The organism is Duganella fentianensis (assembly GCF_964031615.1).
Lineage (GTDB): Bacteria > Pseudomonadota > Gammaproteobacteria > Burkholderiales > Burkholderiaceae_D > Rugamonas > Rugamonas fentianensis_A.
This window is the reverse complement of the sequence record NZ_CAXIQN010000013.1, coordinates 229,445-287,115: the sequence shown is the minus strand read 5'-3', so window position 1 is coordinate 287,115 and position 57,671 is coordinate 229,445. Positions and strand designations below refer to the sequence as shown.

Sequence of the window (57,671 nt, the reverse complement as noted above, 5' to 3'; positions counted from 1 at the left end):
CCTGCGGCGCCGGCTGGAAGGCTCGGATCTCGACATCCGCACTGTGCGCGGACTGGGCTATCTGCTCAAAGCCGATAGCAAAAGCGCTGCCATGCGCAGCGCCTCCTGAGCCACTACGCCGGCGCCGTCATGGTCTCCCTGCAGCGCAAGCTCCTGCTCTGGCTGTTGTTACCGCAGCTGATACTGTGGCTGGCCGGCGGCATGGTGACCTACCGGCTGGCTGCCGGTTATGCCAACCGCGCCATCGACGCCAGTCTGGTACAAAGCTCGCGTGCGCTGCTACGGCAAGTCAAGCCGATCGAACAGGGCCTGCTGATCGACTTCCCCCGCGCCGCACAGGAAATCCTCGAAGCCGATCCGCAAGACCGCGTGATGTACACCGTCAGCACGCCACCCGGCCGCTTCATCCTCGGCAATAACCAGTTGCCCGCACCGCCCGGTGCGGCCAGCCATAAACTCGACACGCCCTATTTCTACGACGGCGAAGTAGCCGGTGATGACGGCAAGCGCAAAGCCATGCGCATCGCCGCGCTGTATGTAGCGTATGGCGGCGTGGCCGAGCCGGATCAGACCATGCTGGTGCAGGTGGCACGCAGCAGCGCCAACCAGCAGGAACTGGCGCGCGCGATACTGGCCGATACCCTGCTGCCACTATCGTTACTGGTGATGGCCATGAGCCTGATCGTCTGGGCTGGCGTGAAAGCGGGGCTGGCGCCGCTGGCCCGGCTGCGGCGCGAAGTCGAGCAACGTGCGCCGAACGATCTGACCCCGCTCAAGCTCGATCTGGCGCCGGTGGAACTGCATTCGCTGGCGAATGCACTGAACCAGCTACTGGAATCGGTACGCAGTCAGGTGGGTGCGCAGCAGCGCTTCATCGGCGACGCTGCGCACCAGTTGCGCACGCCGCTGGCCGGTCTGAAAGGCCAGACCAAGCTGGCACTGGAAGCGGCCAGCGACGAAGCCCAGCGCAAGCGCCTCACACTGGTCCACCAGAGCGCCGTGCGCAGTGCCCATCTGGTCTCGCAACTACTCCTGCTGGCCCGTGCCGAACCGGGCGCCGGCCCTACCCTGCAACGCAGCGAAGTCGATCTGACCCGGCTGGTGCAGGAACTGGTGGCGCAGATGGTGCCGCGCGCCTTGCGCAGCGGCGCCGATCTGGGCGTGGCCGAAGCCACCACCACCGCACCCGTACTGGTGTATGCCAATGCGCCGCTGCTGCGCGAAGCGCTGAGCAATCTGATCGACAATGCACTGCACTATGCAGGCGAGCAGGCAGAAATCACGGTTAGCGCCGAGACGGAAGCCGATGGCCGCTACGCGCTGTTGAAAGTCATCGACAATGGCCCCGGCATCGCCGCCGCCGACCGCGCCCGCGTATTCGAGCGCTTCGTGCGCGCCACCAGTCAGGGCGATGGCTGCGGTCTGGGTCTGGCCATCGTCAAGGAAATCGTCGAAAGCCATCATGGCCGCGTCCTGCTGTCGGATAACCAGCCGCATGGCCTGATCATTACGCTGCGCCTGCCCGTCAGCGCCGCCGTGGCACAGGGCAGCGAAGCATGACGCGCCGGCCCGCATGGCGTAGCGCACTGCTGCTGTCGGCGCTGCTGGCGGCATTGCTGCCGGCAGCCAGCAGCATGGGCGCGGCCAGCGGTGGCGAAGTGGAGGTGCTGCATTTCTGGACCAGCGGCAGCGAAGCAGGCGCCGTGGCCGAACTCAAATCCAGTCTGCACCGCAAAGGCCACGTGTGGAAGAATTTCACAGTGGCCAACGGCGGCGGCGGACTGGCCATGGTGATGCTGGCATCGCGCGTCAATTCCGGCAACCCGCCTACCGCTGCCCAGATCAAGGGCGCGGCGATACAGGAGTGGGCGCATCGTGGCGGCCTGTCCAGCATCGACGATGTGGCCCGCGCCGACCACTGGAATGCCCTGCTGCCGCATAGCGTCAGCGAGACCATGCAGCACAACGGCCGCTACGTGGCCGCGCCGCTTAACGTACACCGCGTCAACTGGCTGTGGATCGATGCCGCTGCACTGAAGAAGGTCAATGCCCGCCCGCCCACTAGCTGGGATGAATTTTTCGCCGTGGCCGAGGCCATGAAAAAAGCTGGCATCATTCCCGTGGCCCACAGCAGCCAGTCGTGGCTGGATATGGGCACCTTCGAGAGCGTGGCGATCGGTGTGGGCGGCGCCGAGTTCTACCAGCGCGCCTTTGTGCAGCTCGATGCTGGCGCACTGGCCGGTCCGCAGATGGTTAAAACTCTCAACACCTACCGCCGCCTCAAGCAGTACAGCGGCAGCCAGTCCAGCGGGCAGGACTGGGTCGCCTCGACCGCCATGCTCACCCACGGCAAAGCCGGCATGCTGCTGATGGGCGACTGGGCCAAAGCGGAGATGCAGGCGGCCGGCAAACGGCCTGGCAGTGATATTCTGTGCGTGGCCATGCCGGGTACAGCCCAGACCTTTGTGTTTGACATCGACGCGCTGGCCATGTTTCAGGTGAACGATAAGAACAAACAGGCCCAGCGCGATCTGGCCCATGCCGTGATGGACAAGGATTTCCAGCTAGCCTTCAATCTGGCCAAGGGTTCGATTCCCGTGCGGCAGGATGTGAGTCTGGAGCGTTTCGACGATTGTGCACGGCGTGCCAGTGCCGATTTCAAAGCCAGCGCCAAACGCGGCACCCTGCTGCCTAGTCTGGCACATGGCATGGCCCAGCCAGCCCACACGGTGGCACGCATGTGGGACGTGATTAACCAGTTCTGGAGCAACGAGCGCATGAGCGCGGACGATGCGGCCGCCAGACTGGCCGCCGTCGCGCGCCAGCCCTGATGTGGCGCATCAAGCCAGCGTATGCCACAGTACCCGATAATTATTAACGTTTTGTAATAATCGTGTTAGTATTTCCCGCTGCAGTCTTCCCATAACGATATTGCTTGCCCCGCAAGCTGACGAGACAACCATGAAAAAATCCTCCCCTTCGGGTTTCCCTGCCAAACCGCGCAAGCGTTTTTCCACGCGCCTTTCTGAAAACGTTGTCAAACTCTGTATCCCGGCTGCCGTGGCGCTGCTGTGCGCGGTCGGTCCGGCTAGCGCACTGGACGCGCGGAACACCGAATTGCACGAACAGCGCGCACGCCAGCTGGTCGGCCAGATGACGCTGGACGAAAAACTGAAGCTGGTATTCGGCTATTTCTCCACCGATTTCAAGGGCGTGGCCAAGCCGCCCGAAGGGGTGCCCTACTCGGCCGGTTTTGTCTACGGCATAGCCCGGCTGGGCATCCCCCATCAGCAACTGACCGATGCGGGCATGGGCGTAGCGACCCAGCCCGGCCCCGCCCCGCGTGCCCGCACGGCGCTACCGGCAGGCATTTCGACTGCCGCCAGCTGGAATCCTGCCGTGGCCTATGCGGGCGGCGCCATGATAGGCCGCGAAGCCCGACTGTCCGGCCATAACGTGATGCTGGCTGGCGGCGTCAATCTGCAGCGGGAACCGCGCAATGGCCGCAACTTCGAATATGGCGGCGAAGATCCGCTGCTGGCCGGCATCATGGCAGGCGAACAGATCCGCGGCATCCAGTCCAACCATGTGATCGCGACCGTCAAGCACTACGCTTTGAACAATCAGGAAACGGGACGCATGAAGGTCAATGCCAAACTCGATGATGCGGCGGCCCGCATGTCCGATCTGCTGGCCTTCCAGATCGCCATCGAACGGGGCAATCCCGGTTCGGTGATGTGCGGTTACAACCGCGTCAACGGCGCCTACGCCTGCGAGAACGACTATCTGCTCAATCAGGTACTCAAACGCGACTGGGGCTATAGCGGCTATGTAATGTCGGACTGGGGCGCCACCCACTCCACCGTAGCGGCGGCAGTGAACGGCCTCGATCAGCAATCGGGCTGGCCGTTCGACCTGTCGCCGTATTTCAAGGAGCCGCTCAAGGAAGCGGTAGAGAACGGCCACGTGCCGCTCCAGCGGCTCGACGATATGGCGCTGCGCATCGTGCGCGCCATGGTGGTCAACGGTCTGCTCGAACATCCGGTGCAGGTCGCCGAGAACCAGATCGACTACAAGGCCAGTGCCGCCATCGCGCAGGCCGGTGCGGAAGAAGGCATGGTGCTGCTGAAGAACAGCCAGCAGCTGCTGCCGCTGGGCCAGCAGTATCGCAGCATCGCCATCATCGGCGGCCATGCCGATGTGGGTGTGCTATCGGGTGGCGGTTCGTCGCAAGTGTATCCGGCCGGTGCACCGGTGGTGCCCAATGAAGGACCAGAAGGCTTCCCCGGCCCGATCACCTATCTGCCTTCCTCGCCCATGCAGGAACTGGCCAAACGCCTGAACGCCCAGCTGGTGTACCACGATGGCAAAGATGCCGCTGCGGCCGCCCGTCTGGCCGCCAGCAGCGATCTGGCCGTCGTCTTCGCCACCCAGTGGACGGCCGAATCGCTCGACCAGCCTGACCTGCAATTGCCACAGCAGCAGGACGCCACCATCAGCGCCGTGGCCGCGGCCAATCCGCGCACGGTGGTAGTGCTGGAAACGGGCTCGCCGGTCACCATGCCGTGGCTGGATCAGGTCGGCGCCGTACTGCAAGCATGGTATCCGGGCAGTGCCGGTGGCGCCGCCATCGCCCGCGTGCTGACGGGGGAAGTCGATGCCTCCGGCCGTCTGCCGGCCACCTTCCCTGCCAGCACCGCCCAGTTGCCCCGTCCCGTGCTCGATGGCCGTGGTCTGGCCGAAGACGTGCGCTTCGATACCGACTACAACATCGAAGGCGCCGCGGTGGGCTATAAATGGTTCGACAAGCAGCAACTGAAGCCACTGTTCGCTTTCGGCCATGGCCTGTCCTACACCAGCTTCCGCTATGAAGGCCTGCAGGCACACGCGCAGCAGGGCAGCATCGGCGTCAGCTTCAAGGTCAGCAATACTGGCGCGCGTGCTGGCAAGGCCGTGCCGCAGATCTATGTCAGCAAGGTGGGCGGCGGCTGGGAAGCACCGAAACGCCTCGCTGGCTGGGACAAGCTGAGTCTGGCCGCCGGTGCTAGCGCCAGCAGCACGCTACAGCTCGACCCGCGCACGCTGGCTGTGTACGACAGCCGCCGTGGCAAATGGCTGATCGCCGCTGGCGAGTACCAGATCACGCTAGCCACTGCTGCCGATGCGCCCGTGACCAGCATCAAGCTGCGTCTGCCACGGCGCGAGTTCGCCGCCGGCGCACGCTGACCGTACCGCATCGCAGCAAAGGGGCGGCTCTGGCCGCCCCTTCTGCATTTCTGCCACAAAGCCGCATCAGCATCTGCATCAGTGGCCCCGCTCCGAACTATAATCAAAGCAACAATTTCCTCGGGGAAGGTATGACGGCACTCTTTTATTTCGCTGCGGCGGTAGAGTTGGTGGTCGGCATCAGCCTGCTGTTTGCATGGCGCCGTAACCGTGCCCAGGGCTTTGCGCGCAAGCTAGGCCTATCCTTCTTCGGCGTCGCTGGCTCCGTCATCACCTTTGCGCTGTTTCAGGATGCCGACGACCGCAGCCCCGTCAATCTGCTAGTGATACCTGCACTGGCCAGTTGCAGCCTGTACTTCCTCACTGCCGGTGTGTTCGACCTGATGGGCGCCGCACTGCGCGGCTGGCGTGCCCGCGTGCTGGCAATTTCACTATTCAGCCTGATGGTGTCCGTGGCCATGCAGCCGGAGGCGCTGGGCTCGCAGACGGCCGTAGCGCTGATCTATCTGTGCGTCGGCCTGCTAGCCACCCGCGTGTTGCGCCATCGCTCGCGCCCGCACCGGCTGATCGGGCCCTTGCTATTGCTACTGGCGGCTCATCCCCTAATTTCCATCAGTGGCGAAGCACACACCATCATGCTGCAGTTTGCCACTGGCGCGGTGCTGCGCACGGCGCTGGGCTTTGCGGTACTGTACGTCTCGCTCGACCTGTCCGCAACGGAATCGCTGCATGCCAGCGAACGCTTTGCGCGCCTGACCGAATATTCGCTGCAAGGCGTAGCCATCATGACTACCAGCGACCTGCTGTATGCCAATCCGGCCACGCTGCGCATCTATGGCGCCGAGCATGCCGCGCGCCTCACGCCCGCCTTTCTGGAAGAGAGCACGCCCGCCGAAGATCGCCGCAAAGTCATCGCCCTGTTCCAGCAACTGCTGGACGGCAGCCTCGAACGGGCGAGCTGGGAGGGCCAGCGCCTGCGCATCGATGGCAGCCAGTGCTATCTGCATTTCTTCGCCTACCGCGTGCGCTGGGATCAGCAGTTTGCCGTCTGTCTGATGATTACCGACGAGACCGAGCGCATGGAGCACAACCGCGCCCTGCTGCACCGTGCCACCCATGACGAGCTGACCGGTCTGCCTAACCGCGGCGCGCTGATGCAGCGTCTGCATGAATACCGGCAGGATAGCGCCGCCCATCCCCATGTGACACTGTATCTGCTGAATATCGACCGCTTCAAACTGTTCAACACGGCGCACGGCTACAGCAGCGGCGATGCCATCCTCAAAGCCTATGCGCAAGCGATTGCCGCACTCAGCGAAGGCCTTGGCCAGCTTTACCGTATCGGCATCGACGAATTCATCCTCGCCAGTCCCCTGCCGGCTGACGCGCCAGCGCTGCAGCAACTGGAACAGGCGCTGCTAACACGCCTGCAGGCGCCGCTGCAGACCCCGCTGGGCGAATTCTATGTCGACACGTCGATCGGTCAGGCCAGCTATCCGGCCGACGGGCCACTGGACGAGTCGCTGCTACGCGCCAGCAACGCGGCCATGCATGTGGCCAAGCGCCATCCGGGCAGCAATATCGTGCGGGCGCAGGCCAGCTTCCAGCAGGGCAGCAGCGACATGCTGACGCTCGAGCAGGCGCTGCGCGCCGGCATCCGCGAACGCCATGTCTACCTGTGCTACCAGCCCAAAGTCGATGCGGCCAGCCAGCAGGTTATCGGCTTCGAAGCGCTAGCGCGCTGGCACCGGCCCGGCATCGGCATGGTCAATCCGCAGGTGTTCATAGCCGCCGCCGAAACCACCGGCCTGATCGTCGAACTGGGTACGCTGCTGCTGCGCAGCGCCTGCCAGCAGCAGGCCACCTGGCTGAGCGCCGGCAAAGCCTGTGTGCCGATTGCCGTGAATGTCTCGCCGCTGCAGTTACTCAACCCGCACTTCCCTCAGTTAGTGCTGAGCATCCTGCAGGAATACCAGTTGCCCGCCCGCCTGCTGACGCTGGAGATTACCGAGAGTGCGGCAGTGGAAAATCTGGCGCATACCTGCACCCAGTTGCGCGAACTGCGCAGCGGCGGCATCCACATCGCCATCGACGACTTCGGCACCGGCTTCTCCTCGCTCAGCATGCTGCGCGACCTGCCACTCGATACCGTCAAGATCGACAAGGCACTGATCGATCCCCTGCCGGGACGCGCAGGGACGGCCGTCGTCGAAGCCATCTGCAAACTGGCCACGGTACTGGGACTGGCCGTGGTAGCAGAAGGGGTCGAAAGTCAGGAGCAGGCCGAAGCAGCGCGGCTGGCCGGCTGCGACGAACTGCAGGGCTATTGCTTTGGCAAACCGATGAGCGCCGAGGACGCCGAGGCACTGCTGGGCTAGACCGCAAGCGAGCAAACATAGCGTTCCGCTTAGGCGTTGCAGCGAGCTGACGCTATAATTCATGCATGAATTTTCATGCGCCACGCCGATTCCTGCAGATCTGGATAGTCATGCTGACTTTCCTGTTCGGCGTACTCGCCCCTACGCTCACGCGCGCGCTCGAATATCGTCAGGGCACCACTAGCACCATCGAAATCTGTAGCACCAGTGGCAGCAAGCTGATCAAGCTCGATAGTCAGGGCAAGCCCCTGTCCACGCCAGCCAAGGCAGGCATCGAACACTGCCTGTACTGCGCCACCCACAGCCCCCTGTACGCCCTGCCTGCCAGCGGCAAACTGCTACTGGCAAGCACGGCCGGACGTGCGCCATATCCACCCCGCTACTACTCGGCAGCCGTCACGCCCCATGCGTGGTCTGCCGCCTATCCCCGTGCGCCGCCCGCAGGCGCCTGAGTTAACGTCCTCGCCACTCTGTTTATCGCTGCAGCGCACCGGCTAGGCCGCTGCCTGCCTGCGCACGCCCTCGCTGCGTGCGCGTAGCGCCATCGTATTCGTTTCAAGGAAAGTTATGAAGTTCTCTGCCTACCCGTTTTATCTGCTCGCTGCCGCCGGTCTCAGCTTCACCAACAGTGCACGGGCCCAGAATGAAAATGATCTACATCAGGAACCGCGCCTGAAGGTACTGGTCAGCGCCATGGCCGAGCGCCCGCTGGTTAATCAGTCCGGCATCGGCGATACCAGTCAGTTGTTGAACGGCGTAGCCGGCTACAGCGTGGCGCAAGGCGGCGGCGTGTCCGGCCTGCCCATGGTCAATGGTCTGGGTGACGACCGTCTGAAAATCCGCATCGACGGCATGGAGCTCAGCGCAGCCTGCGCCAACCACATGAACGCACCACTGTCCTACATCGATCCGCTTCAGGTCAGCCACATCGATGTACTGGCCGGTGTGACACCCGTCAGCGCGGGTGGCGACAGCATAGGCGGCAGCATCACCGTGCGCTCTGCTGCCCCCGTGTATGCCGAAGCGGCCGGCAGCTTGCGCAGCAGCGGCAAGCTCAGCTTCACTGGGCGCAGCAATGGCAATGGTCTGAGCAGCGGAATCAGCGCCGGCATCGCCAGCGACACCGTCAGCCTCGGCTATACCGCGGCCTACGCGCGCAGTCACAGTTATACCGACGGCAATGGCCAGCGCGTGCTAGCCAGCCTGTACGAGAGCATCAATCAAGCCGTGCTGCTGGGCTGGCGCGGCAATGGCCAGCAGCTCAGCGTACGACTCGGCACCCAGCATATTCCGTATCAGGGCTTCCCCAACCAGTATATGGATATGACGGATAACACTGCACGCTTCGGCAACGTCAACTACCACGCCCGCTTCGGCTGGGGCGAGCTCGATGCCAGCGGCTACTGGGAACGCACCAGCCACGACATGGGCTTCTTCACGCCGGAACGCAATGGCATGATGCCGATGGTGACGCAGGGCCGGAATACCGGCTACAGCCTGAAAGCCAGCCTGCCGCAAGGCGATGCCGCAGTGCTGCGGCTGGGACAGGAATACCACGTGTTCCGCCTCAACGATTACTGGCCGGCCGTAGCGGGCTCGATGATGATGGGTCCGCAGACCTACCTGAACATCAACCACGGCCAGCGCGACCGGCTGGCCCTGTTCGGCGAAGCGGAAACCCGCCACGACTCCCAGTGGACCAGCCTGCTGGGGGCACGCTGGGAATCCGTGCGCATGAATACGGGAGCGGTGCAGCCTTACGCCAGCAATATGATGAATGCCGCCGATGCAGCGGCGGCGCAAATTTTCAATGCGAGCGAGCACCGCCAGCGCGACAATAACTACGACCTCACGGCCCTGTCACGCTATGAAGCCGATGCCGCCAGCAGTTTCGAACTCGCCGCCGCGCGCAAGACCCGCTCGCCCAATCTGTACGAACGCTATTCGTGGGGCCGTGGCCGCATGGCCATGACCATGACCAACTGGTTCGGCGATGGTAACGGTTATGTGGGCAATCTGGCCCTGCGTCCCGAAGTCGCCTACACGCTGGGCGCCACCGCGCACTGGCATGGCGGCAGCGGTAGCAGCAGCTGGTTCGTCAAGTTCAACCCGTATTACAACCGCGTGCAGGACTATATCGACGTCGACGTGCTGGGCCAGTTCAATCCGTATAGCCAGCCGGCAGCCAAAGGTGCCTTGCTGCAGTTTGCCAACCACAACGCCCGCCTGTACGGCGCCAATCTGAGCTGGCAGCTGCCGCTGGCGCAGAGTGCTGCGCTGGGTACGGTCAGCCTGAACGGCACGGCCGCCTATACGCGTGGCCAGCGCGCGGACGGAGGCGCGCTGTATCACATGATGCCACTCAACAGCGTACTGACACTGGAGCAGCGTCACGGTGCATGGAGCAATCAGCTGGAACTGAAACTGGTACGCCACAAGACCCAGCCTGACCTGCGCCGTCTGGAGCCCGTTACGGCCGGCTATGGTCTGCTCGCGCTACACAGCCGCTACCAGCTGGGCAAGCAGCTGCAGCTCAGTGCAGGCATCAGCAACCTGCTGGATAAAGCCTACGCCGATCCGCTGGCAGGGGTCTACCTGTCCGGCCTGCGTGCCGCCGGTGGCAGCCTGCGCACCTTGCCCGGCACCGGGCGCTCGGTCGATGCAGGGCTGACCTACAGCTTCTAGGCGCGCCTGTAGCTAGCTGGCAGCGAGGGCCAGACGTGACGTGCTGGCTGGCGCCACGCTTTGGCGCTCGCTCAGTTTAAAGGCTGCCACCAGTGCCGCCAGATGCTGGGCTTCCTGTGCCAGTGCATCGGCGGCCGCCGCATCTTCCTGCACTAGCGCGGCATTCTGCTGGGTGGTTTCATCAAACTCGACGATGGCATGGTTGATCCGTTCTATGCCTTCGTTCTGCTCCTGATTGGCACTACTCATTTCGCCCATGATGGCCGTCACGCGCTGCACGCTGCTGACCACTTCCAGCATGGTGCTGCCGGCACCATCGACCAGCCGGCTGCCGCTTTCCACCGTCTGCACGGTGTTGTTGATCAGCTCCTTGATTTCCTTGGCCGCTGCCGCGGAGCGGTGTGCCAGATTGCGCACCTCGGTCGCCACTACGGCAAAGCCGCGGCCCTGCTCGCCGGCACGGGCAGCTTCCACCGCCGCATTCAGCGCCAGTATATTGGTCTGGAAAGCGATGCCGTCGATGACGCTGATGATGTCGACGATCTGGCGCGACGACGCATTGATCACGCCCATGGTATCGACCACCTGCCGCACGGCCTCGCCGCCGCGCTCGGCGATCTGCGAAGCGCTCTGGGCCAGCTCATTGGCCTGCCGCGCGCTCTCGTTATTCTGCCGCACCATGGCCGCCAGCTTGGCCATCGAGGTAGCGGTCTGCTCCACACTGCCGGCCTGACGCTCGGTGCGGCGCGATAGCTCGGCATTGCCCTGCGCGATCTCGCCCGAGGCGGCGGCAATCGCATCGGCACCCGCGCGCACCCCGCCTATGGTGTCGCGCATGGTGCTCAGCATTTCCACCAGCTTGCTGGCCAGCCGGCTGCGCGGGCTGGCTTCCGCAGCCGACAGGTCAATCCGGCCTTCGATCGCGGCCAGCGCGGCAACGATACTTTCCAGCTCGGCCGCCTGACAGGCAGCCCGGCGCAGTATCAGCGCCAGATGGATCAGCACCGCCGATTCCACCACCACATAGGCCGCATGGATGAACACCGTGGAAAGCTGGGGACGGGTAAAGCACATCACGCCATAACCCCACTCCTGCAGATAGTGGAAGCTCAGATGGTGGACGGCGATCACGGCCGCCGCTACCACGATGGGGCGCCAGTCGCGGTAAGCCAGCAAGAACGCCAGATAGACGAAGATACCGAAATGCAGCTCGGTCAGGCCGGCGCCCTGATGGATATTCAGCGCCGCAAACACCATCAGCGCCACGGCAATCACGCAGCGCGTCTGCAAGGCGCCGGGGGCGTTGAAGTGCAGCACGACAGGGATGGCGGCGCTGGGCACGCCGATCAGCAAGGCCAGGCCCCAGGTCTGGTTCAGGCCGGCCAGCGCAAAGGAAAACAGCAGTAAGGCGCCCAGCACGCCCAGCATAATCTTGTCGGCCTGCTCGGCAATGACTTGCAACGGATCATAACGCTCTTGCATGAAATACTCCCGATGTGAACACTGAAGGAATAAGACAATACGCTCGGCTGCTTGCACGATGATATGCCAGAGTCCTCTGATCGGAAAGTATTTATTTACTCCGTGCCGGCTGGGCTGTGGCCAAAGTCATACTGAGTCTGAGCTCGATACGGGTCCCCTGTCCCGCTGCCGAATCGAGGCGGAACTGCGCCCCCATTGCTTCGGCCCTTTCCTTCATGCCGACCAGCCCCCAGTGGCCTTCGCGCTGGCCAGCCTGAGCAATGTGGCTGGGCAGACCCTGACCGTTATCACTGACGCGCACGATGAAATAGTCGCGCTGGTAATCGATCTCCAGCAGCACCATGCTGGCCTTGGCATGGCGCGCGGCATTGAGCAGCGCTTCGCGGGCGATGGCGTGTACTTCATTGCGTACGGCATCGCACAGCAGGCGCGGCTTGCCCAGTACGCGTATGCTGAAATGCTCGTGCAGCAGCACGCGGCCATACTGCTGCAGCGCCTGTTCCAGCTGCTCGGGTATGGCTTCGCTGCGCAGATCCATGATGTGCTCGCGCCCTTCCACCATCAGCTGGTCGGCCAGATCCAGCGTCTGCTCCAGCTTGGCCCGCTCTTCCGAATCGCTGGGCAGGCGCCGCGCCTGACTGTCAAAGTACATGATCAGCCCCTGTACGCTCTGCAGCAGCGTGTCATGCAGGCCGCGGGCGATGCGCGCCCGTTCCGCCAGCCGTTCGTGCATCAGGTCCTGCATGTGCGCCGTCAGATAGCGTACCCGCAGCAGGTAGAAAATGTACAGCAGCGCCAGCGCAGCCAGCACTAGCAGCAGGTAGAACAGCGCCGTCTCCGTGAAGGCCGGCGCGATATTCAGCCACAGTGCGGCGCCCTGCTGATTCCACACGCCGTCTTCATTGGCGGCGCGCACGACAAAGCGGTAGCTGCCGGGCGGCAAGTTGGTATAGAAGGCTTCGCGCCGGCCCTGCGGGTCCTGCCACTCCTTGTCATACCCTTGTAGCTGATAGCGGAACGCCACCCGCTCGGGCATGCCCAGACTGAGTGCCGTAAAACTGAAGCGCACGTCGCGCTGGTCCTGCGGCAGTTGCACCGTCATGCTGGACGGATAATCGACCGCACCGGCGCGCACCCCGGTAATCTGCACCGAAGGTGCCTGCGGATTGCGGGCGATCCGGCGCGGGTCCAGCGTGGCCACCTCGCTGGCCGTCGAAAACCACAGTCGTCCCGTGCTATCGGCCAGCACGCTGTTGAGGGGACGGAACTGCCCGGGCAAGCCCAGCAGACCATCCAGCGCATTGAAAATTTCGGCCTGCACGGGCTGCTCCGGCCGCGCCAGCAGGCGCGCCACTTCCGTCGCCGCAATCCGCGTAATGCCGCTGGCACCATGCAGCCACAACTCGCCGTCTGCGGTACGGACGATGCCGGAGATGCCACGCAGACTACCGGCGGCAGGCGTTGCCGCCAGCTGCACCGGCAAGAACCGCAGCGGCTGCCGCTTCAGGTCGAGCAGCGCCAGCCCGCCTTCACCACCCAGCCACAGGTGATCGCCGTCGACCAGCAGCGCCAGCACATTGCCCAGCGCCAGACCCTGCACAGGACCGAACAGTTGCGCCGTGCCGCCATCGATCAGCGCCACCTGATTGCGCAGATAGCCGGCCCAGACCCGTCCTGCCCCGTCTCTGGCCAGACACATGGCCATATCGTCCGGCAGGCCGGCCAGACCGCCATGTTTGCGCCACTGCCCTTGCTCGATGCGATACAGCCCTTTGCGCCCCACCGACACCCACATCCGCCGGTCAGCATCGTGCACCATCGCCTGTACGGGAAAACTCGCCAGTTCGGCGGGCATGGGGGTGCGGCTGTACTGGGCCGGCCCGTTACGGCGCCACAAGCCATCACCGTTGCCCAGCCAGAGCACGCCCTCGCCATCACGGTAGGCGGCATCGAAATTACCCGCATGTTCGAATTCGGACGCGCCATCGGGACGGTAACGGCGCAGCGGCGTGGCCGAATCGGAGATCAGCACTTCACCATTGCCTACGCTGACCAGCATGGGCTGATCGAACGGCACCGCCACCGGCATCACCTGCAGGCGGTTACGCCGCAGCCGGTCAATGCCGTTCGATGTGCCGATCCAGATACTGCCTTCGCGGTCCTGAAAAAAAGTCTGCGGCAGCGGACCACTCAGGCCATTTTCCTTGTTCAGCTGCTGATCGGGACTGACCGTTGCACCACTGCCGCGCAGGTAACGGTTGAGCGCATGAAAGCGCAAAGTCCACATGCCGCCATCGCGGTCGAAATGGATGCCGTTGCCTTCCACTTCCGCCTGTGCTGGCAGATTGCCGGCGGGTGCCGTCATGCTCATGCGGTAGCATTTGCTCAGGCCATCGCAAGCCCACATGGTGCCATCGGGCCCTTCCGCCATGGCCATCAGATCGAGCCGTGGCCAGGCCTGCGTATAGCGGCTGGCACCGGGGGCGCGGAAATACACCCCGCCCTGTGCCGACACCCACTGCACGCCCGCGCGATCGAACAGGATCTGGCGCACCAGCGTATTGGCCAGCCCCGAAGCGGGATCGGGCGTGGTGAAGCGTTGCGCACCCGGCGCCAGACTGGCCATACTGGCGCTGGTAGCCACCCATACGCTGCCATCCGGCCCCTGCGCGAGGCTCCACACGGCGCTATCCGGCAAGCCTTGCGCTGGCCCGAAATGGCGCACGCCCTGCGGGCCGAACATGCTGACGCCACCCAGCCGGTAACCCACCCACAGGCTGCCATCGGCCGGTGCCAGCAGGCCCATCACATTATTCGAGCGCAGCGCCTGCCCGTGGATCTGCTCCATCCGTTCGAAATGTACGCCATCAAAACGGAACAGCCCAGCCGGCGTCGCCGCCCACAGCCAGCCATCGCTAGTCTGGGCGATCTTGTGGACGTCGACCGGCGCACCGTTCAGGCCATTCCATGCGGTGTGGGTATAGTCCGATAACAGCGGGCTAGGCGGCGCGGGCGTTGCTGCGGCAGACAGCGCTAGCAGCAACAGCGACAGCGCCGCCCACATTTTTGCAAAATACACAAACATTCTCTCTGACATTATAGAAATGACAGTGTAACCATAAAAACAAGCTGGTACAGGGTAGCCGTCTATGACTTTTTTCACGCGATCTATCACCGGACATCATCGGCCGTTATTTGCCTGCAGCAGCACGCCCGCTAGCATGGCCATGGGCAGCAGCAGCGCCCAGAAGCCGCCATACAGGTAGGCCAGTGCACCATGCAGCGCGCCCAGACCGAATGCCAGCACGGGCCAGAGGAATTTCCATAAGCGCGACAGCGTGTCCGCTGCGCCGTTCCCGCGCGCCAGATCGACCAGATCCAGCACCAGCTGGGTGACATTGCCGGTCATCACGGTGGTCGGTGCCAGTTCGCTCCAGACCAGCCGGCTAGCCGCATTCTGCACGCCCATGGCGGCCGCACCGGCCATACCGGCCAGCACAGGAAGCAAGGCATTGGTCTGCTGTACGGGCCACGCTGCCCGGCCCAGCAGCATGAAGGCCAGCAGCAAGAGCAACTGCAGCAGCGTCAGCGCGCGTGCCGCCGGACGCTGGCGCGCTTCCAGCGCTAGCGCCAGCAGGCGCGCGGCCACCACACCCAGAATAAAGGCGGGAAAGGCCAGCAGCTTGATTAGCACGCCATGGCCGGGCTGCGCCAGTTCGCTACCGATCAGCACAAAGTTGCCCGTGACATGGGCGGTGAACAGACCGGATAGTGCGACAAAGCCCACCGTGTCGACATAGCCCGCCGTGTAGCCCAGTGCTATGCCCAGCGCATGCCGGTTAGCCATGCCGTCCACCAGAACCTTCATCCTGCGGGCGGGTGGTGCCAGCTAGCGTCGGCGCCTCCGGCACGGACGCCAGCATAGTCGCCTGCCGCGCCAGCAGGCCCGCTAGCGCATAGCGGCCGCCACCGGCCACGCCGATGCTGGCAAAGATTACCAGCAGCAGCCAGCCGAACTGTCCCTCGGCCAGACTCCAGTCCGGATGCACTGCCAGCAGCGACACCAGCAGCAGTACCAGCACTGGCACACAGGCCAGCCGCGTGTACAGGCCGGCCGCAATCGCCAGCGGGCACAGCACCTCGGCCAGCAAGGCCAGCCACAGCGTCAACTGGCGCCCCAGGTGCAGCGGATCGTCGATCTGCGCCAGTTCGCCCGCGTAGTGCTGCAGCTTGGGCAGGCCATGCACCATCATCAGCAGATAGGCACCGCCCAGCCGCAACAGCAGCAAGCCCAGATCTGGCTGCGGCGCCAGCCATGTCGCGCGTTTCAGCATGGCGTCCTCACATCAACTGGGCGGCAGCCAGATAGCCGGCCGTCATCGCCACCACCAGCAAAGCGCCTATCGGTGTGGGCGGTGCCGGTGACGGAATATCCAGCCAGCGGCACAGGCCACCGATGGCCAGTCCCAGTAATACCCCTAGCAGCAGTCCCATCTCAGCCCTCCTTGCGCGTGCTGATAGCATGGCCACCGCACAGGCTTTTATGGCGCGCTTCGCAATGGCGCATGGAGCGATCCACCAGCCAGTAGCCCACGCTCATGGCGAACACCAGCAGCGCGCCGCTCAGCACAGGTGGCGATGGCACGGGAATGCGCAGCAACTGGCAACCCGCGCCCGTGATGAAGGAGATCACCAGCCCCAGTAACACTTTGGCGTATGACATAGATCGCTCCCTCAGAATGCAAAGCAGCTGCAGCCGAACGCGCCCCAGAAACCGGCGTAGTCGGAGACCGGTACGCTGGAACGGCGCGCTACATCATGCTGGTGCGCGTGCACGCCGCAGGCGCCACGGCACTGGTGCGCCAGCGCTGGCTTAGGCTGGGACGAATACACCGCGCGGTAATGGCCGCTGACTTTGCTCACGGGCGACCATTCGGGCAGCACGGGCAGGGCCGGTGGTCCGAGCGGGCCGAATTCTGCCGCGCCATACACGATCTTGCCGTCGACCATGGTCAGCACCGATTCGATATCCTTGATGCAGCCTTCCGGCACGCTGAAGTAGTCGGCCGACAGCACCGCCAGATCGGCCAGCTGGCCTGCTTTGATCTGCCCTTTCTTGCCCTGCTCGTTGGAGAACCAGCTACTGCCACGGGTCCACAATTCCAGCGCCGCATCGCGCGACAGGCGCGCATTCACACCGGCAATGCGCAAGCCGCCCACGGTGCAGCCGGACACCAGCCAGTACAGCGCCGTCCACGGGTTGTAGCTGGCCACACGGGTGGCATCGGTACCGGCGCCCACCGGTACGCCCAGCTCCAGCATCTTGGCCACGGGCGGCGTGGCGCTGGCTGCCTCGGCGCCATAGCGTTCGACAAAATACTCGCCCTGAAACGCCATGCGGTGCTGGATGGCGATGCCGCCGCCCAGTTCGCGCACCCGTTCGATATTCCGTTCGGAGATAGTCTCGGCATGGTCGAACATCCAGTGCAGACCATCGAACGGAATCTCGCGATTGACCTTCTCGAACACGTCCAGCATGCGGCTGATCGATTCGTCGTAGGTGGCATGCAAGCGAAACGGCCAGCGCTGGCTGACCAGATGGCGCACCACTTTTTCCAGCTCGTCCTCCATGCCGGCCGCCAGATCGGGGCGCGGTTCAAGAAAGTCTTCGAAGTCGGCGGCAGAAAACACCAGCATTTCGCCGGCGCCGTTATGGCGATAGAAATCGCTGCCATCGCCGGGCTTGACCATCTCGCTCCAGCGCTGGAAGTCCTGCAGTTCCTGCCCCTTGTTCTGGGTGAACAGATTGTAGGCAATGCGCACAGTCAGTTGCTGCTCGCGCGCCAGCTGGTCGATGATGGCATAGTCTTCCGGATAGTTCTGGAAGCCGCCCCCCGCATCGATTGCGCTGGTCAGACCTAGCCGGTTCAGTTCGCGCATGAACTGGCGGGTGGAATTGACCTGCATTTCCAGCGGCAGCTTGGGGCCTTTGGCCAGCGTGGCATACAGAATCATGGCATTCGGCCGCGCAATCAGCATGCCGGTGGGGTTGCCGGAAGCGTCGCGCTGGATTTCGCCGCCGGGCGGATTCGGCGTGTCTCTAGTGTAGCCCACTGCGCGCAAGGCAGCACGGTTGAGCAGCGCGCGGTCATACAGGTGCAGGATGAACACCGGCGTATCGGGTGCCGCGGCATTGATTTCATCGAGCGTGGGCATGCGCTGTTCGGCAAACTGGAATTCGCTCCAGCCGCCCACCACCCGCACCCACTGGGGCGACGGCGTGCGCAAGGCCTGCTGCTTGAGCATGCGCAGCGCATCGGCCAGCGACGGCACGCCTTCCCAGCGCAGTTCGAGGTTGTAATTGAGCCCGCCGCGGATCAGGTGGATGTGCGAGTCGTTCAGGCCGGGGATCACGCAGCGTTTCTGCAGATCGATCACGCGGGTCTGCTCGGTCAGCAAGCGCATCACGCTGGCGTCGTCGCCGACGGCGAGGAATTTGCCATCCTTGATGGCGACGGCCGTAGCCAGTGGCTGGCTGCGGTCCACCGTGTGGAACTGGCCGTTATGGAGTATCAGGTCTGCGGACATGGGAACCTTCCGGAATTCGGGATGGAACGCGGCCAGCCTGCACGCTGGCCGCGTCCTGACTAACAAGCTGACAAACTAGCAGCGCAGATTAATGGCCTTCGCTGGCGTTGAACATGCTCTTGGCATAGATCAGGCCCAGACCATAGCCGCCGCCATGGGTGACAGCGGTGGCCACAGTCTGGTTATAGGTCTCGCCACGGGCCCAGTCACGCTGCAGTTCCAGCAGATACTGCAGCGACGTCATCGGACGGGCGCCCATCTGTATCATGCGCTCCATGGCGCGCTCGTGGGCTTCGTCCGATACATCGCCGCAGGCATCGGCGATCACATACACTTCGAAGCCCTGCTCCAGCGCCGAGATGGCCGGACCGACGATGCACACCGACGTCCACAGACCGGCCAGTACGATGCGGCCCTTGCCTTTGGCGTTGACCACTTCGGCGATGCGGCTGTCTTCCCATGTATTCATGGTGGTACGGTCGATGATGTGCTCGTCGGGGAACACGCTCTTGATTTCTTCGAAGATGGGGCCGGAGAAGGATTTCTCTGCCACCGTCGTCAGAATAGTCGCCACCTTGAATTCCTTGGCGGCCTTGGCCACCATGGCGGCGTTGTTACGCAGCGCGACCGGATCGATGGACTTGGTAGCGAAGGCCATCTGTGGCTGATGGTCGATCATGATCAGGGTGTGGTTGGTCGGGTTCAGCAGGGCTTTGCCGGCTTCGGCTTTTGCGATAGGCATGATGTTTTCCTTGGTTGGGTTGGGTTGGGTGAAGCGATGGATCAAAACGACAGAGAGTGCGGACGGGGGCTAACCCGCCAGTGCTGCCAGCGCGGCCGCCACACCGGCACCGTAGGCCGGATCGGCCAGCGCACAGTGGCGGATATGGCGTTGCTGGATTTCGCTGGCCACGCCGTGTAGCGAACGGGCCGTGTTGTCGAACAGGGCCTGACGCTGCTCCCCATTAAACAGACGGAATAGCGCACCGGGCTGGCTGTAATAGTCTTCGTCGACGTGGTGGTCCCAGTGTCCGGCCGCGCCCTGCAGCGCCAGCAGCGGTTCGATAAACTCCGGCTGCTGCTGCCATGCGCCGTGCGAATTGGGCTCATAACCCACCGTGCTGCCGTAGTTGCCATCGACCCGGCCAGCACCATCGCGGTGATAGCTGTGGAACGGGCATTTAGGCGCATTGACGGGAATCTGATGGTGGTTCACGCCGAGCCGGTAGCGCTGCGCATCGCCGTAGGCAAACAGGCGCGATTGCAGCATGCGGTCGGGCGAGAAGCCGATGCCGGGCACCACATTGGCGGGCGAGAACGCGGACTGCTCCACATCGGCGAAATAGTTAGCGGGATTGCGGTTCAGTTCCAGCACACCCACTTCGATCAGCGGATAGTCTTTATGCGGCCAGACTTTGCTCAGATCGAAAGGATTGATGTGGTAGCTGGCCGCATCGTGTTCCGGCATCACCTGTATCTTCAGCACCCAGCGGGGGAAATCGCCATGCTCGATGCTGTGGTACAGATCACGCTGGGCGCTTTCGCGGTCCTGCCCGATCAGCTGCTGGGCTTCGGCATCGGTCAGATTGACGATGCCCTGCTGGCAGATGAAATGGAACTTGACCCAGAAGCGCTGGTTGCTGGCATTGAGCATGCTGTACGTGTGGCTGCCAAAGCCGTGCATGTGGCGATAGCTGGCGGGGATGCCCCGTTCGCTCATCACGATGGTGATCTGGTGCAGCGCTTCCGGCATCAGCGTCCAGTAGTCCCAGTTGTTATGGGCACTGCGCAGATTAGTACGGGGATCGCGTTTCACCGCATGGTTCAAGTCCGGAAACTTGAGCGGATCGCGCATGAAGAACACGGGGGTGTTATTGCCCACCACATCCCAGTTGCCCTGCTCCGTGTAGAACTTGACAGCAAAGCCGCGAATATCGCGCTCGGCGTCGGCCGCACCGCGTTCGCCAGCTACGGTGGAAAAGCGCATGAAGATCTCGCTCTGCTTGCCCACGGCGGAAAACACGGCAGCTTTGCTGTAGGCCGAGATATCGTGCGTCACCGTAAAGGTTCCGAAGGCGCCGGAACCCTTGGCATGCATGCGCCGCTCGGGAATCACTTCACGGTTGAAGTGCGCCATCTTCTCCAGATGCCATACATCCTGCAGCAGCAAGGGGCCGCGCGCACCGGCACTCTGGGTATTCTGGTTATCGGCCACTGGTGCTCCGGCGGCCGTGGTCAGTTTCGTCATTGTCATTCTCGCTAGTCAGATGTCATCATCAGAAGGTTGGTCGTCGGCAGCCGCTGCGCCCGAACGCACGACGATCAGGCGGCGGCCAAACAGTTGCGCATCGAGTGAATACGCACCGGGCCCCAGCAAGGCCAGCGCCACGCTGTTGGCGATAATCAGTCCGTACATCGCCAGCAGCATGGGCGCAGCTGACCAGTGCTGCAGCAGGCAGTACAGCGCCATGCCTGCATATAGCAGTGCCAGCACAGGCGTAGCGATGCCGATACACAGCAGCACAGCCATCGCCTGCCCCAGCCAGATCAGCACGCTGCCCATGGCTGGACGGACGCAACTTCCGCCCGCCGCCAGCAGCTGCAGAGCCACAACCACACGCAGAATCAGCAAGCCTGCGCCGGCTCTGCCTGCCGGAAACATGGCATACAGTCTTTGCATGGATGGGCGGCTTATCCTTTGATGAAGGCCAGCATGTCCTTGTTGAACTGTTCCTTGTGGGTGTCGGTCAGACCGTGCGGCGCACCGGCGTATTCGATCAGCTTGGCGTTCTTCACCAGCTTGGCAGCGGCACGGCCGGAGGCTTCGATCGGCACGATCTGGTCATCGTCACCATGCACGATCAGCGTCGGGATATTGAATTTCTTCAGGTCTTCGCGGAAGTCGGTTTCCGAGAACGCCTTGATGCAGTCATAGGTATTCTTGTGGCCGGCCTGCATGCCCTGCGCCCACCACGAATAGATCAGACCTTGCGACACTTTCGCACCGGGGCGATTGAAGCCGTAGAACGGGCCACCGGCGATATCCAGATACAGCTGGGCGCGGTTGGCCAGCGAACCGGCACGGATGCCATCGAACACCGCCATCGGCAGACCATTCGGATTGCTGTCGGTTTTCAGCATCAGCGGCGGCACGGCGGAAATCAGTCCGGCCTTGGCCAGACGCTTAGTACCATGGCGGCCGATGTAGCGCGCCACTTCACCACCGCCAGTAGAAAAACCGAACAGGATCACATTCTTCAGATCCAGCAGCTCGATCAGCTGATGCAGATCGTCGGCGTAGTGATCCATGTCGTTACCCTGCCAAGGCTGGCTGGAGCGGCCATGCCCGCGGCGGTCGTGAGCGATGCAGCGGTAGCCTTGCGACGCCAGGAAGATCATCTGCGATTCCCAGCTATCCGAGTTCAGCGGCCAGCCGTGGCAGAACACCACAGGCTGACCCGAGCCCCAGTCCTTGTAGTAGATATCGGTACCGTCTTTGGTTTTGAAGTAAGCCATTTTTTTCTCTCCGTGAAATTGATGTGCCTGATTGCCCGCTGCTGCCGTTGCGACGAAGGGGAAGTTGAGCGCGCCGATGGCGGCCACGCTGCCGAGCATGACCGTACGGCGCTGGTGGTCGACCTGCTCTTCGCTATCCATGATTGCTCCTATCGGATCTGGTTGACGGTTACGCTGCGCACAGACATTGCACGGAGCGCCGCGCGGCCAGACCACAACAGACTGGACCACGTGAATCAGCAGTTTAGAAAAATGAGCAACATTGCACATCGCCATTAAGCGGGGGTGGCGACCTACTCTTTCGGGTAATACGCGGCGCACCGGCCACGTGCTAGAACGGATATAGCTGACGCCGGAGTCGCTGCCAGCACAGGCGCACCGTGCTGACCGGCGCCAGCGCGGGCTGGCCGGGGAGGCTGAGCTGCAGCGATAGTTCCACTCCCGCACGTGCGCCACGCCACAGCTGCAGCTGCAGCGCGGCAGGTTCAACCGGCCGCAGCAATGCCGCCAGCTGCGCCACGTCCAGTGCATGAGCGGCGATGGCGGCACCAGTCGCGCTGCCATCGTGACACACACGCAAGCCCAGCTGACCCCGGCCAAAACACAGTTCTACTTCGAGCCGGTGGGCGTCCGGCAGCGCGGTGGCCAGCATGGCCTGCACCAGTTGCAGACAGACCTGCTGCACGTCGGGCGACAAGGCCTGCGTGCAGCCCAGCACGCTGACGCAGTAAGCCAGCGGCGCTGGCCAGCCGGCACGCTCGGGCAATTCCAGCAGACGCTGTTCCAGCCGGCCATCACCCTGCTGCTGCCGCTGCAATACCTGCCGGCTATGCGCGAGCCAGCGGTCGCCCTCATCCAGTAAGCGCTCCAGTTCACGCCGGCCGCGGCTACCAGCCGGCAACTGTAAGGCCGTGGCATACAGACTCAGCATCAGCCCCTGCCCGCCCTGTATCAGCACATCGTGCGCGACGCGGTTGGGCGGTAGCGGGGCAATGTGCTGACGCGCCTGCTGGTGCGCGCGCCACATTGCCACGCTGCACAACGCATACACCAGCACACTGCTGGCCAGCACCTGCAGCAATGCGCACGGATCCTGCCCCTGTGTGGCATACAGCAAGGCCAGAACGACGTCGGGGGAGAACCACATGGCAACCGGACTCCGGCGAGAAAAATGCACTGTCGCCCCTCTGGCGCCGCGCCACAATGACTCTTTCGGGTAATTGACTTTGCGCCGCTGGCTGCACTGCAATAGCAAGGCACGGCGCAGTCCTGTGAGTGACTACCGGTTTGTTAAATCGGTGCTATAGTTGTGATTTATATCAATACTGTGGATGCTAGTGACGCCTGTGTGGCGTACTACCACCCAGGTCTTTTTTGCAACGGGAATCATGGAAACTTGCGAATCGACCGCAGTGATCAACATACTCTCCGTGGATGACCATCCACTGATGCGGCAGGGCATTGCCAGCGTGATCGAAAGCCAGAGCGATATGCGACTAGTCGGCACGGCTGCCAGCGGCAGCGAAGCGCTGGAAGTGTTCCGCCGCCTGCAACCGGATATCACGCTGATGGACATCCAGATGCCGGATCTGAACGGCATCGATGCCACCATCGCTATCCGCAAGGAATTCCCGCACGCCAAGATCATCATCCTCACTACCTACGAGGGCGATGTGCGTGCTTTGCGCGCCGTGAAGGCGGGTGCCTCGGGCTATCTGCTGAAAAGCATGCTGCGCAAGGATATGCTCGATACGGTACGGCAGGTGTACGGCGGACGGCGCTGCATCCCGCCTGAAATTGCCATGGAAATGATTGCGCCGGCCGGCGGCGATACGCTCAGCAAGCGCGAAGTGGAAGTGCTCAAGCTGGTGGCCGATGGCAAGTCCAACAAGCGCATCGCGCTCAATCTGGATATTTCCGAAGACACTGTCAAAGCCCACGTGAAGAACATCCTGACCAAGCTCACGGCCAACGACCGCACCCATGCGGCCGTGCTGGCTCTGCAGCGCGGCATCATCGAACTGAACTGCTCCGCGCTGGGCGCCCGTAGCTAGGCGACGGACTATTCACGCCCTTCTTCGCTGCGCAGTTGGCCACTCAGGCCATCGCAGCTATCGGACCAGCGCTGCAGCCATTCCGGCAAGGCCGGTGACTGTTCCGGCACGCCCAGATCGCGCACGATCTCGATCGGTGGCAGCGGACCGCGGCCAGCGCGGAACACGCCGCGCATGATCACCACGCCCACTACCCGCCCCTTGCTCATGAAGCGGTGTTCGACGAACAGCCATTTTTCGTCCCAGCCCAGCATGCGGGTATGGATTTCGAAACGCTCGAACAGACGCAGTTCGCGACGGAACTTGCCCCACACATCGCCGACGATGGGCACGGCCTTGTGGCGCAGTGCTGTGCGATAGGCGCCCGTCTTGAGCACATAGTCCATACGGCCCACATCGGCCATGGTGAAATAGCGGCCGTTGGTAACGTGGAAATTCAGATCGAGATCAAGCGGCCACACCCGCATCGCCATCACGGTAGTGGCAAACGGATCGACCGACTGACGCCACGGGCGGCGCAGCAGCATGTTGAGCAGACGGAACCAGAGATTCATGGGCACTAGAGCAAAGTAGACGATGACCATCACTATAGGGCAGGCAATTCTGCTAGAGTAGGTGCAGAAATGACTTATTTCATGCGAAATCCGCCATGCACCTGACCTTGCTGCTGTCCGAACAATGTTCCGCTGCCAGTGCCACCACGGCACTGGAACTGCTCAAGGCCGCCAATCTGTTTGCCGGCCAGCCGATTTTCGAGATCCAGACTGCCTCGCTCGATGGCGGCCCTGTGGCCACCCTGAGCGGCCAGACCCTGCATGCCGATCTGGCGCTGGACGCCATCCGCCATACCGATCTGGTGCTGGTACCGGGTTTCCTGTTCACGCTGCGCGATGCCCTGCCCGGCTTTGGCCGCTATACGGACTGGCTGCGCCAGCAGCACAGCAAGGGCAGCGTACTCGCTTCGCTATGCACGGGCGCCTTCATGCTGGCCGAAACGGGCTTGCTGGACGGCGCCCGTGCCACCACCCACTGGGCGCTGGCCGACCTGTTCCGGCGCCGCTATCCGCAGATCTGCATGGCCGAACGCGACGTACTGTGCGAAGACAACCGCGTCATTACCAGTGGTGGCGCCGGTGCTTCGGCCCATTTGCTGCTGCACCTGATCCGCCGTTACGGCTCGCTGGAACTGGCGCAGAAATGCAGCCGCTACCTGCTGATCGATAGTGCCCCCACCGAGCAATCTGTGTATGTCATGTGGAATATGCCCAAAGCCCACGGCGATGGCGACATCCTGCGCGTGCAGAACTGGCTGGAACAGCATTTCGACCAGCCGCAGGCGATCGACCAGCTGGCCCAGCGCTTCGGCTTCAGCCCCCGCAACTTCGTGCGCCGCTTCAAGGAAGCCACCCAGTACACGCCGCTAGCCTACCTGCAGACGCTGCGCCTGGAACGCGCCAAGCACCTGCTGGAATCGACCCGCATGAATCTGGACAGCATTACCTTCAAGGTCGGCTATGCAGACAGCAATTCCTTCCGCCGCCTGTTCCAGCAGCGCGTCGGCATGCAGCCGGCTTCCTACCGCAAGAAGTTCCAGTCACCGGCAGCGTAAGTGGCGAGGGAATTCAGCTATAATGTGGGCCGGATGCGGACTACTCCGGCACACTCCAGCTACCTGATGCGATCACTCAATTTTCTCGCCTTACTGACGTTTTCCATAACGTGCACCAGCTCCGTTTTCAGCGCCGCAGCGCTGGCGGCTCCGGCCCATGCTGCAGCACATGGCCACGCTCCCGCACACAAGAACAACGCCCCGGCCGCTAACAATTCAGCCAGTGCCCGTACGCCCTGCGCGCGCCTGACGGCACGCCTGCAAAGCGTGACGCCGGCCATGTGCCAGAACAGCCAGCTGGTGCAGTCGGGTGCCCGTTCGCGTCAGGGTTTCCCCATCCTGACGCGCCAGCAGGCTTCCACCAGCAAAAAGGATGCCGTGCGCGTGCTGCTGATCGGCGGCATCCATGGCGATGAACTGAGCGCTTCATCGGCGGTGTTCCAGTGGATGCAGTGGCTGCCGCCCTCTGACAGCAGCCCGCTGCACTGGAATATCGTACCGGTGCTGAATCCGGACGGCATGCTGGCGCCCAAGCCGCGCCGCGTCAACGCCAACGGGGTGGACCTGAACCGCAACTTCCCTACCCCGCGCTGGAATGTGGAAGCGCAGCGCTACTGGGTCAGCAAAACGGGACGCGACCCGCGCCGCTTCCCCGGCTCCAGCCCCCTGTCGGAACCGGAAAGCCGCTGGCTCAGCGAGGAAATCAAACGCTTCAAGCCGCAACTGATCATCTCCGTGCATGCGCCGTTCGGCGTACTGGATTTCGATGGCCCGGTCGACCCGCCGGTGCGCTTCGGTGCACTGCGGCTGGCGCCCATCGGCGTCTATCCCGGTTCGCTTGGTGCCTACAGCAGTAGTCAGGTGCCAGTGCTGACCATCGAACTACCAAGCGCGGGCCGCCTGCCCGATCAGGCTGAAATGCGCCGCATCTGGCAGGATATGCTGAAGTGGATAGAACAGAATATCCCGTCCAGCAATCAGGTCGCCATGGCCAACGCTAGACCCGGCACGCGCTGAGTCGGCACCCGCTAAGCCGGCACCCGCTGAGTCGGCGCGCGCTGAGTCGCCCCGGCCAGCTGGCGGTATTGGCTGGGCGTGACGCCCGTGGTGGCCTTGAACTGGCGCGTGAAAGCCGAATGGTCGCCATAGCCGCAGGCCTGGGCGATATCGGCCACACTGGTATCGCCCTTGAGCAGGCGCGAAGCGGCATCGACCCGGGTCTGGATGATCATCTGGCGCGGCGTCAGGTGGAAAATCCGCAGGAAATAGCGCTCGATCTGTGCCACTGACATGTACGCCGTGGCGGCCAGTTCCGCCAGCGTCAGCGCACGGCCATATTCTTCGTGAATCAGGCTGACGGCAGCGGCCACCTTGCGGTAGGCCGGATTCTTCTTGTCGGCCATGGCCAGATCGCGCGACACCCCCGTCAGCCCGACGATGCGGCCATGGCCATCGCGCAGGGCCTTCTTGCGCGTCAAACACCAGCCGGGATCGCGGTTGGGATACAGGTGCAGTTCCAGCTGCTCGTCCAGCTCGGCACCACCGGCCAGCACCGCCATGTCCTGTGCCAGATAGGACTGGCCGAACGGATGGGCGAAGACTTCGGCCGGGGTGCGGCCGATCAGCGCGGCCTTGTGCTTCTGTCCGCAACGCTGGGCCAGCGTCTGGTTGACCACCACGTAGCGGCACTGTTCATCCTTGACGAAAAACACCACGTCGGGCAGCGCATCAAACAGCGCTTCGCTGAAAAAAGGGTCGGCGATGGCCGCGCCCAGAGCACGCCGCGCCACGTCATCATGAGGGGGATTTTGCATACTCAGGATTCTGCCAGCGCGCTGGCAGCGTGTCGCGGACTTTTTCGCAATTGTGCAGATTTCGTCACCCATCATGCGCAGACCATGCAAGACAGCGGGGGCGCTCAGGCCTAACATGGCGGTATGAAAACCATCAACATCATTGATTCCCACACCGGCGGCGAACCTACCCGTCTGGTGGTGGATGGCGGCCCGGAACTGGGCAGCGGCCCGCTCAGCGAGCGGCTTGCACGATTCAAGCAGGAACACGATGCGTTCCGCACCGCCGTGGTGTGCGAGCCACGCGGCTCGGATGTGCTGGTAGGCGCCCTGCTATGCCAGCCGCACGCCCCCGATTGTGCTGCGGGCGTCATTTTCTTCAACAACGTGGGCTACCTCGGCATGTGCGGCCATGGCACCATCGGTCTGGTCGCGTCGCTGGCCCACATGGGCCGCATCGGCGTGGGCCGCCACCGCATCGATACGCCAGTGGGCGTAGTGGAAGCGGAACTGCATGCCGATGGCAGCGTGACGCTGGATAACGTGGCGGCCTACCGCAGTCAGGCGGACGTCACCGTCAACGTGCCCGAATACGGCCCGGTGACGGGCGATATCGCGTGGGGCGGCAACTGGTTCTTCCTCGTTGCCGACCACGGCATGGAAATCAGCCTGCACAACATCGACGCACTGACCGACTTCTCGGTCGCCATCAGCGCCGCGCTCGAACAGTCGGGCATCCGTGGCGATAACGGCGGCGTGATCGATCATATCGAACTGTTCGCCCCATCGCGCACGGGGGCCGATAGCCAGAGCTATGTGCTGTGTCCCGGCAAAGCCTACGACCGCTCTCCTTGCGGCACGGGCACCAGTGCCAAACTGGCCTGTCTGGCCGCCGACGGCAAGCTGGCCGAAGGCGCGCTGTGGAAGCAGGAAAGCGTGATCGGCAGCGTGTTCGAAGGCCGCTACCACTACCGCGACGGCAAGCTGATCCCCAGCATCCGCGGCCGTGCATGGGTCAATGCGGAAGCCCGTCTGCTGATCGATCCGACCGATCCTTTCGGCTGGGGCATCCAGTGAAACAGGCCGACGTCATCATCGTCGGCGCCGGCATCATCGGCGCCGCCTGTGCCGACGCGCTCAGCGAGCGCGGGCTGCAGGTCACGGTGATCGAACAGGATGTGCCGGGCAGCGGTGCCACCGCGGCCGGCATGGGCCATCTGGTAGTGATGGATGATAATCCGGCCGAACTGGCACTGTCGTCCTACTCGCTGACGCTGTGGCGCCAGCTGACAGCGGGACAGGAACAGGCACCACGCCACGAATACAGTCAGTGCGGCACCATCTGGGTGGCCGCGGACGAAGAGGAAATGGCGGCAGCACGCGCCAAGGCCGAAGTGCTGGGCAAGCACGGCATTGCCTGCGACATGCTCGATGCAAACCAGCTATATGCGGCCGAACCGCAACTGCGTGCCGGTCTGGCCGGCGGCCTGCTGGTGCGCGGCGACGGGCTGGTATATGCGCCCAAGAGCGCCCGCCTGCTGCTCGACAAGGCACAGGCACGCGGTACCGTGCTCGAATTTGGCAGCGTCACGGCGCTGCATGATCATGCCGTGGTGCTGGCCGATGGCCGCACGCTGGCCGCCCAGCACGTCGTACTGGCAGCTGGTTCGCGCTGCAGCCTGCTGCTGCCCGAACTGCCGCTGCAACCTAAAAAAGGCCATATTGCTATCACCGACCGCTATCCCGGTTTTATCCGCCACCAGCTGGTGGAACTGGGCTACATCAAAAGCGCCCATGCCGCCAGCGGCAGTTCGGTGGCGTTCAATCTGCAGCCGCGCCCCACCGGCCAGATTCTGATCGGCTCGTCGCGCCAGTTCGGCACCACCGATCTGGCGCTGGACAACGCCATGCTACAAGCCATGCTGCGCCATGCCGTCAGCTTTACTCCGGCACTGGCACAGCACCACATCCTGCGCTGCTGGACCGGCCTGCGCGCCGCCACGCCGGACGGCCTGCCCCTGATCGGCGCCCACCCTGCACGCCAGGGTCTGTGGCTGGCCACCGGCCATGAAGGTCTGGGCATCACCACTTCGCTGGCAACAGCCCAGCTACTGGCCAGCCAGATGTGCGGCGGCAGCAGCGCCATTGCTAGCAGCCCCTATTTGCCGGGACGATTCCATGGCTGACATCACCATCTATATCAACCAGCAAGCTGTGCGGGTAGAAGCCGGCATCAGCGTGGCGGCGGCGCTGGCACTGCATGGCAGTGCGGTTACGCGCTATTCCGTCAGCGGCACCGCCCGTGCGCCTTTGTGCGGCATGGGCGTGTGTCAGGAATGCCGCACTACCATCAACGGCATGCCGCACCAGCTAGCCTGCCAGACGCCCTGCGTGGAAGGCCTGCACATTGAGCGCAGCGATAGCCGCGAGGTAGCACGATGAAGCATTACGATATTCTGGTGGTGGGTGCCGGTCCGGCCGGGCTGGCCGCCGCGCAGGCAGCAGCAGCCAGCGGCCGCAAGGTCGGCATCATCGACGACAATCCGCAGGCCGGTGGCCAGATCTGGCGTGGCGGCCCCGCCAGCCAGAGCGACTGGCGTGCGCGCGCCCTGTGGCAAGCCTTGCAGGATGCGCCGAATGTGGAATTCCTCAGCCAGACGCGGGTACTGTATGCACCGGCGGCGCAGCAGCTACAGGTGCAATCGCCCACTAGCAGCGCCACGCTACACTATCAGCGCCTGATACTGGCGACCGGCGCACGCGAACGGCTACTGCCCTTCCCCGGCTGGACCCTGCCCGGCGTGACGGGCGCGGGCGGCCTGCAGGCGCTCAGCAAAGGCGGCTATCCCGTCAGCGGCAAGCGCGTAGTCGTGGCAGGAACCGGACCGCTGCTGCTGGCCGTGGCGGCCACCCTGCGCAGCCGTGGTGCCGAGATTGTCGCCATCGTCGAACAGGCGCCCTTAGCGGCACTGGCGCGCTTTGCTGCCGGCCTGCTGGCGACGCCTTCCAAGGCAGCACAGGCGCTGCAACTGGCAGGCCAGTTACGCGGCATCCCCTATTGGTCCGATAGCTATGTGCGCGCGGCGCTCGATACGGCCAGCAGCGGTAGCCTGCCCACTGACACGCCGGCCTTGCGCGCCGTCCGCATTCAGCGCGGCAGCACCGAAGTGACGCTCGAATGCGACTACCTCGCCTGTGGCTACGGCCTGCTACCGAACGTGGAACTGGCGCAGGCGCTAGGCGCCGCCACTCATAGCCGCAAGGGCCAGACTGCTGTCAGCATCGATAGCTGGCAGCAGACCTGCGTCAGCGATATCTACTGCGCAGGCGAAGGAACCGGCATAGGCGGCGTCGATCTGGCGCTGGTAGAAGGCCGCATCGCCGGACTGGCGGCCAGCGGCGCTGTGGCAGAAACCGAAGCGCTGTTCCGCCAGCGCACCCGCTGGCGCAAATTCGCCAGCCGGCTGGAACACACATTTGCCTTGCGCCCCGAAGTACTGGCCCTGGCCGAGGACAGCACCATGGTCTGCCGTTGCGAAGATGTCTGCCATGGCGACCTGAAAACCCATCGCAGCTGGCGCAGTGCCAAGCTGCATACGCGCTGCGGCATGGGCCCCTGTCAGGGCCGCATCTGCGGCGGCGCTACCGAATTGCTGTATGGCTGGCGCCCGCCCGCCGTACGCAGCCCTATCGTACCGGCCCGCGTGGCCAGCATGATTGAATCAGCGCCGGAACCTCTGGCAGACCAGTAAGCGTAATAGAGTACCGAACACCCAACCGCACAACCAACCGAATCATCACAAGGAGAGCATTATGGCAGCAGCAAAATGGCAAGGGGTCTTCCCTGCAGTGACCACCAAATTCAAGGAGAACGAAGATCTCGACCACGCCGCGATGGAACAGCACTTTGCTTTCCAGATCGATAGCGGTGTCGACGCGCTGCTGACCTGCGGCTCGCTGGGCGAAGCCAGCACCCTGTCGTTCGAGGAAAAACTGGCCGTCACCAAGACCGCCCTCAACGTCGCTGCAGGCCGCGTGCCGGTGCTGGTCAACGTCAGCGAAACCCGTACCGCCACCGCTTGCCGCTTCGTCGAACAGGCACGCGATCTGGGCGTGCAAGGTCTGATGGTCATGCCTTCCGTGCTGTACGCCGCCGATTCGCGCGAAGCCATGGATAACCTGCGCACCATCGCCAAAGCAGCACAGCTGCCTATCATGGTGTACAACAATCCCGTGTCCTACAAAGTCGATCTGACGCCGGAAGACTTCAAGGAACTGGCCGACTGCGAATGGATCGTGGCGATCAAGGAATCGACCGACAACGTGCGCCGCATTACCGATCTGCGTAATGCTGTGGGCGAGCGCTACCAGCTGTTCATGGGCGTGGACGATCTGTCCTTCGAAGGTCTGGCGGTGGGCGCCGATGGTCTGCTGGCCGGTCTGGTGGTGGCCTTCCCGAAAGAGACGGTAGCCCTGTACAAACTGATGAAAGCCAAGCGTTTCGACGAAGCGCTCAAGCTGTACCAGTGGTTCATGCCGCTGATGCACCTCGACGTTTCCACCAAGCTGGTACAGAACCTGAAACTGGTCGAAACGCTGGCAGGTGTGGGCAATGAAAACGTGCGCCGTCCACGCCAGCCGCTGCAAGGTGCGGACCGTGCCCGTGTGACCGCCATCGTGGAAAAAGCACTGGCCAGCCGTCCCGACGTGAGCAAGTTCTTCTAAGCGCAAGTGCTACAAAGCAAAACGCCAGACCTAGCGTGGTCTGGCGTTTTTTTTTGCCTGCGCGATTGGGCGCGAGGCGCTTACAGGTCGGTGATTTCCTTGTGGCGTGGCACCAGCGTCTTCATCACGCACCATGCCGTCAGATAGGCCAGCGCGCAGATGGTGAACATGATCATATAGCCCGTGCTGATATCGTTGCTTGCCTTGTAGTGGTCGAACACCCAGCCGCCCAGCTTGGTCAGCAGCACGCCGCCTATACCGCCGGCCATGCCGCCGATGCCGATCACGGAGGCCACCGATTTCTGCGGGAACATATCGGACACGGTAGTAAAGATATTCGCCGACCATGCCTGATGGGCCGACGCGCCCACGCCGATCAGCAATACCGGCACCCAGTAGCTAATGCTGCCCAGCGGCTGGGCCAGCAGCACCACCAGCGGGAAGAAGGCGATCATCAGCATGGCGCGCATGCGGCCGTCATACGGCGCATAGCCGCGCGCCATGAAATAGCTGGGGAACCAGCCACCGCCGATGGAGCCTATCATGGTCATGCTGTACAGCACGGCCAGCGGCACCACGATGGCATCGCCCTTCATGCCATACTGGGCCGACAGATAGGTGGGCAGCCAGAACAGGAAGAACCACCACACGCCATCCGTCATGAATTTGCCGATAGCGAAGGCCCAGGTCTGGCGATATTTGAGCAGCTGCAGCCACGAGACTTTGGCCGCTGGCGTGGCCGCATTCGTTGCTGGCGCCGCTGCGGAAGTCTGGTCGCGCCGGATGTAAGCCAGTTCCTGTGCCGACAGGCGCGGCTGGCGCTCTGGCGTATCGTACAGCGTGAGCCAGACTGCCATCCAGATGAAGCCCACCATACCAATCATGATGAAGGCGCTCTGCCAGCCCCAGATGCTGGCAATCAGCGGTACCGTGATGGGTGCGAGGATGGCCCCCACATTGGCGCCGGAATTGAAAATACCGGTGGCCAGCGATCGTTCATTTTTGGGAAAATATTCCGCCGTGGCCTTGATGGCGGCCGGGAAATTGCCCGCTTCGCCTATGGCCAATACCGCCCGCGACAGCATGAAGCCGAGGATGGACGGCGCCACCACGATGCCAGCCGCACCCAGCAACACGCCCACGCCTTCGCCCATGGGCACGGAGAAAGCATGCATGAGCGCACCCAGCGACCAGATGCAGATCGCCACCACATAGGCGGCGCGGGTACCGATACGGTCCACCACCCGTCCGGCGAACAGCATGGACAGTGCATACACGAACTGGAAAGCTGCCGTGATGTTGGCGTAATCGGTATTACTCCAGCCGAATTCACGCGACAACTGGGGCGCCAGCAGACTTAATACCTGACGGTCCAGATAGTTGATGGTGGTAGCAAAAAACAGCAGGGCGCAAATAGTCCAGCGGTACTTACCGATGGCAGCGCCCACGTTGACGGGCTCATTCAGTTTCATGGCATCACTTATGGTCGGATGTACTGGTGATGATCTCTCGGTCTCCACGAGATCACAGGTTGTATGTCATCGTACAACTATAAAACTAACGAGGCAAGCAAAACCGTCATTTTTATATCTATCCTGAAAAATCAGTAGCTTGCCATCACGAGCAAGCTACCCAGTCATACGACAACCTAGTGTATAGGCTCGCGCTTCACTAGCAACAAGGCGACCAGACTGATCAGCGCAGCGGCTGACAGATAATAGCCCACGTACTGCAGACCGTAGTTGCTGGCCAGCCACGTGGCGGCATACGGTGCCAGCGATGCCCCCAGAATACCGGCCAGATTGAAGGTCAGCGAAGCTCCCGTGTAGCGCACGGCGGGCGGGAAAAGTTCCGACAAAATAGTGCCCAGCGGGCCATAAGTCATACCCATCAGCCCCAACCCCAGCGACAGGAACAGCGTCACCAGCAGGCTGTTGCCGGAACCAAACAGGGGCGCCATGCTCAGGCCAAATACAGCGATGGCGGCCGACACGGCGATCAGCGTGCTGCGGCGGCCATAGCGATCAGCCCACAGGGCCGACACGGGAATAGTGAGCCCGAAGAACAGCACGGCAAACAGTTGCTGGATCAGGAAGTCCTTGCGGCTGAATTTCAGCGCCGTCGTGCCCCAGCTGAGCGCAAACACTGTCATCAGATAGAACAGCACGAAGGTGGCCATGGCGATCAGGGTGCCCAGCAACAGCACGCGGCGGTGCTCGCGCCATACGGTCAGCGCCGGCACCTGCACCCGTTCGTTACGCTCGATCACCTTCTGGAAGTCCGGCGTTTCATGGATTTTCAGGCGGATGTACAGCCCCACCACCACCAGCAGCGAACTGGCGAGGAAGGGAATACGCCAGCCGTAGCTGAAGAAATCGGCATCGCTGAGGGTCTGGCTCAGCACGAGGAAAATACTGCCCGACATGAAGAAGCCGATTGGTGCGCCCAGCTGGGGGAACATGCCATACCAGGCGCGCTTGCCAGCCGGGGCATTTTCCGTCGCCAGCAGCACTGCCCCACCCCACTCGCCGCCCAGACCCAGCCCCTGACCGAAGCGGCACAGCGCCAGCAAGGCCGGCGCCCACGTGCCGATGCTGGCATAGGTAGGCAAAGCGCCGATCAGCACGGTGGACAGGCCCATGGTCAGCAGGGCTGCCACCAGCGTAGCTTTGCGGCCGATGCGGTCGCCGAAGTGGCCGAACAGGGCCGAGCCCACAGGACGGGCAAAGAAAGCGATGGCAAACGTGGCCAGCGATTGCAGCATGGCCGCTGCTGCATCGCCGGCCGGGAAGAACAGCTTGGGGAACACCAGCACGGCCGCCGTGGCGTAGATGTAGAAGTCGAAGAACTCGATGGTGGTGCCGATCAGGCTGGCAAACAGCACGGTGGCTGGCGAGTTACGCGGGGTTGTGCTCGGGTGTGGCTGTGACATGCGGGGCAACTCCTGCAAAAGGCAAAGTGGCCACGATCATACACAGGCCTGGCAGATGCTGCCAAGAAGTTAAGGCTGTCGGCTAGTCAACAATTTGCGCCAAAGCCACAGCGATATCGTCCGCCTGCAAAGGTCGCACCAGCCGCGTCACTTCCACCCCGTCACGCAGGAAGATCAGCGTCGGCCACAGCTTGACGCGGTAGGAACGGCCCAGCGCACGGCCCGGGCCATCTTCGATCTTGTAATGGCGTAGTTGCGGCTGGGCCACCATGGCCTGCGCCAGCGGCGCCTGCGTGGCCAGGCAGTGGCCGCACCAGTTGGTGCCGAATTCCAGCACGACAGCGCCGCTCAGCGCCTCGATACTGCTGCGCTCGGGCGCAGCGGGGGTGTACACAGTTTCCATACTTATGGTGCTCTCTGCTTCAGGCTGGCACAGGGATCGGGCCGCACGGGTGCAGCCACCTGCACCACCGTATCATACTGCCCTGACGCCACCGCTGCTTCCCCATAGCCCACACTGTGCAGGCTGAGCGCCGGCTCCACGCGCCCCAGCCAGTAGGGCACGCCGATATCCTTGCGTACGTGGCCATTACCGGCGATCAGCACCACGTCGCGCGGACGCTGTTCGCGAATCAGGCGCGCCATCCAGATATCGCGCGCCACCTGCGCATTGACCATGCCGTCGACCATCATGTCCGGCACCATATTGCAATGGCTGCTGGCGATTTCGGCCGCCTGCGTTGCCCTAAGCTGGGCCGGCAGGGCCTGCTCTAGCTGGTAGTCGGCCATGCTGCGGGCATCGAACACGGCACGCATGCCATCGCGCACCACCCGCGAAGCATCGGCACGCGACAGATTGCCGGCCACCAGTGGCAAGTGATAATCGAGCGCCAGTTGCAGCAGCGGGTAGTACTGCTGCCAGTCCCAGCGCCCGCCCCCGGCCACACGGATCAGGCACTGGGCGTCGAGACAGGATTTCTGCGCCTTGTCCAGCAGATCCTGATTCTCGCGGTCGAACTGCTCCAGCACCAGTACGGGCCGCCAGCCCGCTTCCACCCGCTGGCGCAGCAGGGCCGCGCGCTGACGGTGGCCGGCCGGATTATCGTGTACTTCGCCCAATAGCCACACTTGGGCTGGTGCAACATCTAGCCTTGCACTGGGCGCTGGCGCCGGATTGCGGCTGGCACAGCCAGTGAAAAACGCGGCCATGAGCAAAATCAAGCCCCCTTGTCTGCCAAATGAAAAAATCATCTAAAGCTGTCCCCGATCAAATTGAATTATTGCTTGCTAATTGGCGTATCTATGCGCCACTGGCATGGATTAGAAAATTTCGTGTTGCAGCGCACTAATTGATTGTATAAAATAAAACACAGATGGCAATTTGTTACGTAATGTGGTTTAATACCATCCATTGGACAAGGTGATCCTTTTCGCTAGCGGAAACTTTACCGAGATCAGTTTAGGACAGTCTTAACGCCTTGTTCAGTATGCCTTACAGGAGTAACACAGTGAAATTTTTGACTTTGATGAATTGCGCGCTGGTGATGCTGGGCCTAGCCGGTAGCGCACAGGCGCACGCGGCGCCGGCTGAAAAAGCCAATATTGCACCCGCAACAATTGTTCTGGCTCATTGTGACCAGCATTCGGCTCAGCCGTGCGGTCTCGATAATGAAGGTGCCAGCAAGAATAGCGATCCGGAAGCCCTGCCGGCGAATGACCCGAAACGGGCGCAGGAAGTGGAACCGGTAGCCCAGATTCCCGAACCGCAAACCTTTATCATGCTGATGCTGGGTCTGGTCGTTCTGGGCTTTGCTTCACGCCGTGGCAGCGCATCGGAGAAGTTTACCGACTAGTGCGTCACCCGCCTGCATAAAAAATCCCGCCGAGCTGCGGGATTTTTTATGCCTGCTCCCCTCACGCAGAGGGCGCAGTCTGCAGCGTGTAATCAAAATCGTAGTAGTGCTTGCCCTCCTCGATGCGGATCTGCAGCGTGCCGCTCAGGCCCACCAGTTCATCCAGTCCCGAATCATGCACTACCGCCACCGTCAGCCCCGGCGTGCCACGCTGCATGGTGCCGCAGTGATGCAGCAGAAAACTGCCATGCAGACCGTCCAGCGTGCCCTGCACCCGTTCCATCGCCACATAGGCGCCGGAACCGATATCGCGATTCATAAAGGCCAGCATCTCGCCGCGACCACTGGCCGTGAGCGGGCCAGAATACTGCTTGTCGAGCGACATACGGCTGATACTGCTTTCGTTGGCGACACTGGACATGCTTTCCGGCGCAATCCGGACGCTGAATTCTCCGCTTACTTTAGGCATGATGGCTCACTCTAGTCGTGCAGGTGTTGGTCAGGTGGCAAAGCATGATGCTGTTCTTCCGTCGGCGTGATGCAGGGGATGCGCAGCGTAAAGCAAGCCCCCTCGCCCAGTTTGCTGGCCACCGAAATAGTGCCGCAGAACTGCTTGACGATCAGGTTGAAGACGATATTCAGGCCCAGCCCCGTACCGCCCTGTCCGCGCCGCGTGGTGACGAAAGGATCGAATACCTTGTCCAGCATTTCCGGCGCTATCCCCTTGCCGTCATCGGCCACCTGCATTTCTATCCAGTCGGCCTGCTGCACCACCATGATGCGGATCTGGCCGGCATCATCAGGATTGAAAGCGTGCTCCACACAGTTCAGCGTCAGGTTGGTGATGACTTGCGCCAGCGCACCGGGGTAGCTATCGAGCATCACATCGGCCGGACAGCTGATGCTGACAGTAATGCGGGTTTTCTTCAGCTTGGGTTGCAGGCTGGATACCACTTCGTTGATGTAATCACGCAACTCGAAGCGGCGCCGCGCTTCGCTGACCTGATCCACGGCAATCTGCTTGAAGCTGTGAATCAGATGCGCCGCGCGGTAGGCATTATTCATGATCAGCCGCGTGCTTTCCGACGCCGTTTCCAGATAGCGCATGATGTCGGACTTCTTGACGTTGCCGCCATCGACCGCCTGATGGACTTTTTCCGTCGCTTCCAGCAATACCGAAGCACTGGTCAGGGCGATCCCCACCGGCGTGTTAATTTCATGTGCGACACCGGCCACCAGACCGCCCAGCGAGGCCAGCCGTTCCGCCTGCAGCAGCGATTCCTGCGTGCGGCGCAGGTCATCGAGTGCCTTGGCCGTGGTCTGGGCGGATTTGCGCGCCTCGTCTTCCGCTTCGCGGATGCGCTGGATATTCGATTTAATCTTGCGCTGGATGGCATTGAAGCCGCGTATCACTTCGCCCAGTTCATCCTGGCGGTTTTCCGGCAATTCTTCCACTTCGTCGCTACCGCGCGTGGCCAGATCGAACAGACCATCACGCAGCCGCTTGAGGGGATCGAACACGATGCGCAGTGACAGCGCCAGCGCCGCCACCAGTATCAAGTCCAGCAGCAGCACCTCGGTCACCTTGCGCCGCACTTCGGCCGCCAGTGTGGCATCGATCTGGGCGCGGCTGAAGTTGACCACCACGCGGCCAACAATGACGGGTTTGAGGGAAGCGCCGGCGGCGCCGGAATCGCGGTAGGCCAGATCGGCCACCACCGGCGTGCCGGCCACGTTCAGATCATTTTCGATGGCGCTGACCGAACCGTTGTCATTCCGCAGCTTGCCGGAGAACAATCCGACCGAAGTATCGTAGACGCGGATGGACACCAGTTCCGGCGGCAGCATTTCCGCCGCCACGATGTTATCGACTTTGGCCTTGTCCAGATCCCACAGCGCCGATGGCAAGCTGGTCTGGAGTCGCGTCAGCACCCCTTCGCGCAGGCGCTGATTGGCCACTTCCAGTTCATGTCCCAGACTATACTGGGCATAAGTACCGGAAATGCCCAATACCAGGGTCACGATGACCACGAACAGCAGCGTCAAACGGCCTTGGATACCAAACATTGACCAGCCTCGCACACAAGTAGGAATTACGTCCCAATGTACGGTATGACATGCATCTTGGCAAGTTCGACCTGCGCCAGTGTGCTCTCTGGCAGACTTTGCTTGCACCCCGGCGCAAGATCAGGCAATGTGGCAATACGGCAATTTTGCAGCACAATCAAGGAGTACCCCATGAGCGGAAATTTTCACCAGATGGCGCTAGCGGAAGTCCAGCCCGGCATGGTTCTATCCGATGAATTACTCGATATGCAGGGGCAGGTTCTGCTACCGCAAGGCACGGTGCTGACCGAAGCCATGCTGGCCCTGATGCCGCGCCACGGCATCACCGTGCTGCCCATCCAGCAGGCCGACTATACGCCCGAGGCCATCGAAGCTACCGTTCACCATCATGAAGCCCGGCTGGCGCGGCTGTTCCGCAAAAACGACGCCGACCTCGACGCCCACTGGGCCACCGCCCAGTTACGGCGGTTTATCAGCGACTACCGGCATGGCGCAGAGGAGGCGCCCGAACATGAGTAACACCACGAGTAGCATCGTCAGCTACGAAGAAGTAGTGCGCAATCTGGACGACCTGCCCTCGCTGCCGGCGGTCGTGATGGAGTTGCTTAACAGCATAGATCAGGAAGATGTGGATATTGCCGTACTGGCCAAGAAAGTCTCGCATGATCAGGCGCTGACGGCCAAAACGCTGCGACTGGCCAATTCCTCGCTGTACGGGCTGCAGGTCAAGGTCACCACCATCCAGCAAGCGATTACCTTCCTCGGCTTCCAGACCACCCGCAATCTGATCACGGCAGCCGCGCTGACGGGCTGTTTTGCCGACGGCCACTGCCCCGGCTTCCATCATCAGGCCTTCTGGCGCCATTCGATCGCCACTGCCGCCTGCGCCAAAGTGCTGGCACGACAGATGCGTTTCAATCAGGATTACGCCTTCACGGCCGGCTTGCTGCACGACATCGGCCGGCTGGTACTGGCCTCCTGTTTCCCCCAGCAGTACGGACAGGCGCTGGCCTACCGCAAAGCGCACGACTGCTATCTGATCGAAGCGGAGCGCAGCGTGCTGGGCGTGGACCATGTGGACGCCGGTCTGGCACTGGCCGAACACTGGAATTTTTCCGACACCATGCGGCTGGCCATCGCTGGCCACCATGAGCCGGAGACCCCGGGCGCCGGCTTCCTCGCCGCCATCATCCACATCGCCAATGCGGTGGTGCATGCGCTCGATCTGGTCGAGGACGAAGATGATCTGGTGCCGCCAATTTCCAGCGTGGCGTGGAATGCGCTGGGGCTGAACGAAGATGCCTATCTACATCTGTTCCGCGAAACGGAACTGCATTACGAAGAAATTGCCATGGTGCTGCTCAGCTAAAGCTGGCCGTCACGGCAGACTGTTGCGCCTAGCCGGCAAGCCGGCCGGCGCAGCAGCTACCATCAACGCGCCGCGCCCGCATCAGTGGCGCGCATAATTTCCGGCCTCGGCCTGCCCTTGGCGCTCTTCCGGTTTCGGCCGGCCCTGCGCATCGGATAGACGGTATTTGGTGCGGCGATCGCCCATCAGATCGCGCAGATCGCGAATGCTCATGCCCGTCACTTCATGCATGCGGATCAGCAGCGAAGCACCGACGGGCAGACGGTGGTGGCGGATCTTGCTGATCACGGGCGGCGCCACTTCCAGCAGACGCGACAGGGCCGCATCGTTTTTCAGTTGCATCTTGCCCAGCAAGATATCGAGCAAGTGGTTGGGGTTATAGCTTTCCTGCGAAGCAAGTGCATGATGTGCCATGATGTTTCCTTCATTGGTTAGGTGGATAAAGTGTGCAAGCCTGAACTTAAGTGCAACTTAGATAAACTGAGCTGCCTTTCGTAACTAGTCCGACCGCGCCAAGTTGCCATTTGCGCAATTTAATTCTATGCGCATTAGCGTGCATTGCAGCCTCGCCCACTGAGCGAAACTTAAGCCTGATCAAGCCCACGCTAGATAGCCTGACAACATGGTTATTTCAGCACATGGGGCTGAGAGGTGGCGCACGCAAGAACTTGTAGGAAACTGTTACATCAGGCATGGCTGTCTTTACATAGGCGAGGGCGCGGCAAAGTACGGTAAACTAGCGCCTGCGCTGCGCCAACTTGCACGGCCTAACCGAGAAGCACAATCTTGAAAACCAAAACACCCGTACAACCGCACTACTTTGTGCCCGAGCCGATGGACAACACGCGGCTGGCCCACCTGTGCGGCCCGCTCGACGAAAACCTGCGCCAGATTTCCGCCGCGCTGGACGTCACCATCTTCCGCCGCGGCGAAAAATTCATCGTCAGTGGCCACAATGCCGAACGCGCGGTACAGATCCTCGAGCAGTTCTACGCCGTGGCGCAAAAAGTCATTCCTATCGAAGAAGTCCAACTGGCACTGGTGGAACAGCGCAGCCACCAGCATGCCGAAGCCGCCAGCAGTGGCGATGCGGAAGCGGTGGCCAAAGTGGTCGCGGCGCCGTTCGTAGAACCGAGCATCGATAGTCCTATCCTGAAGACCCGCCGCAGCGATCTGCGCGGCCGCACGCCGCACCAGATCCGCTATCTGCGCAACATCCTCGAACACGACATCAGCTTCGGCGTCGGCCCTGCCGGTACCGGCAAGACTTATCTGGCCGTGGCTTGCGCTGTCGACGCGCTCGAACGCGATGCCATCAAACGCATCATCCTGACCCGCCCGGCAGTGGAAGCAGGCGAACGGCTGGGTTTTCTTCCCGGCGACCTGAGCCAGAAGGTTGATCCCTATCTGCGGCCTCTGTACGACGCACTGTACGACTTGCTGGGCTTTGACCGCACACAGAAAATGTTCGAGAAGCAAGTGATCGAAATCGCTCCGCTGGCGTATATGCGCGGACGCACGCTCAACCATGCGTTTGTGATTCTCGACGAAGCCCAGAACACCACAGTAGAGCAGATGAAGATGTTCCTCACCCGTATCGGCTTCGGCAGCAAGGCCGTGGTCACGGGCGACGTCACACAGGTGGACTTACACAAGAGCCAGAAGAGCGGTCTGGTCGATGCCATGCAGGTGCTCAAGGACGTGCGCGGCATTGCCTTCAGCCACTTCGGCAGTGAAGATGTGGTGCGTCACCCGCTGGTGGCACGCATCGTCGACGCCTATGAAACGGCGCAAACCCACGAGGCGGAAATCGCCCCCTTAATCAAAGCGACTGCGATCAAAAATGTCCGCAAAAAATAAACTCTCCCTGTCCGTCCAGTACGCCGACACCCGTTTGCAGGACACCCTGCCCCGTCCGAAAATCCGCCGCTGGGTGCAAGCCGCCCTGTTCGCGCCAGCGGAACTGACTATCCGCTTCGTCGATGCCGAAGAAGGCCGCAGCCTGAACCGCGAGTACCGCGACAAGGACTACGCCACCAATGTGCTGACCTTTGCCTACAACGAAGGCGAAGAATTTGCCGAGGACGAACCGACCCGCGCCGACATCATCCTGTGCACCGAAGTACTGGAAAAAGAAGCGGCCGAGCAGAAAAAAACCGTGGAAGAACACGCGGCCCACCTGATCATCCACGGCGTGCTGCACGCGCAAGGCTATGACCACCTCGAAGACGAGGAAGCGGCCGAAATGGAAGGCATAGAAACCGAACTGCTGGCCGCACTCGGCTACGCCGATCCCTACGCCTGATCGCCCGATTGGAGTGGTCAAACTGACAAAATCGGCTGACCACTCCCATTTGGTGTATCCTATAGGCCATCGAAACAACGGCTCACGCCTCCTATGCAAGAGCACTCTAGTAGCGTCAAGACTGACGCTAAACCCCACCGGTCACTGTTTGAACGCCTGACCGCACTGATTTCCCCCGAACCAGAGAACCGCGCCGAACTGCTGGAAGTTCTGCACGACGCCCACGAACGCAACCTGATCGATGCCGACGCCCTGTCGATGATCGAGGGCGTGTTCCAGGTTTCCGATCTGTCTGCCCGCGATATCATGATTCCCCGCTCCCAGATGGACGTGATCGATATCGCCAAACCGATAGAAGAATGGCTGCCCACCGTGCTGCAGACGGCCCACTCGCGCTTCCCCGCGATTGAAGGCGAGCGTGACAAGGTGATCGGCATCCTGCTGGCCAAAGACCTGCTGCGCTACTACGCCGAAGAATCGTTCGACGTGCGCGACATGCTGCGCCCTGCCATCTTCATTCCCGAATCCAAGCGCCTGAACGTGCTGCTGCGCGATTTCCGCGCCAACCACAACCACATGGCCATCGTGGTCGATGAATACAGCGGCGTGGCCGGCCTGATCACGATCGAAGACGTGCTGGAACAGATCGTCGGCGACATCGAAGATGAATACGATTTCGACGAAGAAGAAGATAACATCCTGTCGATCAAGGAAGGCGCCCATGGCCCGCGCTGGCGCATCAAGGCGCTGACCGAGATCACCCAGTTCAACGAAGCGCTCGATACCGCCCTGCCTGATGATGACGTCGATACCATCGGTGGCCTGGTCGCCAATCATCTGGGCCGTATGCCGCACAAAGGCGACGTGTTCGACTATGAAGGCATGCGTTTCGAAGTGTTGCGCGCTGATGCCCGCCAGATCCACGTGCTGCTGGTAGAAAAACTGCCGCCTGCCAGCGCGGCAGACGACGACGCCTGATGCGTTTTCGCCGTACCGACCCGAACCAGCCACGGCCGCAACGATCCACCCGCGGCCGCATGAGCATCACGGCCATCGCCGGTGCCCTGTGCGTATTCGCCTTTGCCCCGTTCGGCTGGTGGCCGTTGCAGATCATGGGCCTGGCCACGCTGTTCTATCAAGTGTTACGCAGCGACGGCGTGAAAAGCGCTGCCCTGATCGGCTGGGCTTTCGGGCTCGGCTGGACTGCTGCCGGCACCCACTGGCTCTACGTTTCCCTGCATACCTATGGCGGCATGGCCGCACCGCTGGCTGCACTGGCCGTGCTACTGCTGGCCGCTGGCATGGGTCTGTACGTTGCGCTGGCCATGGGCGCGGCAGCATGGTTGCGCCAGCGCTGGGCGCTGCCGCTGGCTGCCGCCAATCTGCTCGTGCTGCCGGCCTGCTGGACGCTGGCCGAATGGCTGCGTGGCTGGCTATTCACAGGCTTCCCGTGGCTGTCGGCCGGTTACGCCCACAACCACAGCCCGCTGGCCGGCTTTGCCCCGCTGATCGGCATGTACGGTCTGGGCTGGCTGGCCGCCACGCTGGCTGGTGCCCTGCTGCTGACTTTCCACCGCACGCGCTGGATCGCTGCCGGCACGGCCGTCGCTGCGCTGGCCGGAGGCGCCGCCCTGACACTGGTGCAATGGACCACGCCGCAAGGCCAGCCCATCAGCGTACGCCTGCTGCAAGGCAATGTGCCGCAGGATGAAAAATTCAATGGCGCCCATGTCGCCGCCGCCATCACCCAGTACCAGCGCGCCATCATGGAGGCACCGGCTGACCTGATCGCTACGCCGGAAACGGCCATCGTCATGCTGCCGCAGCAGTTGCCGACCGATTATCTGCCGACGGTGATGGAGTTCCTCAAGAGCACCGGCAGCCAGCTCATCCTCGGCATCCCCGTGGCCGATAGCCAGACCGCTTATTTCAACAGCGTGCTGGGCATCACCGGCCAGCCCCAGCAGCCCTATTACCGTTACGACAAACACCATCTGGTGCCATTTGGCGAATTCATCCCGCTGGGCTTCCGCTGGTTCGTCGATCTGATGGCCATTCCGCTCGGTGACCAGACCAGTGGTGCAGCCATCCAGCCCGCTTTCAACGTGCGCGACCAGCGCGTGCTGCCGAATATCTGCTACGAAGACCTGTTCGGTGAAGAAATCGCCGCGCAACTGCATCAGCCCGCCGCCGGCCAGCAAGCTGCTACCATCTTGCTAAATGTTTCCAATCTCGCATGGTTTGGCGATACCATCGCCATTCCCCAGCATTTGCAGATCTCGCAGATGCGTACGCTGGAAACGGGCCGTCCCATGCTGCGCGCCACCAATACGGGCGCCACGGCGGTGATTGACGGCCGTGGACAGGTATTGCATCAATTGCCGGTCAACCAGACCGGCACGCTAGCCGCCCGCGTGCAAGGTATGCAGGGCAACACCCCTTACATTCTCTGGGGCAACCGCCTGTTGCTGCTGCTCACCGCCATGTCGCTGGGAGCGGCATGGTTTTGGTCGCAGCGCACAAAAAAGGGGCCAAAAGCCGCTTAATCTCTACAGGCTCCTAGTAAAACCCGCTAAAATTGTTTTTTTAGCGAACCTCACACTGCGCGCCCACAGGCCGCGCCACTGACGACACAAGATGCTGACATTTCAACAAATTATCCTGACCTTGCAAACCTACTGGGACAAGCAAGGCTGCGCCCTGCTCCAGCCCTACGATATGGAAGTGGGTGCGGGTACCTTCCACACCGGCACCTTCCTGCGCGCGATCGGCCCGGAACCTTGGCGCGCTGCCTATGTGCAGCCTTCGCGCCGTCCGAAAGATGGCCGTTATGGCGAAAATCCTAACCGTGGCCAGCACTACTACCAGTATCAGGTGGTAATGAAGCCGGCACCGGAAAACATCCTCGACCTGTATCTGGGTTCGCTGGAAGCGCTGGGTCTGGATCTGAAACAGAATGACGTGCGTTTCGTCGAAGACGACTGGGAATCGCCGACGCTGGGCGCCTGGGGTCTGGGCTGGGAAGTCTGGCTGAACGGCATGGAAGTGACCCAGTTCACCTACTTCCAGCAAGTGGGCGGTCTGGACTGCAAGCCCGTACTCGGTGAAATCACCTACGGTGTCGAGCGTCTGGCCATGTATCTGCAGGGCGTAGAAAATATGTACGACCTGATCTGGACCACCTGGGAAGAAAACGGCGAGACCAAGGTGCTCAAATACGGCGACGTGTTCCACCAGAACGAAGTGGAACAATCGGCCTACAATTTCGAGCACTCGAACACGGAGCTGCTGTTCACCCAGTTCAACAATCACGAATCGGAAGCCAAGCGCCTGATCGAAGCCCAGCTGACTCTGCCAGCCTACGAGCAGATCATGAAAGCGTCGCACAGCTTCAACTTGCTGGACGCCCGTGGCGCCATCTCCGTGACGGAACGCGCGGCCTACATCGGCCGTGTACGCGCCCTGTCGCGTCTGGTTGCACAGGCTTACTACGATTCGCGCGAACGTCTGGGCTTCCCTATGCTGCCTGCCCAGGCTAGCGCTGCCGCCGCTGAATAAACCGTATATATCCTATGACTCAAACTCTGCTCATCGAACTGCTGACCGAAGAACTGCCACCGAAGGCGCTCGCCAAACTGGGCGCAGCGTTCGCCGCCGGCATCGTCAACGGCCTGAAATCGCGCGACTTCCTCGAAGCCGACAGCGTTGCCACCCCGTTCGCCTCGCCACGCCGTCTGGCCGTGTCCATCACCAAAGTGCGCGCCACCTCGCCCGATAAATCGATCCGCGAAAAAGTGCTGCCGGTCGCCGTGGCACTCGATGCCAGTGGCAACCCGACCGCACCGCTGGCCAAGAAACTGGCCGCGCTGGGCTTCCCTGACCTGCAAGTGGCCGATCTGGAACGCGCGCAAGACGGCAAGGCCGAAAGCTTCTTCTACACCTACACGGCAGCCGGTAGCGCGCTGCAAAGCGGCCTGCAGGCCGCGCTGGAAGAATCCGTGGCCAAGCTGCCGATTCCGAAAGTAATGAGCTACCAGCGTCCTGACGGCAGCACCGTGCAGTTCGTGCGTCCTGCACACAGCCTGATCGCGCTGCACGGTTCGACCGTGATTCCGCTCACCCTGCTGGGTCTGACCGCCTCCAACGTCAGCGAAGGCCACCGCTTCCTGACCGCGCCGGGTCAGCGCATGGTCACCATCGCCGATGCCGACAGCTACGCCGCCACGCTGGAAAGCGCCGGTAAAGTGCTGGCCAGCGTCGAACAACGCAAGGAAAAAATCCGCGCCGAACTGCTGACTAAAGCCGGTGCCGATACCGTGCTGATGCCGGAAGCTCTGCTGGACGAAGTGGCCGCGCTGGTTGAATGGCCAGTGGTCTACGAATGCAAATTCGAGGAAGAATATCTGGCCGTGCCGCAGGAATGTCTGATCCTGACCATGCAAACCAACCAGAAATACTTCGCTCTGACGGACAGCAACGGCAAGCTGCGCTCGCGCTTCCTGATCGTTTCCAACATCGCCACCGATACGCCGGCCGCCATCATCGACGGTAACGAGCGCGTGGTGCGTCCGCGTCTGTCCGACGCCAAATTCTTCTTCGAGCAGGATCGCAAGAAGACGCTGGAATCGCGTCTGCCGCTGCTGGAAAAAATCGTCTACCACAACAAACTGGGTACCCAGGCTGCCCGTGGCGAGCGCGTGGCCAAGCTGGCTGCCTTCATCGCTGGTGCCATCGGCGGCGACGCTGCACTGGCGACCCGCGCTGCCAAACTGTCCAAGGCCGATCTGGTCACGGAAATGGTGGGTGAATTCCCTGAGCTGCAAGGCATCATGGGCACCTACTACGCCCGCAACGACGGCGAGCACGAAGATGTGGCACTGGCCGCTTCCGAGCACTACCAGCCACGCTTCGCTGGCGACGCGCTGCCTTCGACCGTGACCGGCACCGCCGTGGCACTGGCCGACAAGCTGGAAACGCTGGTCGGCATCTGGGCCATCGGTCTGGCACCGACCGGCGACAAAGATCCGTTCGCACTGCGCCGCCATGCACTGGGCGTGCTGCGCATGCTGATCGAAAAACGTCTGCCGCTGGCCATCAGCACGCTGCTGGCGCAAGCCGCTGCCCTGTTCGGCGATGTGGCCGGTTTCAAAGACCCATCGGCCGAAGTGACCGTGTTCATGATCGACCGTCTGCGCGGCATCCTGCGCGAACGGGGCTTCTCGCCGAACGAGATCGAAGCCGTGGTGGCACAGAATCCGGACCGTCTGGACGACATCGTGCAGCGTCTGGAAGCGGTACAGGCTTTCGCTGCGCTTCCGGAGTCCAGCTCGCTGGCCGCTGCCAACAAGCGTATCACCAACATCCTGAAGAAGAACGAAGAAGCGCTGGCTGCTACCGGCGGTGCCGGTGTGAACAGCGCGCTGCTGCAGGACGTGGCCGAGAAGAACCTGCACGCGGCCGTAGTGCGCGTGCTGCCGGAAGTCGATGCGGCTTTCGCCCAAGGCGACTTCACGGGCACGCTGAAAACGCTGGCCCAGCTGCGTGACGACGTTGATGCCTTCTTCAACGACGTGATGGTGATGGCAGAAGATGTGGCGCTGCGTAACAACCGTCTGGCGCTGCTGTCGTCGTTGCACGGCATGCTGAACCGCGTGGCCGACATTTCCAAGCTGGCGGCCTAAATGGGAACGCCGTCCATGAAACTGATCATTCTCGATCGCGACGGCGTAATCAACCACGACTCGCCGGACTTCATCAAATCGCCGGCCGAGTGGATCCCTGTACCCGGATCGCTGGAAGCGATCGCCCGTCTGAATCAGGCGGGCTACAAGGTGGTGGTGGCCTCCAACCAGTCCGGCATTGCGCGCGAACTGTTCGACATGGCCACCCTCAACGCCATCCACCAGAAGCTGCACAATCTGGCCCAGCAGGTAGGCGCCAGCATTGATGCCATCTTCTTCTGCCCGCACGCCGGTGCCGACAACTGCGATTGCCGCAAACCGAAGCCGGGCATGTTCACGGAAATCTCGCAGCGCTACAAGATCAGCCTGAAAGGCGTGCCCACTGTGGGCGATTCGCTGCGCGATCTGCAGGCCGGCTTTGTGAGCGGCTGCATCCCCTATCTGGTATTGACTGGCAAAGGCGAAAAGACCCAGGCTACCGGCGGTCTGCCGCCCGGCACCATGGTCTTCCCCGACCTCGCCGCCATGGTCAACCATCTGCTCAAGAGTAACGAAGCCGCTGCCTCGGCCTCGGCTAGCTAAACTGTTTTTGGAGTCTGCATTGGGTCATCCCGTACTGTTTCTGCGTTCCCTGATTTTCACCATCATCATGGTGATCTCCACCATCGTCTGGGCCTGCGTGTGCTTCCTCGTCGCGCCGCTGCCGTACAACCAGCGCTTCTACGTGACGGCGCGCTGGAACGTCTTCATGATCTGGTGCCTGAAAGTCATCTGCGGCATCCGCTACGAAGTGAAAGGTGCAGAAAACTTCCCCGACGCACCGGCAGTAGTACTGGCCAAGCACCAGTCGGCATGGGAAACCATCTTCCTGCTGCCTAACCTGCCACGCCCGCTGGTGTTCGTGTTCAAAAAAGAGATCCTTTACATTCCCTTCTTCGGCTGGGCCATGGCGCTGCTGCGCATGATTCCGATCGACCGCTCGCAGGGTAAGAACGCGTTCCAGCACGTGGTCCGTCACGGCAAACGCCGCCTTGCCGACGGCCAGTGGATCATCATGTTCCCGGAAGGTACCCGCATCCCTGTCGGTCAGGCCGGCAAGTATAAAAGCGGCGGCACCCGCCTCGCCATCGAAACGGGCGCCGTGGTCATACCGATTGCGCATAATTCCGGCGAATGCTGGCCAAAAAACTCTTTCATCAAGCGCCCCGGTCTTGTTACAGTATCGATAGGCAAACCGATTTCACCGGAAGGCCAGACTCCGGAAGCGATGATGCAACAGGTGGAAAATTGGATAGAATCAGAAATGCGCGTCATTTCGCCCCACGTCTACAACGCTGGCTAGACGATCTGGCGACGCTGGTGCAGCCGGCCAAGCCGGACACCAGCCAGCTCGATCTGTTCGGCCGCGAAGCAGCGACTGCGCGGCCCGTCTATACCGAACCGGTATGGACTACCCCATCCGGTGGCACGCCGCGCCAGCCACCACCCGTTTCTCCCTACGTTGCGCCGCCCCAGACTGCGGTTCCGCTCAAGCCGCGTGCCGCTACACCTCCCGCAACTGATCAACCGCCCAAACGCCAGCTACTGGTTGGTGATTTCGTGCTGGAATATTCGCTGCGCCGTTCTACTCGTCGTTCGATCGGCTTCATGATCGACGATGAGGGTTTGCGCGTGACCGCGCCCAAGCGCATCAGCATCGCCGAAATCGACAACGCCATCCACACCAAACAGCACTGGATACTGAGCAAACTGAAAGAGCGGCGCGAGCGCCGCGCCGCACGGCTGGAGAAGCCGCCGGTGGAATGGATAGATGGTGCCAAGCTGCCCTATCTGGGCAGCGATATCAGCCTGCGCCTGCTGGTGGGCGGCCGTAACCGCGCCAGCTACGATGCAAGCACGCGCACCCTGACCATGATCCTCGTGCCGGGAGCGACGGAAGAACTGCTCAAGGAGCGCGTCAAGGCATGGTATCAGCAGGAGGCCAAGCAGCTATTCGTGCAGCGGCTCGACCTGTATGCCGAGCGGCTCGGCGTGCGCTACAGCGCTTTCGGTCTGTCCTCCGCCGGCACGCGCTGGGGCTCGTGCACGGCCGAACGCAAGATCCGCCTGAACTGGAAGCTGATCCACTTCTCGCTACCGCTGATCGACTACGTGATTGCGCACGAACTGGCGCACATCCTCGAAATGAACCACAGCGCCCGCTTCTGGCACAACGTGGGCCTGATCTATCCCGAATACGAAGAAGCCCGCAACCTGCTGCGCAAGCGCGCCCAGGAACTGCCGGTGCTGTTCCCCTGATCTCAATCAGGCATCAATTTAGGCGTTAGCGCGCGCCGCCGGTGTAGCACCCGCAGCACCTCGATCTGGCCATCGATTCGATAGAACAGCAAGAAAGGGAAGTGGTCGAGTTGCCACATGCGCAGTGAGCGATCCGGCAGCAAGTGGGCATAGCGCTGGGATCCTAGCTCCGGCTGACGGCAAAGCAGCTGCAAAGCACCTTCCAGCTCATTAATGAAGTGCTCGCCCAGAATAGTGGATAGGTTGCCATAAAATTCCGTGATGCCCACAACATCGCTTCGAGCGAGTGGAGTGAGTCGGAACTTCACTGCACTATGCCCTAGACTTCAGACGCTGGCGCAATTCCGCACTAAGTTCAGCAATAGTGGTCTCAACCCCTGGCCCACTTCCGATCCCATCCAGAATCAAAGCTTGTAAACGCTGCTCTGCGTGATTTTGCACAGCAGCCTCCCCTTGCTCCGGCATCGAAGCTGGCAAGCTGCTGCTGGGGATAGTTGGCTTAGTCATCTTGGAATTATAGGCCGATTACAGTGGCTGCCCTTAATCCAGCGCAGACTACCGCTAGCGAAGCGAGGAAATTTTCGGCATTTAGCGCTGCGGTGGCGCGATCAGTTCAGGCAGCAAGGCCAGCGTGCGGGCGGTGGCGCCGCGGTGCTGGTTGGCGAAGGCCAGCGCTTGCTGGCCCATGCTGTCGCGGGCTGCGCCGTCGTTCAGCAGGCGCGCCGCAGTCAGCATCAATTCGGCGGCGTCGGCTATGCGCACGGCGCCACCGGCGGCCAGCGCATCTTCCGTCACCAGTGCAAAGTTGAAGGTGTGCGGACCGATCAGCACAGGCTTGCCCAGCGCAGCCGGTTCGATCAGATTCTGCCCGCCCAGCGGCAACAGGCTGCCGCCCACGAACGCACAATCGCAGGCGGCGTAATAAGCGAACATTTCGCCCATCGAATCGCCTAGCAGCACATCGGTATCGGCACTTACTGTGGCAGTACGTGCAGCGTCAACGGTTTGCGGCGCGGCGGATTCGGGCGTCAGCGCCAGTGCGCTACGGCGCTGCACGCTCAGGCCGCGAGCAGCGATCAGTGCTTCTACATCGGCGAAGCGTTGTGGATGGCGCGGCACGATCAGCAGCAGCACATCAGCTGGCAGACTGGCTCGCGCCTGCATGAATGCAGCCAGTATCAGCTCCTCTTCCCCTTCGCGCGTGCTGGCGCACAGCAGCACAGGGCGCTGGCCAATCGCGGCACGCAGACGGGCGCCGATCTCCAGCGCGGCTGGTGCGACCACCACATCGAATTTGATACTGCCCGTGACTTCAACCCGCGCCACACCTAGCGAGCGCACGCGTTCGGCATCGGCCTGCGTCTGTGCTGCCACCAGCGTAATGCCGCGCGCTGCGTCGAGCAGCAGCGAACCTAGCCGGCGCGATTTGCGCAGCGAGCGTTCGGACAGGCGGGCATTGGCTAGCACCACCGGCACCTTGCGCGCACCGCAGACGGCGATCAGATTCGGCCAGACTTCCGTCTCCATCAGGATGCACACAGCGGGACGGAAATGACGGATGAAGCGACCTACCATTGTGGCCGTGTCATACGGCAGATAGGCCTGCTGCAGACGCGCGCCATGGCGGACAAACAGGGCTTTGCCAGTCGCGCGGCCCGTCGGCGTCATGTGGGTGAGGATGATGCGGCTAGCGGGATAGGCCGCCAGCAAAGCATCCACCAGCGGCTCAGCCGCACGGGTCTCACCCACCGATACGGCATGCACCCAAAGCACCTGCCCTGCGTCTGCATCGGGCGTGCCGTAGAAGCCCAGTCGCTCGCCCCAGTGCTGGCGGTAGCCGGGTTCTTTGCGGCCGCGCAGCCACAGACGGGTCAGCACCAGTGGCAGTGCCAGCCACCAGAGTAAGGAATAAATCAATCGCATAGTCGTGCCAGCAGTTCCTAGCCTTGCGCCAGCAGTGTGCGGGCGGCAGCCAGTACCTCGGCAACCGAAGGCGGCGTGCCCTGATCGCCCAGATTGAGAATGCGCGGCGACCAGTTACCTTCGGTCTTCCAGCGCGGCGAATCGGCGTAGATTTCCACGGTCGGGCGCACAAAGGCCGCTGCAATATGGGTCAGCCCTGTATCGACACCGATTACCAGTCCCGCATGGCGGGCCAGCAGCATGGCGTCGGCCATGGACAGCTTGGGCAGCACACGGGCATTCGGCAGACCAGCGGCCAGCGCTTGCGCTTCCGCCAGCTCTTTCGGCGAGCCCCATGGCAGCAGAATAGGCATAGGCGCCAGTTCGCGCCCCAGTGCGATCCAGTTTTCCGGCGCCCACTTTTTGGCGTCGCGCGCCGTGCCATGGAAGTACACGGCATACGGTTCGGCCGGCATCCAGTCGGGCCGTGGCTCCTCGGGCGACACTTCAGGCAGGCCGAAATCGGCCGGCGTATCGACCGCATAACCGAGCGCCGCACCGGCCACGATACGGCCCCGTGCCACCGCATGGGTACGCGGGTCAGTCGGCACACTGAGGTTATGGAAGATGCGCGAGATGCCTTCGTAGCCCGAGCCTTCGCTGCCGTTGGCAAGGCCGACCTTGCGGCCACCCGGCACTATGCGCGCCGCGCCCATGATCACGCCCGTCTTGAGCAGACCCTGCGTATCGAATACATAGTCATACTGCTGCTGGCGCAGGGTGCGCCAGAAGGCTTTCATTTCGGCGCGGGTTTCTGGCTTGCCCAGACTCTTGCGCCAGCGCCGCAGCGCAAACGGAATGATGTTGCGTACCCGCGCATTGAGCCGCACCAGACTGACATAGCCCTCTTCCACCACCCAGTCGATATTCGCGTCGGGGTAGTGGCGGGCGATGTCGGCCACCATCGGCAGGTTATGCAGCACGTCACCCAGCGAGGAGACGCGCACCAGCAGAATGTTTAACGGCTTGCTGCCGGTGGTGGTTGCAGTCATGGCGTCAGAATGGCAGATGGGCGTCCGGCTTAGCGGCCAGGATCACGCTCTTGAACTGGCCCTGAATGCGCGCCAGCGCAGCCGGCGTTTCCGCTTCAAAGCGCATCACGATCACCGGCGTGGTGTTGGACGAACGGGCCAGACCGAAGCCGTCTTCGTATTCCACGCGCAGGCCGTCGATGGTGATGATCTGCTGATTGCCGGGGAATTCGGCGTTGCTGCGCAGCTGGTCCATCAGCTTGACGTTTTCGCCTTCGTTCAGGTGCAGGTGCAGTTCCGGCGTGCTGTCCGACTGCGGCAGAGAATTCAGCAGGGCCGAAGGATCGGTTTCGCGGGTCAGGATCTCCAGCAGACGGGCACCGGAATACAGGCCATCGTCAAAACCGTACCAGCGATCCTTGAAGAAGATGTGGCCGCTCATTTCGCCGCCCAGCGGGGCGCCTGTTTCGCGCAGCTTGGCTTTCACCAGCGAGTGACCGGTCTTGTACATCAGCGGTACGCCGCCGTGCTTGCTGATCCACGGAGCCAGATGGCGCGTGCATTTGACATCGTACAGAATCTGTTCGCCCGGATGACGGGTCAGCACGTCGGCCGCGAACAGCATCATCTGGCGGTCTGGGTAGATGATCTGGCCATCTTTGGTGACCACGCCCAGACGGTCGCCGTCACCATCGAAGGCGATACCCAGTTCGGCGTCGGTGTCCTGCAGCATGCGGATCAGGTCCTGCAGATTTTCCGGATGGGCCGGATCAGGGTGGTGATTAGGGAAGTTGCCATCGACTTCGCAGAACATTTCAATCACTTCGCAGCCCATGCCGCGGAACAGGTCCGGCGCAAAAGCACCGGCCACGCCGTTGCCGCAATCGACCGCGATCTTGATCGGACGGGCCAGTTTGACGTCGCCGATGATGCGCTCGAGGTACTGGGCGCGGATATCGTAGGTGCTGTAGCTGCCCGGAGTAGCGGCGCTGCTGCCGTCATGTGCCACGATGGCGTCGTACAGGGCAGTAATGGCGGTGCCGTGGATAGCTTCACCAGCCAGCACCATCTTGAAGCCATTGTAATCAGGCGGATTGTGGCTGCCCGTGACCATGATGCCGGACGCTGCGCCCAGCACATTGGTGCCGAAGTACACCATAGGCGTCGCCACTACACCCAGATCGATCACATTCACACCGGCGGCCTGCAGGCCCTGTGCCAGCGCTGCGGCCAGCGATGGGCCGGACAGGCGGCCATCACGGCCTATCACGACCGTGCGCTCGCCCTTGGCCAGCGCGGCCTGACCGAAGGCCTGACCGATCTTGTGCGCCACGCCGGCGTCCAGCGTTTTGTCGATGATGCCGCGTATGTCGTAAGCCTTGAAAATAGACGAGGAGATTGGAACCATGATGTATCGATCAGAGTAAAAGATTGGAAGGGACCGTGCCAGCCACTCAGGATTTTTTATGCCGGATCATCCAGCGCGGCGCTTTGAAGCGCACGATGCGCAGATAAATCCATATATAACTGATAATAAATAGTATACAGGAAAGTATCAGTATCCACGTATGGCGCCAGAACACCGTGGCCGGTATCACCGCCATCAGCGAGAACAGCCACAGGTAAGGCGAGGTCATGGAATTACGCCGGATCAGCGCACGGGCTTCCTTGCGCCCCACGGCCCACTGCACGATGCGGCGGAAAATCAGGCTGTGCAGGTGGATACCATCCGGCATGGCGGGCGATTTGCCCCGCACGAACATGCGCCGGTACACCGAGAACAACGTTTCAAAGGTCGGGTAGATCAGCAGCAGTGCCGCGTACCACGTGGACACCTGCGGATTACGCATCACCAGCAGCAGCGCCAGTTCGCCCAGCATGAAGCCGATGAAGTAGGCACCGCCATCGCCGAGGAAGATCATTCCCACCGGATAGTTCCAGATCAGGAAGCCGGCGGTGGCACCGGCCACCATCAGGGCCGCAATCAGCACAAACATATCGTTGACTTGCAACGCCACGTAACCGAGCGAGAGCAGCATGCAGATCACCACCACGCTGGCGAGGCCATTAAAGCCGTCGATGATGTTGACGGCATTGGCGATGCCGGCCACGGCCAGCACGGTCAGCGGCAGAGTCAGCCACATATAGGGCAACATCCACGAGGAAAACAACCAGTCCAGCCTGTCCACCCGCGCATCGAGCAGAAAATAGCCCATGGCCGCCGCTATCATGGTCAGCACCAGCCGCCGGCCAGCACTCACCTTGCCCGTATAGTCTTCCACAATGCCGCCCACAAAGGCGAAGAAGGAACAGCCCAGCAGCGCCAGCAGCCAGTAAGTCATGGCCGGCACCCGCCACAGCGAGATCAGGGAACTCAGTGCGACCGCCAGAAAAATCGACAACCCTCCGATGCGCGCCACATGGTGTGCGTGAACTTTTTGCACACCCATGAAATCGGTGTCCAGCGCCGGACCGTGCAAGCGCGCTTCTTTGATCACCAGCAGGGTTAGCAATGCAGAGGCAACAAAGCTCAGGAGGAAGGAAAACATATTTTTATAGTAAATGGACTGGCTGCCAGCCAGAGCCTCGTGCGCTCTGTGCCGCCAGACTGACACGCGATTGTACCGGATTCAGCCGCAGAAACCGGCTTTTAGCCATCCCGCGCGCACGAATCGCTACCGCTCGCCACGGTTTTGCAACGCGCGGGCGGCGGCATGATAGCAGCCCGCCGCCTGCGGAGCGGGCTTGCTTACCAAAGGATACATCTGGAAGGAAGGAGGCAAGCGGCTAGCGCATGCACAACTGCAGCGCATGTTGCCAATCAGGCAAATGACAGAAACGCGTCATCAGCTTTTCGCTGGACAGTACGGAATGTTCGGGCCGGCGTGCCGGTACGGGGTACTCGGCGCTGGTAATCGGCAGCACGCGGCAATCGATGCCCGCCTCGGCCAGAATCGCGCGGGTGAAGTCATACCAGGTGGTCTGGCCTTGCGCCGTCAGATGGTAGACTCCGCGGTTCTGCACCCACCACTCGCGCCCGCCCGCATGAGCCTGGGCCAGCACTTGTGCCGTCACGTCGGCGATGGTGCGGCTCCATGTGGGCGCACCATGCTGGTCTGCCACCACGCGTAGCTCGTCGCGCTCGCGCGCCAGCCGCAGCATGGTGAGTAAAAAATTCTTGCCACGCATGCCATACACCCAGCTGGTACGGAAGATCAGATGGGGAATGCCAGCCGCAGCAATGGCCTGCTCGCCGGCCAGTTTGCTGGCGCCATACACATTCAGGGGACCGGTCGCATCATCTTCCGCCCGTGCTGCCGCTACCGTGCCATCAAACACATAGTCAGTCGAGTAATGCACCATGGAGGCGCCCAGCGTGCGGGCTTCTTCAGCCATCAGGGCCGGTGCTTCGGCATTGACGCGGAACGCCTGCGCCGGCTCGCTCTCGGCTTTATCCACCGCCGTATAAGCGGCGGGATTGACGATCATCTGTGGCCGCACGGTACGGATCACACTACGCACCTGATCCAGATCAGCCAGATCCATCTGCTGACGGTCGACCGCCACGACTTCGCCCACGCCCTGCAGGCTGCGCGCCAGTTCATAGCCTACCTGCCCTGTGCTACCCGTCAGCAGGATTTTCATGCGAACACCTCGGCATCGGCCAGCAAGGCTGCTGCCTGATCCTTACCGGACAGCAGCGGCTGCATACCCAGCTGCGGCCACTGTATGCCGATGGCCGGATCATTCCACAGGATCGAACGCTCGTGTTCGGGCGCCCAGTAATCCGTGGTCTTATAGAGGAACTCGGCGGCATCGCTGGTGACCATGAAGCCATGCGCAAAGCCCGGCGGTATCCACATCTGCAGCTTGTTTTCGGCCGATAGTTCTGCGCCGAACCACTGGCCGAAGGTGGGCGAACTCTTGCGTAGATCAACCACCACATCGAACACGCTGCCGGCCGTGGCACGCACCAGTTTGCCCTGCGCTTGCCGGATCTGGTAGTGCATACCACGCAGCACGCCCTTGAGCGAACGGGAATGGTTATCTTGCACGAAAGCCGTTTCCACGCCCGTCAGTTCGGTAAAGCGGCGACCGTTATAGCTTTCGAAGAAAAAACCGCGCTCGTCGCCGAATACTTTCGGCTCCAGCAGCAGTACGCCTTCCAGCGGCGTAG

General features: G+C 62.2%; 55 protein-coding genes (2 of these 55 running past the window's edge). 27 read left to right on the top strand and 28 right to left on the bottom strand.

Features of this window, described 5'->3' with window-relative positions; all coding sequences use genetic code 11:
- From ABNT42_RS09345 to ABNT42_RS09315, 7 genes are all read left to right on the top strand, one after another.
- Positions 1–109, top strand: partial view of a response regulator transcription factor gene (locus ABNT42_RS09345; protein ID WP_348696401.1) — the 3' portion only. The gene continues 602 nt to the left of window position 1, outside the view; only the last 109 of its 711 coding nucleotides appear in the window; the start codon falls outside the window, past its left edge; the stop codon is at positions 107–109.
- 20 nt (positions 110–129) lie between these two features.
- On the top strand, positions 130–1,560 hold the full coding sequence (locus ABNT42_RS09340; RefSeq protein ID WP_348696400.1) for a sensor histidine kinase: 1,431 nt from the start codon (positions 130–132) through the stop codon (positions 1,558–1,560).
- The gene (locus ABNT42_RS09335) at positions 1,557–2,831 is read left to right on the top strand and encodes an ABC transporter substrate-binding protein (protein WP_348696399.1); all 1,275 of its coding nucleotides are present in this window, start codon (positions 1,557–1,559) and stop codon (positions 2,829–2,831) included. Before ABNT42_RS09340 ends, ABNT42_RS09335 begins: the two co-directional genes overlap by 4 nt.
- Positions 2,832–2,961: 130 nt before the next feature.
- A complete protein-coding gene (locus tag ABNT42_RS09330) occupies positions 2,962–5,226 on the top strand; it encodes a glycoside hydrolase family 3 C-terminal domain-containing protein (RefSeq protein WP_348696398.1) in 2,265 nt (754 codons plus the stop codon).
- Between the two features lie 131 nt (positions 5,227–5,357).
- Entirely contained in the window at positions 5,358–7,604 is a 2,247-nt protein-coding gene (locus ABNT42_RS09325) for an EAL domain-containing protein (protein WP_348696397.1), read from the top strand.
- Between the two features lie 65 nt (positions 7,605–7,669).
- A complete protein-coding gene (locus ABNT42_RS09320; protein WP_348696396.1) occupies positions 7,670–8,056 on the top strand; it encodes a DUF2946 domain-containing protein in 387 nt (128 codons plus the stop codon).
- 115 nt (positions 8,057–8,171) lie between these two features.
- Complete coding sequence (locus tag ABNT42_RS09315) at positions 8,172–10,289, top strand: TonB-dependent receptor plug domain-containing protein (RefSeq protein ID WP_348696395.1); 2,118 nt, start codon at positions 8,172–8,174, stop codon at positions 10,287–10,289.
- Between the two features lie 12 nt (positions 10,290–10,301).
- On the opposite strand, the gene ABNT42_RS09310 is transcribed toward ABNT42_RS09315, so the two are convergent.
- The 12 genes from ABNT42_RS09310 to ABNT42_RS09255 form a co-directional block, all read right to left on the bottom strand.
- Positions 10,302–11,771, bottom strand: a complete 1,470-nt coding sequence (locus ABNT42_RS09310) for a methyl-accepting chemotaxis protein (protein ID WP_348696394.1) — start codon at positions 11,769–11,771, stop codon at positions 10,302–10,304.
- A gap of 91 nt (positions 11,772–11,862) precedes the next feature.
- A complete protein-coding gene (locus ABNT42_RS09305; RefSeq protein ID WP_348696393.1) occupies positions 11,863–14,850 on the bottom strand; it encodes a two-component regulator propeller domain-containing protein in 2,988 nt (995 codons plus the stop codon).
- A gap of 102 nt (positions 14,851–14,952) precedes the next feature.
- Entirely contained in the window at positions 14,953–15,618 is a 666-nt protein-coding gene (locus ABNT42_RS09300) for a YoaK family protein (protein WP_348696392.1), read from the bottom strand.
- The gene (locus ABNT42_RS09295; RefSeq protein ID WP_348696391.1) at positions 15,611–16,105 is read right to left on the bottom strand and encodes a DoxX family protein; all 495 of its coding nucleotides are present in this window, start codon (positions 16,103–16,105) and stop codon (positions 15,611–15,613) included. The genes ABNT42_RS09300 and ABNT42_RS09295 overlap by 8 nt, the downstream gene beginning before the upstream one ends.
- Before the next feature lie 7 nt (positions 16,106–16,112).
- Complete coding sequence (locus ABNT42_RS09290; RefSeq protein WP_348696390.1) at positions 16,113–16,265, bottom strand: XapX domain-containing protein; 153 nt, start codon at positions 16,263–16,265, stop codon at positions 16,113–16,115.
- A 1-nt stretch (position 16,266) separates the two neighbouring features.
- Positions 16,267–16,494 (bottom strand): DUF1427 family protein, encoded by a 228-nt coding sequence (locus ABNT42_RS09285; protein ID WP_348696389.1) that lies wholly within the window; start codon positions 16,492–16,494, stop codon positions 16,267–16,269.
- A gap of 11 nt (positions 16,495–16,505) precedes the next feature.
- Complete coding sequence (locus ABNT42_RS09280; protein WP_348696388.1) at positions 16,506–18,359, bottom strand: amidohydrolase; 1,854 nt, start codon at positions 18,357–18,359, stop codon at positions 16,506–16,508.
- Positions 18,360–18,447: 88 nt separating this feature from the next.
- A complete protein-coding gene (locus ABNT42_RS09275; protein WP_348696387.1) occupies positions 18,448–19,101 on the bottom strand; it encodes a hydrolase in 654 nt (217 codons plus the stop codon).
- A 69-nt stretch (positions 19,102–19,170) separates the two neighbouring features.
- Entirely contained in the window at positions 19,171–20,607 is a 1,437-nt protein-coding gene (locus ABNT42_RS09270; protein ID WP_348696386.1) for a catalase, read from the bottom strand.
- 15 nt (positions 20,608–20,622) lie between these two features.
- Positions 20,623–20,991 carry a hypothetical protein gene (locus ABNT42_RS09265; protein WP_348696385.1) on the bottom strand — a complete coding sequence of 123 codons (369 nt, stop codon included), beginning with the start codon at positions 20,989–20,991 and terminating at the stop codon, positions 20,623–20,625.
- Positions 20,992–21,050: 59 nt separating this feature from the next.
- A complete protein-coding gene (locus tag ABNT42_RS09260; protein ID WP_348696384.1) occupies positions 21,051–22,016 on the bottom strand; it encodes an alpha/beta hydrolase in 966 nt (321 codons plus the stop codon).
- A 190-nt stretch (positions 22,017–22,206) separates the two neighbouring features.
- Entirely contained in the window at positions 22,207–23,022 is an 816-nt protein-coding gene (locus tag ABNT42_RS09255; RefSeq protein ID WP_348696383.1) for a hypothetical protein, read from the bottom strand.
- Positions 23,023–23,263: 241 nt separating this feature from the next.
- On the opposite strand from ABNT42_RS09255, the gene ABNT42_RS09250 reads away from it, so the two are divergent.
- Positions 23,264–23,929 (top strand): response regulator transcription factor, encoded by a 666-nt coding sequence (locus ABNT42_RS09250; protein WP_348696382.1) that lies wholly within the window; start codon positions 23,264–23,266, stop codon positions 23,927–23,929.
- Positions 23,930–23,937: 8 nt separating this feature from the next.
- On the opposite strand, the gene ABNT42_RS09245 is transcribed toward ABNT42_RS09250, so the two are convergent.
- Positions 23,938–24,483, bottom strand: a complete 546-nt coding sequence (locus ABNT42_RS09245) for a thioesterase family protein (protein ID WP_348696381.1) — start codon at positions 24,481–24,483, stop codon at positions 23,938–23,940.
- A gap of 95 nt (positions 24,484–24,578) precedes the next feature.
- Between ABNT42_RS09245 and ABNT42_RS09240 the strand changes: the two genes are divergently transcribed.
- The gene (locus ABNT42_RS09240; RefSeq protein WP_348696380.1) at positions 24,579–25,538 is read left to right on the top strand and encodes a helix-turn-helix domain-containing protein; all 960 of its coding nucleotides are present in this window, start codon (positions 24,579–24,581) and stop codon (positions 25,536–25,538) included.
- A gap of 66 nt (positions 25,539–25,604) precedes the next feature.
- Positions 25,605–26,555: a M14 family zinc carboxypeptidase gene (locus ABNT42_RS09235; RefSeq protein WP_348696379.1), complete on the top strand. Its 951-nt coding sequence runs from the start codon at positions 25,605–25,607 to the stop codon at positions 26,553–26,555.
- An 11-nt stretch (positions 26,556–26,566) separates the two neighbouring features.
- On the opposite strand, the gene ABNT42_RS09230 is transcribed toward ABNT42_RS09235, so the two are convergent.
- Positions 26,567–27,352: an AraC family transcriptional regulator gene (locus ABNT42_RS09230; RefSeq protein WP_348696378.1), complete on the bottom strand. Its 786-nt coding sequence runs from the start codon at positions 27,350–27,352 to the stop codon at positions 26,567–26,569.
- A 123-nt stretch (positions 27,353–27,475) separates the two neighbouring features.
- Here ABNT42_RS09230 and ABNT42_RS09225 point away from each other — a divergent pair, with 123 nt between their 5' ends.
- The 5 genes from ABNT42_RS09225 (at position 27,476) to ABNT42_RS09205 (ending at position 32,056) form a co-directional block, all read left to right on the top strand.
- Positions 27,476–28,408, top strand: coding sequence for a 4-hydroxyproline epimerase (locus ABNT42_RS09225; RefSeq protein ID WP_348696377.1), 933 nt, complete (start codon positions 27,476–27,478; stop codon positions 28,406–28,408).
- The gene (locus tag ABNT42_RS09220; protein ID WP_348696376.1) at positions 28,405–29,517 is read left to right on the top strand and encodes an FAD-binding oxidoreductase; all 1,113 of its coding nucleotides are present in this window, start codon (positions 28,405–28,407) and stop codon (positions 29,515–29,517) included. Before ABNT42_RS09225 ends, ABNT42_RS09220 begins: the two co-directional genes overlap by 4 nt.
- The gene (locus tag ABNT42_RS09215) at positions 29,510–29,773 is read left to right on the top strand and encodes a (2Fe-2S)-binding protein (RefSeq protein ID WP_348696375.1); all 264 of its coding nucleotides are present in this window, start codon (positions 29,510–29,512) and stop codon (positions 29,771–29,773) included. Before ABNT42_RS09220 ends, ABNT42_RS09215 begins: the two co-directional genes overlap by 8 nt.
- Positions 29,770–31,083 (top strand): FAD/NAD(P)-binding oxidoreductase, encoded by a 1,314-nt coding sequence (locus ABNT42_RS09210; protein ID WP_348696374.1) that lies wholly within the window; start codon positions 29,770–29,772, stop codon positions 31,081–31,083. Before ABNT42_RS09215 ends, ABNT42_RS09210 begins: the two co-directional genes overlap by 4 nt.
- A 61-nt stretch (positions 31,084–31,144) precedes the next feature.
- Entirely contained in the window at positions 31,145–32,056 is a 912-nt protein-coding gene (locus ABNT42_RS09205; protein ID WP_348696373.1) for a dihydrodipicolinate synthase family protein, read from the top strand.
- Between the two features lie 80 nt (positions 32,057–32,136).
- On the opposite strand, the gene ABNT42_RS09200 is transcribed toward ABNT42_RS09205, so the two are convergent.
- The 4 genes from ABNT42_RS09200 to ABNT42_RS09185 form a co-directional block, all read right to left on the bottom strand.
- Entirely contained in the window at positions 32,137–33,528 is a 1,392-nt protein-coding gene (locus tag ABNT42_RS09200) for an MFS transporter (RefSeq protein ID WP_348696372.1), read from the bottom strand.
- Positions 33,529–33,704: 176 nt separating this feature from the next.
- Positions 33,705–34,988, bottom strand: a complete 1,284-nt coding sequence (locus ABNT42_RS09195) for an MFS transporter (protein WP_348696371.1) — start codon at positions 34,986–34,988, stop codon at positions 33,705–33,707.
- A gap of 82 nt (positions 34,989–35,070) precedes the next feature.
- Positions 35,071–35,391 carry a thioredoxin family protein gene (locus ABNT42_RS09190; protein WP_348696370.1) on the bottom strand — a complete coding sequence of 107 codons (321 nt, stop codon included), beginning with the start codon at positions 35,389–35,391 and terminating at the stop codon, positions 35,071–35,073.
- 2 nt (positions 35,392–35,393) lie between these two features.
- Positions 35,394–36,197 (bottom strand): ChaN family lipoprotein, encoded by an 804-nt coding sequence (locus ABNT42_RS09185; RefSeq protein ID WP_348696369.1) that lies wholly within the window; start codon positions 36,195–36,197, stop codon positions 35,394–35,396.
- A gap of 299 nt (positions 36,198–36,496) precedes the next feature.
- Between ABNT42_RS09185 and ABNT42_RS09180 the strand changes: the two genes are divergently transcribed.
- Positions 36,497–36,841, top strand: a complete 345-nt coding sequence (locus tag ABNT42_RS09180) for a PEP-CTERM sorting domain-containing protein (RefSeq protein WP_348696368.1) — start codon at positions 36,497–36,499, stop codon at positions 36,839–36,841.
- 61 nt (positions 36,842–36,902) lie between these two features.
- Here ABNT42_RS09180 and ABNT42_RS09175 read toward each other — a convergent pair whose 3' ends face one another.
- Entirely contained in the window at positions 36,903–37,310 is a 408-nt protein-coding gene (locus tag ABNT42_RS09175) for a DUF3224 domain-containing protein (RefSeq protein ID WP_348696367.1), read from the bottom strand.
- An 11-nt stretch (positions 37,311–37,321) separates the two neighbouring features.
- Entirely contained in the window at positions 37,322–38,908 is a 1,587-nt protein-coding gene (locus ABNT42_RS09170; RefSeq protein WP_348696366.1) for a HAMP domain-containing sensor histidine kinase, read from the bottom strand.
- A 171-nt stretch (positions 38,909–39,079) separates the two neighbouring features.
- Between ABNT42_RS09170 and ABNT42_RS09165 the strand changes: the two genes are divergently transcribed.
- Together ABNT42_RS09165 and ABNT42_RS09160 are read left to right on the top strand one after the other, a co-directional pair.
- The gene (locus ABNT42_RS09165; protein ID WP_348696365.1) at positions 39,080–39,427 is read left to right on the top strand and encodes a hypothetical protein; all 348 of its coding nucleotides are present in this window, start codon (positions 39,080–39,082) and stop codon (positions 39,425–39,427) included.
- Entirely contained in the window at positions 39,420–40,277 is an 858-nt protein-coding gene (locus ABNT42_RS09160; protein WP_348696364.1) for an HDOD domain-containing protein, read from the top strand. The genes ABNT42_RS09165 and ABNT42_RS09160 overlap by 8 nt, the downstream gene beginning before the upstream one ends.
- 81 nt (positions 40,278–40,358) lie before the next feature.
- Here ABNT42_RS09160 and ABNT42_RS09155 read toward each other — a convergent pair whose 3' ends face one another.
- Positions 40,359–40,691, bottom strand: a complete 333-nt coding sequence (locus tag ABNT42_RS09155; protein ID WP_348696363.1) for a hypothetical protein — start codon at positions 40,689–40,691, stop codon at positions 40,359–40,361.
- Positions 40,692–41,063: 372 nt separating this feature from the next.
- On the opposite strand from ABNT42_RS09155, the gene ABNT42_RS09150 reads away from it, so the two are divergent.
- From ABNT42_RS09150 to ABNT42_RS09110, 9 genes are all read left to right on the top strand, one after another.
- Positions 41,064–42,137 (top strand): PhoH family protein, encoded by a 1,074-nt coding sequence (locus ABNT42_RS09150; RefSeq protein ID WP_348696362.1) that lies wholly within the window; start codon positions 41,064–41,066, stop codon positions 42,135–42,137.
- Positions 42,121–42,582: an rRNA maturation RNase YbeY gene (gene ybeY / locus ABNT42_RS09145; RefSeq protein ID WP_348696361.1), complete on the top strand. Its 462-nt coding sequence runs from the start codon at positions 42,121–42,123 to the stop codon at positions 42,580–42,582. Before ABNT42_RS09150 ends, ybeY begins: the two co-directional genes overlap by 17 nt.
- Before the next feature lie 93 nt (positions 42,583–42,675).
- Positions 42,676–43,560 carry a transporter associated domain-containing protein gene (locus ABNT42_RS09140; protein ID WP_348696360.1) on the top strand — a complete coding sequence of 295 codons (885 nt, stop codon included), beginning with the start codon at positions 42,676–42,678 and terminating at the stop codon, positions 43,558–43,560.
- A complete protein-coding gene (lnt, locus tag ABNT42_RS09135; protein WP_348696359.1) occupies positions 43,560–45,128 on the top strand; it encodes an apolipoprotein N-acyltransferase in 1,569 nt (522 codons plus the stop codon). The genes ABNT42_RS09140 and lnt overlap by 1 nt, the downstream gene beginning before the upstream one ends.
- A gap of 91 nt (positions 45,129–45,219) precedes the next feature.
- On the top strand, positions 45,220–46,140 hold the full coding sequence (gene glyQ, locus ABNT42_RS09130) for a glycine--tRNA ligase subunit alpha (protein ID WP_348696358.1): 921 nt from the start codon (positions 45,220–45,222) through the stop codon (positions 46,138–46,140).
- Between the two features lie 14 nt (positions 46,141–46,154).
- Positions 46,155–48,263, top strand: a complete 2,109-nt coding sequence (glyS, locus tag ABNT42_RS09125; protein ID WP_348696357.1) for a glycine--tRNA ligase subunit beta — start codon at positions 46,155–46,157, stop codon at positions 48,261–48,263.
- 15 nt (positions 48,264–48,278) lie between these two features.
- A complete protein-coding gene (gene gmhB / locus ABNT42_RS09120; protein WP_348696356.1) occupies positions 48,279–48,845 on the top strand; it encodes a D-glycero-beta-D-manno-heptose 1,7-bisphosphate 7-phosphatase in 567 nt (188 codons plus the stop codon).
- Positions 48,846–48,864: 19 nt separating this feature from the next.
- The gene (locus ABNT42_RS09115) at positions 48,865–49,605 is read left to right on the top strand and encodes a lysophospholipid acyltransferase family protein (protein ID WP_348696355.1); all 741 of its coding nucleotides are present in this window, start codon (positions 48,865–48,867) and stop codon (positions 49,603–49,605) included.
- A complete protein-coding gene (locus ABNT42_RS09110) occupies positions 49,551–50,561 on the top strand; it encodes a SprT family zinc-dependent metalloprotease (protein ID WP_348696354.1) in 1,011 nt (336 codons plus the stop codon). The genes ABNT42_RS09115 and ABNT42_RS09110 overlap by 55 nt, the downstream gene beginning before the upstream one ends.
- 2 nt (positions 50,562–50,563) lie before the next feature.
- On the opposite strand, the gene ABNT42_RS09105 is transcribed toward ABNT42_RS09110, so the two are convergent.
- The 7 genes from ABNT42_RS09105 to rfbC form a co-directional block, all read right to left on the bottom strand.
- The gene (locus ABNT42_RS09105) at positions 50,564–50,869 is read right to left on the bottom strand and encodes a type II toxin-antitoxin system RelE/ParE family toxin (RefSeq protein WP_348696353.1); all 306 of its coding nucleotides are present in this window, start codon (positions 50,867–50,869) and stop codon (positions 50,564–50,566) included.
- Positions 50,870–51,149: 280 nt separating this feature from the next.
- Positions 51,150–52,484 (bottom strand): lipid IV(A) 3-deoxy-D-manno-octulosonic acid transferase, encoded by a 1,335-nt coding sequence (gene waaA, locus ABNT42_RS09100; protein WP_348696352.1) that lies wholly within the window; start codon positions 52,482–52,484, stop codon positions 51,150–51,152.
- 17 nt (positions 52,485–52,501) lie between these two features.
- Positions 52,502–53,515, bottom strand: coding sequence for a lipopolysaccharide heptosyltransferase I (gene waaC, locus ABNT42_RS09095; RefSeq protein ID WP_348696351.1), 1,014 nt, complete (start codon positions 53,513–53,515; stop codon positions 52,502–52,504).
- A 4-nt stretch (positions 53,516–53,519) separates the two neighbouring features.
- A complete protein-coding gene (locus ABNT42_RS09090) occupies positions 53,520–54,902 on the bottom strand; it encodes a phosphomannomutase/phosphoglucomutase (protein WP_348696350.1) in 1,383 nt (460 codons plus the stop codon).
- A 46-nt stretch (positions 54,903–54,948) separates the two neighbouring features.
- On the bottom strand, positions 54,949–56,043 hold the full coding sequence (locus ABNT42_RS09085; protein ID WP_348696349.1) for a glycosyltransferase: 1,095 nt from the start codon (positions 56,041–56,043) through the stop codon (positions 54,949–54,951).
- Positions 56,044–56,281: 238 nt separating this feature from the next.
- Positions 56,282–57,139, bottom strand: a complete 858-nt coding sequence (rfbD, locus tag ABNT42_RS09080) for a dTDP-4-dehydrorhamnose reductase (RefSeq protein ID WP_348696348.1) — start codon at positions 57,137–57,139, stop codon at positions 56,282–56,284.
- Positions 57,136–57,671: the 3' portion of a dTDP-4-dehydrorhamnose 3,5-epimerase gene (gene rfbC / locus ABNT42_RS09075; protein ID WP_348696347.1), read on the bottom strand. The gene runs 13 nt beyond the window's last position; the window shows 536 of its 549 coding nt (coding positions 14–549); its start codon lies off the right edge, out of view — the gene reads right to left on this strand; the stop codon is at positions 57,136–57,138. Before rfbC ends, rfbD begins: the two co-directional genes overlap by 4 nt.

Coding starts and splice junctions, on each gene's coding strand:
- rfbD (WP_348696348.1), bottom strand. CDS start 57,139: ATGAAAATCCTGCTGACGGGTAGCACAGGGCAGGTAGGCTATGAACTG.
- waaA (WP_348696352.1), bottom strand. CDS start 52,484: ATGCGATTGATTTATTCCTTACTCTGGTGGCTGGCACTGCCACTGGTG.
- ABNT42_RS09255 (WP_348696383.1), bottom strand. CDS start 23,022: ATGTGGTTCTCCCCCGACGTCGTTCTGGCCTTGCTGTATGCCACACAG.
- ABNT42_RS09235 (WP_348696379.1), top strand. CDS start 25,605: ATGCGATCACTCAATTTTCTCGCCTTACTGACGTTTTCCATAACGTGC.
- ABNT42_RS09245 (WP_348696381.1), bottom strand. CDS start 24,483: ATGAATCTCTGGTTCCGTCTGCTCAACATGCTGCTGCGCCGCCCGTGG.
- ABNT42_RS09175 (WP_348696367.1), bottom strand. CDS start 37,310: ATGCCTAAAGTAAGCGGAGAATTCAGCGTCCGGATTGCGCCGGAAAGC.
- ABNT42_RS09320 (WP_348696396.1), top strand. CDS start 7,670: ATGAATTTTCATGCGCCACGCCGATTCCTGCAGATCTGGATAGTCATG.
- ABNT42_RS09295 (WP_348696391.1), bottom strand. CDS start 16,105: ATGCTGAAACGCGCGACATGGCTGGCGCCGCAGCCAGATCTGGGCTTG.
- ABNT42_RS09340 (WP_348696400.1), top strand. CDS start 130: ATGGTCTCCCTGCAGCGCAAGCTCCTGCTCTGGCTGTTGTTACCGCAG.
- ABNT42_RS09085 (WP_348696349.1), bottom strand. CDS start 56,043: ATGTTTTCCTTCCTCCTGAGCTTTGTTGCCTCTGCATTGCTAACCCTG.
- ABNT42_RS09225 (WP_348696377.1), top strand. CDS start 27,476: ATGAAAACCATCAACATCATTGATTCCCACACCGGCGGCGAACCTACC.
- ABNT42_RS09205 (WP_348696373.1), top strand. CDS start 31,145: ATGGCAGCAGCAAAATGGCAAGGGGTCTTCCCTGCAGTGACCACCAAA.
- ABNT42_RS09140 (WP_348696360.1), top strand. CDS start 42,676: ATGCAAGAGCACTCTAGTAGCGTCAAGACTGACGCTAAACCCCACCGG.
- ABNT42_RS09250 (WP_348696382.1), top strand. CDS start 23,264: ATGGAAACTTGCGAATCGACCGCAGTGATCAACATACTCTCCGTGGAT.
- lnt (WP_348696359.1), top strand. CDS start 43,560: ATGCGTTTTCGCCGTACCGACCCGAACCAGCCACGGCCGCAACGATCC.
- ABNT42_RS09170 (WP_348696366.1), bottom strand. CDS start 38,908: ATGTTTGGTATCCAAGGCCGTTTGACGCTGCTGTTCGTGGTCATCGTG.
- ABNT42_RS09285 (WP_348696389.1), bottom strand. CDS start 16,494: ATGTCATACGCCAAAGTGTTACTGGGGCTGGTGATCTCCTTCATCACG.
- ABNT42_RS09160 (WP_348696364.1), top strand. CDS start 39,420: ATGAGTAACACCACGAGTAGCATCGTCAGCTACGAAGAAGTAGTGCGC.
- ABNT42_RS09090 (WP_348696350.1), bottom strand. CDS start 54,902: ATGGTTCCAATCTCCTCGTCTATTTTCAAGGCTTACGACATACGCGGC.
- gmhB (WP_348696356.1), top strand. CDS start 48,279: ATGAAACTGATCATTCTCGATCGCGACGGCGTAATCAACCACGACTCG.
- ABNT42_RS09200 (WP_348696372.1), bottom strand. CDS start 33,528: ATGAAACTGAATGAGCCCGTCAACGTGGGCGCTGCCATCGGTAAGTAC.
- glyS (WP_348696357.1), top strand. CDS start 46,155: ATGACTCAAACTCTGCTCATCGAACTGCTGACCGAAGAACTGCCACCG.
- ABNT42_RS09185 (WP_348696369.1), bottom strand. CDS start 36,197: ATGGCCGCGTTTTTCACTGGCTGTGCCAGCCGCAATCCGGCGCCAGCG.
- ABNT42_RS09290 (WP_348696390.1), bottom strand. CDS start 16,265: ATGGGACTGCTGCTAGGGGTATTACTGGGACTGGCCATCGGTGGCCTG.
- glyQ (WP_348696358.1), top strand. CDS start 45,220: ATGCTGACATTTCAACAAATTATCCTGACCTTGCAAACCTACTGGGAC.
- ABNT42_RS09210 (WP_348696374.1), top strand. CDS start 29,770: ATGAAGCATTACGATATTCTGGTGGTGGGTGCCGGTCCGGCCGGGCTG.
- ABNT42_RS09260 (WP_348696384.1), bottom strand. CDS start 22,016: ATGGATAGCGAAGAGCAGGTCGACCACCAGCGCCGTACGGTCATGCTC.
- ABNT42_RS09310 (WP_348696394.1), bottom strand. CDS start 11,771: ATGCAAGAGCGTTATGATCCGTTGCAAGTCATTGCCGAGCAGGCCGAC.
- ABNT42_RS09240 (WP_348696380.1), top strand. CDS start 24,579: ATGCACCTGACCTTGCTGCTGTCCGAACAATGTTCCGCTGCCAGTGCC.
- ABNT42_RS09165 (WP_348696365.1), top strand. CDS start 39,080: ATGAGCGGAAATTTTCACCAGATGGCGCTAGCGGAAGTCCAGCCCGGC.
- ABNT42_RS09215 (WP_348696375.1), top strand. CDS start 29,510: ATGGCTGACATCACCATCTATATCAACCAGCAAGCTGTGCGGGTAGAA.
- ABNT42_RS09190 (WP_348696370.1), bottom strand. CDS start 35,391: ATGGAAACTGTGTACACCCCCGCTGCGCCCGAGCGCAGCAGTATCGAG.
- ABNT42_RS09270 (WP_348696386.1), bottom strand. CDS start 20,607: ATGACGAAACTGACCACGGCCGCCGGAGCACCAGTGGCCGATAACCAG.
- ABNT42_RS09315 (WP_348696395.1), top strand. CDS start 8,172: ATGAAGTTCTCTGCCTACCCGTTTTATCTGCTCGCTGCCGCCGGTCTC.
- ABNT42_RS09325 (WP_348696397.1), top strand. CDS start 5,358: ATGACGGCACTCTTTTATTTCGCTGCGGCGGTAGAGTTGGTGGTCGGC.
- waaC (WP_348696351.1), bottom strand. CDS start 53,515: ATGACTGCAACCACCACCGGCAGCAAGCCGTTAAACATTCTGCTGGTG.
- ABNT42_RS09195 (WP_348696371.1), bottom strand. CDS start 34,988: ATGTCACAGCCACACCCGAGCACAACCCCGCGTAACTCGCCAGCCACC.
- ABNT42_RS09275 (WP_348696387.1), bottom strand. CDS start 19,101: ATGCCTATCGCAAAAGCCGAAGCCGGCAAAGCCCTGCTGAACCCGACC.
- ABNT42_RS09280 (WP_348696388.1), bottom strand. CDS start 18,359: ATGTCCGCAGACCTGATACTCCATAACGGCCAGTTCCACACGGTGGAC.
- ABNT42_RS09155 (WP_348696363.1), bottom strand. CDS start 40,691: ATGGCACATCATGCACTTGCTTCGCAGGAAAGCTATAACCCCAACCAC.
- ABNT42_RS09300 (WP_348696392.1), bottom strand. CDS start 15,618: ATGGCTAACCGGCATGCGCTGGGCATAGCACTGGGCTACACGGCGGGC.
- ABNT42_RS09330 (WP_348696398.1), top strand. CDS start 2,962: ATGAAAAAATCCTCCCCTTCGGGTTTCCCTGCCAAACCGCGCAAGCGT.
- ABNT42_RS09230 (WP_348696378.1), bottom strand. CDS start 27,352: ATGCAAAATCCCCCTCATGATGACGTGGCGCGGCGTGCTCTGGGCGCG.
- ybeY (WP_348696361.1), top strand. CDS start 42,121: ATGTCCGCAAAAAATAAACTCTCCCTGTCCGTCCAGTACGCCGACACC.
- ABNT42_RS09335 (WP_348696399.1), top strand. CDS start 1,557: ATGACGCGCCGGCCCGCATGGCGTAGCGCACTGCTGCTGTCGGCGCTG.